Source organism: Thermostichus sp. MS-CIW-34, from assembly GCF_054060435.1.
This window is the reverse complement of sequence record NZ_JBSSDE010000015.1, coordinates 1-57671: the sequence shown is the minus strand read 5'-3', so window position 1 is coordinate 57671 and position 57671 is coordinate 1. Positions and strand designations below refer to the sequence as shown.

The 57671-nt window shown below is 59.7% G+C and carries 43 protein-coding genes and 3 pseudogenes; 24 read left to right on the top strand and 22 right to left on the bottom strand.

Annotated features, from left to right (window positions below):
- Nucleotides 1-14 precede the first annotated feature (14 nt).
- The 4 genes from ACVWYY_RS07180 to carA all read left to right on the top strand — a co-directional run bounded on the left by ACVWYY_RS07180 (nt 15) and on the right by carA (nt 3860).
- Nucleotides 15-767 carry a prepilin-type N-terminal cleavage/methylation domain-containing protein gene (locus ACVWYY_RS07180; protein WP_457440043.1) on the top strand — a complete coding sequence of 251 codons (753 nt, stop codon included), beginning with the start codon at nt 15-17 and terminating at the stop codon, nt 765-767.
- A gap of 50 nt (nt 768-817) precedes the next feature.
- A complete protein-coding gene (locus tag ACVWYY_RS07175) occupies nt 818-1930 on the top strand; it encodes a prepilin-type N-terminal cleavage/methylation domain-containing protein (protein ID WP_457440041.1) in 1113 nt (370 codons plus the stop codon).
- A gap of 40 nt (nt 1931-1970) precedes the next feature.
- The gene (locus ACVWYY_RS07170; RefSeq protein ID WP_457440039.1) at nt 1971-2585 is read left to right on the top strand and encodes a pilus assembly FimT family protein; all 615 of its coding nucleotides are present in this window, start codon (nt 1971-1973) and stop codon (nt 2583-2585) included.
- A 96-nt stretch (nt 2586-2681) separates the two neighbouring features.
- Nucleotides 2682-3860, top strand: a complete 1179-nt coding sequence (gene carA / locus ACVWYY_RS07165; RefSeq protein ID WP_457440037.1) for a glutamine-hydrolyzing carbamoyl-phosphate synthase small subunit — start codon at nt 2682-2684, stop codon at nt 3858-3860.
- 2 nt (nt 3861-3862) lie between these two features.
- Here the strand turns inward: carA and ACVWYY_RS07160 are convergent, their stop codons facing one another.
- From ACVWYY_RS07160 to ACVWYY_RS07145, 4 genes are all read right to left on the bottom strand, one after another.
- The gene (locus ACVWYY_RS07160; RefSeq protein ID WP_457440035.1) at nt 3863-5395 is read right to left on the bottom strand and encodes a UDP-N-acetylmuramoyl-L-alanyl-D-glutamate--2,6-diaminopimelate ligase; all 1533 of its coding nucleotides are present in this window, start codon (nt 5393-5395) and stop codon (nt 3863-3865) included.
- A 60-nt stretch (nt 5396-5455) separates the two neighbouring features.
- Entirely contained in the window at nt 5456-7219 is a 1764-nt protein-coding gene (locus ACVWYY_RS07155; RefSeq protein ID WP_457440033.1) for an ABC transporter ATP-binding protein, read from the bottom strand.
- Between the two features lie 59 nt (nt 7220-7278).
- Nucleotides 7279-8457 carry a 1-deoxy-D-xylulose-5-phosphate reductoisomerase gene (locus ACVWYY_RS07150; protein WP_414350389.1) on the bottom strand — a complete coding sequence of 393 codons (1179 nt, stop codon included), beginning with the start codon at nt 8455-8457 and terminating at the stop codon, nt 7279-7281.
- A 503-nt stretch (nt 8458-8960) separates the two neighbouring features.
- Nucleotides 8961-9260, bottom strand: a complete 300-nt coding sequence (locus ACVWYY_RS07145) for a nucleotide-binding protein (RefSeq protein ID WP_414417191.1) — start codon at nt 9258-9260, stop codon at nt 8961-8963.
- 194 nt (nt 9261-9454) lie between these two features.
- Here ACVWYY_RS07145 and ACVWYY_RS07140 point away from each other — a divergent pair, with 194 nt between their 5' ends.
- Entirely contained in the window at nt 9455-10741 is a 1287-nt protein-coding gene (locus ACVWYY_RS07140) for a trypsin-like serine protease (protein ID WP_457440030.1), read from the top strand.
- 378 nt (nt 10742-11119) lie between these two features.
- Nucleotides 11120-11305 (top strand): 30S ribosomal protein S21, encoded by a 186-nt coding sequence (gene rpsU / locus ACVWYY_RS07135; protein WP_011432857.1) that lies wholly within the window; start codon nt 11120-11122, stop codon nt 11303-11305.
- A 69-nt stretch (nt 11306-11374) separates the two neighbouring features.
- On the opposite strand, the gene ACVWYY_RS07130 is transcribed toward rpsU, so the two are convergent.
- Nucleotides 11375-12757: a TonB family protein gene (locus ACVWYY_RS07130; RefSeq protein WP_457440028.1), complete on the bottom strand. Its 1383-nt coding sequence runs from the start codon at nt 12755-12757 to the stop codon at nt 11375-11377.
- A 264-nt stretch (nt 12758-13021) separates the two neighbouring features.
- Here ACVWYY_RS07130 and ACVWYY_RS07125 point away from each other — a divergent pair, with 264 nt between their 5' ends.
- Complete coding sequence (locus tag ACVWYY_RS07125; protein ID WP_457440026.1) at nt 13022-13867, top strand: Rieske 2Fe-2S domain-containing protein; 846 nt, start codon at nt 13022-13024, stop codon at nt 13865-13867.
- Here the strand turns inward: ACVWYY_RS07125 and ACVWYY_RS07120 are convergent.
- Nucleotides 13847-15058, bottom strand: a complete 1212-nt coding sequence (locus tag ACVWYY_RS07120; RefSeq protein ID WP_457440024.1) for an RNA-guided endonuclease InsQ/TnpB family protein — start codon at nt 15056-15058, stop codon at nt 13847-13849. The genes ACVWYY_RS07125 and ACVWYY_RS07120 overlap by 21 nt on opposite strands.
- 270 nt (nt 15059-15328) lie before the next feature.
- The gene (locus ACVWYY_RS07115) at nt 15329-15814 is read right to left on the bottom strand and encodes a hypothetical protein (RefSeq protein ID WP_457440022.1); all 486 of its coding nucleotides are present in this window, start codon (nt 15812-15814) and stop codon (nt 15329-15331) included.
- A 178-nt stretch (nt 15815-15992) separates the two neighbouring features.
- On the opposite strand from ACVWYY_RS07115, the gene ACVWYY_RS07110 reads away from it, so the two are divergent.
- Nucleotides 15993-16127: a hypothetical protein gene (locus tag ACVWYY_RS07110; protein ID WP_414351941.1), complete on the top strand. Its 135-nt coding sequence runs from the start codon at nt 15993-15995 to the stop codon at nt 16125-16127.
- A 407-nt stretch (nt 16128-16534) separates the two neighbouring features.
- On the opposite strand, the gene tkt is transcribed toward ACVWYY_RS07110, so the two are convergent.
- Nucleotides 16535-18535: a transketolase gene (tkt, locus tag ACVWYY_RS07105; protein ID WP_457440020.1), complete on the bottom strand. Its 2001-nt coding sequence runs from the start codon at nt 18533-18535 to the stop codon at nt 16535-16537.
- A gap of 175 nt (nt 18536-18710) precedes the next feature.
- Between tkt and lipA the strand changes: the two genes are divergently transcribed.
- A complete protein-coding gene (gene lipA, locus ACVWYY_RS07100; RefSeq protein ID WP_457440018.1) occupies nt 18711-19604 on the top strand; it encodes a lipoyl synthase in 894 nt (297 codons plus the stop codon).
- A gap of 91 nt (nt 19605-19695) precedes the next feature.
- Here lipA and ACVWYY_RS07095 read toward each other — a convergent pair whose 3' ends face one another.
- A complete protein-coding gene (locus ACVWYY_RS07095; protein WP_457440015.1) occupies nt 19696-20970 on the bottom strand; it encodes a dihydrolipoamide acetyltransferase family protein in 1275 nt (424 codons plus the stop codon).
- A gap of 81 nt (nt 20971-21051) precedes the next feature.
- A complete protein-coding gene (gene ppsA, locus ACVWYY_RS07090) occupies nt 21052-23517 on the bottom strand; it encodes a phosphoenolpyruvate synthase (protein ID WP_457403413.1) in 2466 nt (821 codons plus the stop codon).
- Between the two features lie 337 nt (nt 23518-23854).
- Here ppsA and ACVWYY_RS07085 point away from each other — a divergent pair, with 337 nt between their 5' ends.
- The 6 genes and pseudogenes from ACVWYY_RS07085 (at nt 23855) to ACVWYY_RS07060 (ending at nt 29209) form a co-directional block, all read left to right on the top strand.
- A complete protein-coding gene (locus tag ACVWYY_RS07085; protein WP_414331111.1) occupies nt 23855-24808 on the top strand; it encodes an RluA family pseudouridine synthase in 954 nt (317 codons plus the stop codon).
- A 574-nt stretch (nt 24809-25382) separates the two neighbouring features.
- Nucleotides 25383-26561, top strand: a complete 1179-nt coding sequence (locus ACVWYY_RS07080; protein WP_011432742.1) for a transaldolase — start codon at nt 25383-25385, stop codon at nt 26559-26561.
- A gap of 47 nt (nt 26562-26608) precedes the next feature.
- Nucleotides 26609-28093 (top strand): annotated as a pseudogene (locus ACVWYY_RS07075) (cobaltochelatase subunit CobN); the annotation flags it as partial.
- 50 nt (nt 28094-28143) lie between these two features.
- Nucleotides 28144-28455, top strand: a complete 312-nt coding sequence (locus tag ACVWYY_RS07070) for a DUF2605 domain-containing protein (protein ID WP_457440013.1) — start codon at nt 28144-28146, stop codon at nt 28453-28455.
- On the top strand, nt 28455-28718 hold the full coding sequence (locus tag ACVWYY_RS07065) for a DUF2973 domain-containing protein (RefSeq protein ID WP_414344596.1): 264 nt from the start codon (nt 28455-28457) through the stop codon (nt 28716-28718). Before ACVWYY_RS07070 ends, ACVWYY_RS07065 begins: the two co-directional genes overlap by 1 nt.
- 65 nt (nt 28719-28783) lie before the next feature.
- Complete coding sequence (locus tag ACVWYY_RS07060; protein ID WP_457440011.1) at nt 28784-29209, top strand: GerW family sporulation protein; 426 nt, start codon at nt 28784-28786, stop codon at nt 29207-29209.
- 5 nt (nt 29210-29214) lie between these two features.
- Here ACVWYY_RS07060 and ACVWYY_RS07055 read toward each other — a convergent pair whose 3' ends face one another.
- The 3 genes from ACVWYY_RS07055 to ACVWYY_RS07045 form a co-directional block, all read right to left on the bottom strand.
- On the bottom strand, nt 29215-32646 hold the full coding sequence (locus ACVWYY_RS07055) for an AAA family ATPase (protein WP_457440009.1): 3432 nt from the start codon (nt 32644-32646) through the stop codon (nt 29215-29217).
- 270 nt (nt 32647-32916) lie between these two features.
- Nucleotides 32917-35181: a single-stranded-DNA-specific exonuclease RecJ gene (gene recJ, locus ACVWYY_RS07050; RefSeq protein ID WP_457403665.1), complete on the bottom strand. Its 2265-nt coding sequence runs from the start codon at nt 35179-35181 to the stop codon at nt 32917-32919.
- Nucleotides 35182-35276: 95 nt separating this feature from the next.
- Nucleotides 35277-35444, bottom strand: a complete 168-nt coding sequence (locus ACVWYY_RS07045; RefSeq protein ID WP_083757636.1) for a hypothetical protein — start codon at nt 35442-35444, stop codon at nt 35277-35279.
- A gap of 178 nt (nt 35445-35622) precedes the next feature.
- On the opposite strand from ACVWYY_RS07045, the pseudogene ACVWYY_RS07040 reads away from it, so the two are divergent.
- From ACVWYY_RS07040 to ACVWYY_RS07025, 4 genes and pseudogenes are all read left to right on the top strand, one after another.
- A pseudogene (locus ACVWYY_RS07040) lies at nt 35623-36545 on the top strand (IS630 family transposase).
- A gap of 320 nt (nt 36546-36865) precedes the next feature.
- Nucleotides 36866-39118: a hypothetical protein gene (locus ACVWYY_RS07035; RefSeq protein WP_457403664.1), complete on the top strand. Its 2253-nt coding sequence runs from the start codon at nt 36866-36868 to the stop codon at nt 39116-39118.
- 252 nt (nt 39119-39370) lie between these two features.
- Entirely contained in the window at nt 39371-39550 is a 180-nt protein-coding gene (locus ACVWYY_RS07030; RefSeq protein WP_011432732.1) for a hypothetical protein, read from the top strand.
- Between the two features lie 3 nt (nt 39551-39553).
- The gene (locus tag ACVWYY_RS07025) at nt 39554-40633 is read left to right on the top strand and encodes a DNA polymerase III subunit delta' (protein WP_457403663.1); all 1080 of its coding nucleotides are present in this window, start codon (nt 39554-39556) and stop codon (nt 40631-40633) included.
- On the opposite strand, the gene ACVWYY_RS07020 is transcribed toward ACVWYY_RS07025, so the two are convergent.
- Together ACVWYY_RS07020 and ACVWYY_RS07015 are read right to left on the bottom strand one after the other, a co-directional pair.
- Complete coding sequence (locus tag ACVWYY_RS07020; RefSeq protein ID WP_414344827.1) at nt 40617-41933, bottom strand: ATP phosphoribosyltransferase regulatory subunit; 1317 nt, start codon at nt 41931-41933, stop codon at nt 40617-40619. The two genes, ACVWYY_RS07025 and ACVWYY_RS07020, sit on opposite strands and share 17 nt — an antisense overlap.
- Nucleotides 41934-41982: 49 nt before the next feature.
- A complete protein-coding gene (locus ACVWYY_RS07015; RefSeq protein WP_457403662.1) occupies nt 41983-43053 on the bottom strand; it encodes an isochorismatase in 1071 nt (356 codons plus the stop codon).
- Nucleotides 43054-43368: 315 nt separating this feature from the next.
- Between ACVWYY_RS07015 and ACVWYY_RS07010 the strand changes: the two genes are divergently transcribed.
- The 5 genes and pseudogenes from ACVWYY_RS07010 to ACVWYY_RS06990 all read left to right on the top strand — a co-directional run bounded on the left by ACVWYY_RS07010 (nt 43369) and on the right by ACVWYY_RS06990 (nt 48193).
- Nucleotides 43369-44751: a nicotinate phosphoribosyltransferase gene (locus tag ACVWYY_RS07010; protein WP_457440006.1), complete on the top strand. Its 1383-nt coding sequence runs from the start codon at nt 43369-43371 to the stop codon at nt 44749-44751.
- Nucleotides 44752-44883: 132 nt separating this feature from the next.
- Nucleotides 44884-46020, top strand: a complete 1137-nt coding sequence (gene gmd, locus ACVWYY_RS07005) for a GDP-mannose 4,6-dehydratase (protein ID WP_011432725.1) — start codon at nt 44884-44886, stop codon at nt 46018-46020.
- Nucleotides 46021-46196: 176 nt separating this feature from the next.
- Nucleotides 46197-46808, top strand: a complete 612-nt coding sequence (gene rpsD / locus ACVWYY_RS07000) for a 30S ribosomal protein S4 (protein ID WP_011432724.1) — start codon at nt 46197-46199, stop codon at nt 46806-46808.
- Nucleotides 46809-47151: 343 nt separating this feature from the next.
- A pseudogene (locus ACVWYY_RS06995) lies at nt 47152-47628 on the top strand (RNA-guided endonuclease InsQ/TnpB family protein); the annotation flags it as partial.
- A gap of 58 nt (nt 47629-47686) precedes the next feature.
- The gene (locus ACVWYY_RS06990) at nt 47687-48193 is read left to right on the top strand and encodes a heavy metal-responsive transcriptional regulator (protein ID WP_457440004.1); all 507 of its coding nucleotides are present in this window, start codon (nt 47687-47689) and stop codon (nt 48191-48193) included.
- Here the strand turns inward: ACVWYY_RS06990 and glmS are convergent.
- From glmS to dnaB, 7 genes are all read right to left on the bottom strand, one after another.
- Nucleotides 48154-50001 carry a glutamine--fructose-6-phosphate transaminase (isomerizing) gene (gene glmS / locus ACVWYY_RS06985; protein WP_457440002.1) on the bottom strand — a complete coding sequence of 616 codons (1848 nt, stop codon included), beginning with the start codon at nt 49999-50001 and terminating at the stop codon, nt 48154-48156. The genes ACVWYY_RS06990 and glmS overlap by 40 nt on opposite strands.
- A 176-nt stretch (nt 50002-50177) precedes the next feature.
- Nucleotides 50178-51398, bottom strand: a complete 1221-nt coding sequence (locus ACVWYY_RS06980) for an MlaD family protein (RefSeq protein ID WP_457440000.1) — start codon at nt 51396-51398, stop codon at nt 50178-50180.
- Nucleotides 51398-52204, bottom strand: coding sequence for an ABC transporter ATP-binding protein (locus ACVWYY_RS06975; protein WP_457439998.1), 807 nt, complete (start codon nt 52202-52204; stop codon nt 51398-51400). The genes ACVWYY_RS06980 and ACVWYY_RS06975 overlap by 1 nt, the downstream gene beginning before the upstream one ends.
- A gap of 487 nt (nt 52205-52691) precedes the next feature.
- Nucleotides 52692-53588 (bottom strand): TerC family protein, encoded by an 897-nt coding sequence (locus ACVWYY_RS06970; RefSeq protein WP_457439996.1) that lies wholly within the window; start codon nt 53586-53588, stop codon nt 52692-52694.
- Nucleotides 53589-53848: 260 nt separating this feature from the next.
- Nucleotides 53849-54682: a nickel pincer cofactor biosynthesis protein LarB gene (gene larB / locus ACVWYY_RS06965; protein ID WP_457439994.1), complete on the bottom strand. Its 834-nt coding sequence runs from the start codon at nt 54680-54682 to the stop codon at nt 53849-53851.
- Nucleotides 54683-54729: 47 nt separating this feature from the next.
- Nucleotides 54730-55626, bottom strand: a complete 897-nt coding sequence (locus ACVWYY_RS06960) for a universal stress protein (protein ID WP_414374007.1) — start codon at nt 55624-55626, stop codon at nt 54730-54732.
- A gap of 131 nt (nt 55627-55757) precedes the next feature.
- Complete coding sequence (gene dnaB / locus ACVWYY_RS06955) at nt 55758-57587, bottom strand: replicative DNA helicase (RefSeq protein WP_457439992.1); 1830 nt, start codon at nt 57585-57587, stop codon at nt 55758-55760.
- Nucleotides 57588-57671: the final 84 nt, after the last annotated feature.

The window sequence follows — 57671 nt, the reverse complement described above, 5'->3', positions numbered from 1 at the left end:
TAAGGGAGGGATCCATGAACAAGTGGCGGCTTTGGCGGCAACAAGAAACAGGGGGCTTTACCCTCATTGAGGTCTTGGCGTCGGTGGTCATTGTGGCTTTGGCTATGGCCGCTCTTGCTCCTGCTCTCACCCTGATCGCCTATCGACGGGCCATGACGGAGCGGATAGAAGTGGCCAATCAACTGGCCCGGGCTGAAGTGGATCGCATCCGCACCCTGGTTGACCTGGAGCTGGCCGCTAACCGAAGCGCCTTCCAGGACCCAGCTCAGTTGGCTCGTCTGCCCAGGATTGGAGCAAGCCCCTTGCGCAATACACCGCCCCCTGCCGATATGGACAACCCCGGCCCCAACTACTCCATTCGCCTGGCCGAAGTGCGGTTGCCGGGGCGAAACCCCGAGGTCTATGTCATCCAAACCTTTCGGGATAGGGGCGGGGAATGCATTGACCGACGCAACAACACCGTCATCTCAGGGGTTCCCTGCTCCTTCTTTTTGGGGGTGAGGGTGTACCACCGCTTTTCCTTCAACCCAACCACTCGACAGGCTCTTCCTGGGCTGCGCACTGAGACGGTCTCCGCCAATCAGAACTTGGCCAATGCCGATGTGTGGCTATTTCCCATGGCCAGCTCGATTGTAGAAGTCAACCTGGCCGCCAATTTGGGGGATGTTTGCCGGGCCATTTTGGCCGATGTTCAAGCTAGGGGTGGGATCCCGACCAACAACTGCAATGCCTTCCCGCTGCCCAGCCCAAGCCCTACCTCGCTTTGAAGCGACGGGTAAGCTCCTCCTGCAGGCTCACAAAAAGGTGGTGTTTTCCTATGTTCAAGGTTTTTCGCCACAGGGTTTACCAGAGTGCGGGGTTTACCCTCACCGAGCTTTTGGTGTCGCTGGTGGTAGCCTCGATCTTTCTGCTGGCCACCGGCATGATCGTCATTGAAACCATGCGGGTGGATCGGGAAGAGACAGGGCGCACTCAGGTGCAGGCAGAGCTGACCCAGGCCATGCAGTATATCCAGCAGGATCTGGCGGAGGCGCTTTACATCTACAACGATGCGGAACAGCCCAACGGAGACGGAACGCCAGATCTCATCCAAAGGCTTTACACCCCCGGCTGGATTCGCCGCCCCGATGGAGCCATTCCAGTGGTCGCCTTTTGGAAGCTGAATCCGATCCCACGCGATTGCTATCAAGGCCCTCCGACCTTGCAACAAATTCGAGAAGGCCGAGTAACTTTGAAGGAGAGACCTACGGGTATTTCCGAAGCTGACTGGGACAACATCCGCAACCGCCGCAACATCTATAGCTTGGTTGTGTACTACTTGCAACGTAACTACAACAACGCCGGTAACCCAGACGGCAACACCCCTTGGGAGGGCAACGCGCGCATTGCTAGGTTTGAGTTGCAACCTTTTAATGATACATGCATTGAGCGCAGCCCATTCTTCAGGGTTGATCCCGATCCATATCGGCAAGGCTTCCTTGACTGGCCCGCTGAGAAGGATCTTCAAGATCTCGAGCGGAGGGGGACACCCCAGGAACCCATTGCCGCGGCAGGCAATCGAGGCCCTCGTCTTGTAACTCTGGTCTCCAACATCTTCAGCAGCCGACAGGGAAGTCCGCAGGTTGCGCCGAATTGCCCACAGGGCTATGCCTTTGGAGGGGGTAGGCCCAATGGAGTCACTTTCTCAGGCCTAGAGGTCAATCAAAACGACGTGGGCTTCCATGTTTGCGTCCGGCGCAGCGCCGCCGCCAGCCTTCCCCAAGATGTGATTGTTACCATCACGGCAACTGCCATGGAGCGATCCAATCCCGGCCTGTTCCGGCGCTACATCCAAGATGCCACCAGCGTTGATGCGGAGCAGGTGTCGCGGTATCTGACGACAATGCAAACTCAGGTGTTGGCCCGTGGTGTGTTTAATCGTCAAGCCTAGTCAAGCCTATGTGACTTGCCCCGAGGGAGGATTCCTACCTATGTTGGCCTCGATGAGCAGATTCAGACGGACTGCACCTGCCCAGACGAAGGGCTTTACCCTAGTAGAAGTCTTGGCAGTCATCGTCATCATCGGCATCATGGCTGTGCTGGCGGTTCCTTCTGGGATCAACATCTGGGCGCGGATCCAGCTAGACGATGCGCAAAACAAGGTGGAGCGGGCCTTACGCACTGCTCGCACCAATGCCAGGGCTTCTCTCTTGGGCCGAGCTTGGGTGGTTGGGGTGGACAATTCGGAGCCGAATGTACCGACTCTGGTTATTCAAGATGAGCAGGGCCTTTGCGATGAACCCACCCCCTGTCAGCGGGTGCGCCTGAATAATTTTGTAACCGTCAACAGTATCTTCCCTGATGAAGTGACATCCACTTTAATTGCCATACCAGAGCGGTCAGTGGAGGTTATAGAGAACGCCCCCACCTTCGCCAACGGAAGGGCGGTTTTTGAATCCGATGGCCGAGCCCGTCAACTGGGTCGCTTTGTAGTCAGCAGCACCTACTCTCAGGGAGAAAACCGCTGCGTGGTGGTAAGCACCTTAATCGGTACCATTCGCAAGGACAACAACCCTGAGTGTGGCAGCGTGGTAGAGGGAGAATAGTTGGGGTAGGATGGTCGGACTGCCGCCCTCACCCCCGGCCCCTCTCCCAAAGGGAGAGGAGGGTTTGGGGGGCTGGTAATGCTGTAGGTTCCTTCTATGCTCACGGCTTCCCCACCGCTTGTTTTTCCCTGGCAAACTCGTCAGCCGGCTCTCTTGGTGCTGGCGGATGGCACTGCTTTCTCCGGCTGGTCTTTTGGGGCGCCGGGCACGGCGGTGGGCGAGGTGGTGTTCAACACAGGCATGACCGGCTACCAGGAGGTGATCACCGACCCTAGCTACCGGGGGCAGATCATTACTTTCACCTGCCCTGAGCTGGGAAATACCGGAGTGAATGAGCTGGACGAAGAATCGGCTCGGCCCCAAGTCGCGGGGGTGATTGCCCGCAATGTATCTCGCCTGGCCAGCTCCTGGCGGGCTACATCCACCCTCCCCGAATACCTGCAACGATATGGGATCCCGGCCATTGCTGGGGTAGATACGCGGGCTTTGGCACGGCGGCTGCGCTCTCAGGGGGTGATGAACGGGGCCCTTTCCACGGAGACTTTGGATCCCCAGGTTTTGTTGGAGCGGGTGCGCCAGGCTCCTTCCATGCAGGGGTTGAGCTTGGTGGCGGAAGTTACTACTCCCCAACCCTACGAGTGGCTGGAGCCTACGCCTGCCGATTGGGACTATGGCCGCAGCCAAGGGATCCCGATCCCGGAGCCGCCCCTGCGGGTGGTGGCCCTGGATTTTGGCATCAAACGCAACATCTTGCGCCGCCTTACCCGCTACGGCTGTCGCGTCATGGTGTTGCCGGCCAATGCCAGCCCGGAGCAGATTTTGAGTTACAACCCCGATGGGATCTTCCTCTCCAATGGGCCAGGGGATCCCGCCGCTGAGACGACTGCCATCCGCACCACGCAAGCGCTGCTGCAAACTGGGAAGCCCCTATTTGGGATCTGCCTGGGCCATCAGATTCTCAGTTTGGCCCTAGGGGGATCCACCTACAAGCTCAAGTTTGGCCACCGCGGCCTCAACCACCCTTGCGGGTTGGAGAAGCAAGTGGAGATCACCAGCCAGAACCACGGATTTGCGGTGGATGCCGCTTCGATCCCTGCCGATGAGGTCACGATCAGCTACCTCAACTTGAATGACCACACCGTAGCCGGGATCCGCCACCGTCACCTGCCCCTGTTTTCTGTGCAGTATCACCCGGAGGCCAGCCCCGGCCCCCACGACGCCGATCACCTCTTCCGCGAGTTCGTGGAGCTGATGCTGCAGCACCGCTCCCGTTAGCCTCACCCCCGGCTTTTTTCCCTCAGGGCCAGGGCGGCGCGGGCTTCTTCTCGGTCGTCGAAGTGAATCTTCTCGGTGCCCAGGATCTGGTAGTCCTCATGGCCTTTGCCGGCAATGACCACCGTATCCCCTGGCTGGGCTGCGAGGATGGCCAGGCGAATGGCCTGCCGCCGATCCACCTCCACCGCCCTGGGGGATCCAGGGATCCCGGCCAAAATATCCCGTAGGATCTGCTGGGGATCTTCGGTGCGGGGGTTGTCGGAGGTAACGATCACCTGATCGGCCCAGGTGGCGGCAATGCGGCCCATCTGCGGTCGTTTGCCCCGATCCCGATCCCCGCCACAGCCAAAGACGCAGATAAGTTGCCCTTGCACCTGGGATCGCAGGGCCTTGAGCAGGTTTTCCAGGCCGTCGGGGGTGTGGGCGTAGTCCACAACTACCGCGATATCCTGCCCCGGCAGGGTCACCCGCTCCATCCGCCCCGGTACGCCCGGAAAGTGGGGCAGGGCCGACTGGATGATCTCGACAGGGATCCCCAAGTGCAGGGCTACCCCCACCGCCGCCAGCAGGTTGGCCAGGTTGAAGGATCCCACCAGGGGGGCCTCCACGGCAAACGTGCCCGCAGGGGTGTGCAGGGTCGCGCTCAGGCCGGTGGGGCGCAGTTGAACTTGGCCGGGCCAGAGGCCGGGGATCCCCTGCAGGGGCTGCAGAGAATAGGCCCAGGGATCCAAAGAGGGTTGGATGGCCTGCAAAAGCCGCCGTCCCCCGGCATCGTCGGCGTTGATCACCGCCCGCCCTTGGAGATATTCCTGTCGGAAGAGGGTGGCTTTGGCCTGCCAGTAGTTCTCCATGCTGCCGTGGAAATCCAGGTGATCCTGGGTAAGGTTGGTCCAGACGGCAGCGGCAAAGGAACATCCCCACACCCGATCTTGAGCCAATGCGTGAGAGCTCACTTCCATCACGGCCACCTCTGCCCCGACTTGGTGGGCCTGCCGCAGGCTGCGCTGCAGTTCAGGCGGAAAAAGGGTGGTGTGGGGAGCAACTTCGCTGTGGCCCGGCCAGCGGTTGTACAGAGTGCCCAGCAAAGCGGTGGAGCGACCGGCAGCCTGCACCAAATGTTCAATGAGATGGGTGGTGGTGGTTTTGCCATTGGTGCCCGTCACCCCCACCAAGGTCAGTTGGCGGGCGGGAAACCCATAGAAAGCTGCCGCCACCTGGGCCACGGCCCTGTTCAGGCTGGCGCGAGGCAAAACCAGGACGGGCTGACTTCCCCATCCAGCCTCTCCGCTGACGCTCTCCCACGCCTCTTGGGAAATGAGGGCCGCCACTGCCCCTGCCGCCAGGGCTTGGGCCACGAAGCTACCTCCATCCACGCGGGATCCCGGCATCCCCAAGAAGAGATCCCCCGGCTGTACCTGGCGAGAGTCGGCACAGAGGCCCCAGACCTGCACCCCCTCCAGGGATCCCTGGGCCAATTGAGGCTGGATCCCGGCTTGGCTGAGCAATTTGGACAAAGTGATCCCAGCAGTTTCCATCGTTGCCACTCCCCACAGCTTTGCCGGTTAGGGTAGCGGCCAGGGATTGCCGCCGTCAAATTAGGCCAGGGCTTCCTCCAGCTTTTGCTTGGCCCACAGAGAAGCGTAGAGGCCCTTCTCGTCCGCCAGCAATTCGGCATGGGATCCCTTCTGCACAAGGCGGCCCTGGTCCATCACCCAAATCTGATCGGCTTCCACCGCAGCCGTAAGGCGATGGGTGATGAGAATCACCGTTTTCTGGGCCGTGACCCGACGCAGATGGCGAAGAATGGCCTGAGCCGTCTGATTGTCCACGCTGGAGAGAGAGTCATCCAGGATCAAGATGGGAGCATCCACCAGTAAAGCCCGAGCCAAGGCCACCCGCTGTCGCTGGCCACCGGAGAGGGTGATGCCCCGCTCTCCCACCAGAGTGTCGTAGCCGTTGGGGAAGTTGAGGATCTCGGCGTGGATGTGGGCGGCTTTGGCAGCCCATTCCACCTCCCAATCTTCGGCATCTGGCTTGCCGTAGCGAATGTTATCCCGAACCGTGGCGCTGAACAGGAAGCTCTCCTGGGGCACATAGGCAATGGCCCGCCGCAGGGATCCCAGTTGAATCTGGGTGATATCCTGCCCATCCAAAAACAGTTGCCCCGGCTGGATCTCCAGCAGCCGAGGCAAGGCATTGGCCAGGGTGGACTTGCCCGCCCCAATCGGCCCCACCACCGCCACCATCTGGCCCGGTTCTATGCAAAAGTGCAAATCCTCTAGAGCCGGAGCTGCCGCAGGGCCGGCGAAGGCAAACGCGAGACCTCTGGCCTCGAGGCGACCCTGCACCCTCTCCAGAGGCAACGGCAAAGCGCCTGGGGCGTCTCGGATGGTGGGTTCTACCCCCAACAGAGCATCGATCCGCTCCAAGCTGACCTGCCCCCGCTGGTAGGCCGTGATGGTGAAGCCCAGCAGGGCGGTGGGAAATACCAACCGTTCCACATAGAGGGTGAGGGCCGAAAAATCCCCGATGGTCAGCGTCCCGGCTGCAATTTGCGGCCCCCCCACCGCCAGCAGCAGCAACAAGCTTAGGCTGACCAGCGCCACCAAAGAAGGGAAAAGCAAGTTGCGGGTGAGGGCCAAGCGCAAATTGGCCTGCAGCAGCCGCTGGTTCTGGCGGCGAAACTCCCGCTGCTCGTGCTGTTCCTGTCTGTACACCTTGATCAGGGCAATGCCGTTCAGGTCCTCTTGAATGAGATCGCTCAGATCCGCCAACTCCTGCTGCACCTGGAGCTGCTCCTGCTGCAGGCGGTTGCTGCTCAACTTCACCAGCACCAACATCACCGGAAACACCGACAGCGCCAAGGTGCTCAGACGGGGCTCGATGCCAAACATGGCGGGCAAGGTGGTGGCATAGGCAAAGATCGTGTTGGCCAAATTGAGTAGGGCAAAGCCCAACAGGCGGCGGATGTTTTCCACATCGCTGGTGATGCGGGTGAGAATGTCCCCAATGGTCTGCTGGGCAAAGTAGGAAGGCTGCAGGGTGAGCAAATGCTCGAAGATGGCTTGCTTGAGGTGAAACTCCACCTGCCGTCCCACCCCAAACATCCACACCCGCGAGGCAATGCGAATGCCCATCATCAGGCTGGAGACGACCAGCACCGTCAAGGCGTAAAGGGCAATGCGCCGGGCCGACAAAGTGGCCAGGTTCTGGCTGAGGTCATCGATGACCAGCTTGACGTACCAGGGCAGGAACACCCCCAGGCCATTGACCAGGAGCAGGGATCCAATGCCCAACCCCACCTGTCGTCGATAGGGGCGCAGATAATGGGCCAATTGTCGGAGATGGGATCCGGTCACTCACTTGCTCCCTGCATCCTCTTCCACTCTAGCGTTCAGCCGGATCCCCCCGGTAGGGATCAGGCCAGAACCTGAGCCGGGGCTTGCTGGGCCAGTTGCGCCGTTTCCCGCCGTGCCCAGGCATCTGCCTGCAAAATGTCCTCCAGGCTGGGATCGGCAATGACTTGATGCCGCTCACAAACCCGCTCCAAGAGACGGGGAATATCCAAAAAACGGATGCGCTCCTGCAAGAACAGGGCCACCGCCGCTTCGTTGGCCGCATTCAACACTGCCGGCAGCGTTCCCCCCCTCCGCCCGGCGGCATAGGCCAACTCCATGCAGGGGTACTTGCGGTGATCCGGAGCCTTAAAGGTGAGGGATCCCAGCTTGACCAAATCGAGGGGATCCCAGGGGGTGGCCAGGCGTTCCGGCCAACTGAGGCCGTAGAGGATGGGCAGGTGCATGTCCGGCCAGCCCAACTGGGCCAGAACCGAGGTATCGGCCAGCTCGATCAGGGAGTGGACAATGCTCTGCGGGTGGATGAGGATGTCGATGTGGTCGTAGTCCAGGCCGAAGAGCCAGTGGGCCTCGATCACCTCCAGGCCCTTGTTCATCAGGGTGGCCGAGTCGATGGTGATTTTGCGCCCCATCACCCAATTGGGATGCTTGAGGGCATCGGCCAGGGTGACCTGATCCAATTTTTCGGCAGGCCAATCCCGAAAGGCGCCACCCGAGGCAGTCAACAGGATTCTTCGCAGGGATCCCGCCGGCACCCCCTGTAAACATTGGAAAATGGCCGAATGCTCAGAGTCGACGGGGATCAGGTTCACCCCGTACTGCCGCACCAAGGGCAGCACCACCGGCCCCCCTGCCACCAGGGTTTCTTTGTTGGCCAGGGCAATGTCTTTGCCGGCACGGATGGCCGCCAGGGTTGGCAATAAACCGGCGCAGCCGACGATCCCCGTCACCACCCGCTGGGCCGCCGGGTGAGCCGCCACCTGACACAGCCCCTCCGTTCCGGCCACCAACTCCGGCAGCGGTCGGATCCCGGTCAGCAGCGACCGCAGCTCCGGCAGCAGTTCTTCCCGGCCAATGGCAACCATCTGGGGCCGAAACCGCCGCACCTGCTCGGCCAAGAGGGCGACGTTGCTGTAGCTGGTCAGGCCAACAACCTGAAAACGCTCTGGATACTGGGCCACCAAGTCCAGAGTTTGGGTGCCAATCGAGCCGGTGGAGCCGAGCAAGGTGATGGCTTGCATAAAGGATCCCTTTACCCCTGAAAGAGCGTGACATCCTCCCAACGCAGACTTCCCCTCGCGCAGCGTGCCCAAAGGCTCCGTCCCGCTATTGCGAACGGCCCCACCTCGCGTTCGGGGATCCCTGCCTCACGCCCCTTCATCTTATTCCTATCTGGCTCTCAACTGGAATCTGTGGGCTCCCTCCGATCCCCGACAGCGGGATCCTATGCGGCTGTGGGGTCCGCGATGCCCCCCTTCCCCAGATTTTGGTTTCAAACCTTTCCCGACTGAGAACGCAGCCACTGGCTGAGCAGCGCCTCGATCAGCTCCGAAAGATCTTGATCCGATTCCAACAGGATGCGCTTCACGGCTCGGTGAGTCTCTTTGGGGATTTGACATACTCCCCTGCCTAAAGACAGGGGATTCTGGTTCCTGGTTCTGCGACAGCACTTACCGTATTGGGTTGCCCCTCCACGACAGCGGTGCTCATCGCGGCAGCGGGCCGTAGGCCTTAGGGCGGGGCTTTAGACCCAGTTTTTTGGTAACTGTTCCGGGGTGGGACGGGCAGGGGTGTCGATCACCGTGTGCTGAAAGCCTGTGGGCGTGGGAGTGGTGGGATCCCCGGCCAATACCTTGATAGGAAAGGATGATCCCCGTTCTGCCCAGCGAGAGGCCGAGCGATTGGGATCGGCGTCGATCAACAGGGCCATCCCCGACCCACCCAAAGGGGCTGCCCCTTGTTTTTGCTGAAGGTAGAGGGCCAAATGCACCGCTGTAGTGGTTTTGCCCACGCCCCCTTTGAACCCCAAGACCGCGATATTCATCTGCCACACACCCTCCCACCCTGGTTTTACTGCCCAGGTGCACGGGCGGCAAGAGGCAAAAGTGGGCATTGGGGTCTTGGGGCAACTCGGGAGAGCCGGCCGCGGGGGGAAGCGTTCCCGGTTGCGCAATCCTTAGGCTTCGCCGGTAGGATATCCTTGGCTAGCACAACCGGCTGGCTTTGGAGAATCTGACCATGCCTCATCTCTCGCGATCCCATTCCCCCCTTGGCTTGGCTCGCTCTTGGTCTATTCCGCTGGGGTTGAGTCTGGCCTTGAGTGTGAGCGCCTGTGGCGGTGGCGGTTCCAGTCGCCTGCTTCCCCCAGTCTCGGCCCCTCCCACAGGACGAATTGAGGGATCCCATTTCGACGATCTCAACGGCGATGGGCTGCGGGATCCGGGGGAGCCGGGGCTGCCGGGCATCGCCACGTTTTTGGACTTAAACGGCAATGGCCGCCTCGACCCGGGGGAGCCCAGCACCGTCAGCGATGCCAGCGGTAACTTTCGCTTCTCCAACTTGCCCCCTGGCACCTACCGCGTCACTGCCCTTTTGCCCCCGGGGCGAGTGTTCACCACGCCGCGCTCAGGCTTGGGGCTGGAGCGGATTGTGGGCGGCAGTCCTGCTCCCGAAGGGGCCTTTCCCTGGATGGTGGCTTTGCTGAGGGCGGCTGAGCCGGATCCTTTTCAAGCGCAGTTTTGCGGCGGATCCCTGATCGCGCCGGAGTGGGTAGTTACCGCTGCCCATTGTTTTTTCGACGAACAAGGCAACCAGGTAGTGAGTGCCCAAAATCTGGATCTGCTGTTGGGTACCACCGTCTTGCAAATCGGTGCCGGCCAGCGAATTCAGGCTGCGCAAATTGTTATCCACCCCAACTACGACCCCCGACGAGGGACAGAGGGGGGGAATGACATTGCCCTGGTGCGCCTCTCTCGGCCAGTGGCCCTGCCTACCCTGCCGCTGGTGCAGCCCAACCAAACCAACCTGACAGCCCCTGGTACTCTCGCCACCATCCTCGGCTGGGGAGCCACCTTCCCCAGCGCCCTGGATCAAGAACCCAGCGGCTTTCCCAGGGCTCTACAGCAGGCCGAAGTTCCCCTCGTCAGCAACGAGGTGTGCAACGCGCCCCAATCCTACGATGGCACCATTTTAGATACCATGCTCTGCGCCGGCTTTCCTCAGGGGGGAGTCGATGCGTGTCAGGCCGATAGCGGCGGCCCTTTGCTGGTGCCCAGCGGCAGGGGTTTTGCCCTGGCCGGGATCACCAGTTTTGGCAGAGGCTGCGCCCAGCCCAATTTCTATGGGGTGTATACGCGGGTGTCTAGCTTCGCCGGTTTTGTGCAATCGGTAATCGGCAGTGCCCCCAGCCCAACTCCAGCACCACCCTCCCCTCCACCCCCCACCGGGACAACTGCTTCATTCGTTGTCGATTTGAGGGAAGGTGAGGTGGTTGCGGGGCTCAACTTTGGCAGCCGGGCGCAGTGAACACGAACTGTGGCAGCAAGCAGTGGTGTGGCGATCGTTTAGCTAGGCCGCCGTTCGCGCTAGCGGGACGGAGTCCTTGAAGCCCCGCCCTCTGTCCGTAGGACGAGGGTCGGAATGAAAGGCGGACATCCCCTGTTCTATAATCAACCTGGCTGTGCAAAACGGCATTGCCGGAATCTGGTACAGCTACGCGGTGGGGCATCCCGTGTCTGCTCGTGGAGGGTTCTTGCACTAGCTCCCCATTCGCGTCAGCGGTGCGTAGCACTTTGAAGCGAGAAGCCCGCTCCGTACCGCCAGCAGTCGGAGTCGGGAGTATGTCACGATAGGGATCCCTGTTGTAACCAAACCCATTTGATTGACGGAGGAGATGTCTTTCCTATGACCCAAGTGACGATTGGCGAAAACGAAGGGATCGAATCGGCGCTGCGCCGCTTCAAGCGCCAGGTTTCTAAGGCGGGCATTTTGCGGGATTTGCGCAACCATCGGCACTTTGAAACCAACCTAGAAAAGCGCAAGCGCAAAGCGGTGGCCGTCCGGCGCAACCGCCGCAAGTCCATGGCCTAGGCTACTGCCGACACTCGGAAATCTGAACCCCTCTGAACAGGGCTTGTGGCCTTGCCTGAGGTTCTGACGTTAGTTTCTCGGAATCTGGGTTGGGCCAGCCTGCAGGGATCCGCTCAACACGTTAATTTCCAGCATCAGTTCTTCGCCAACATAGCTCTCGGGCAAAGGAGCAAAGGGGGCTGAGCGCTGGATGGCACTGAGCACGGCTGCATCCAACAGGGGATCTTCTGAGGGGGTTTGCAGGCGCAGTTCCCGCAGGGATCCCTGTCGATCCAGACGCACCTGCACCACCGTTACGTAGGATCCGGATGCCCGCCGTACCATCCAGTGTTGGCGAACCCTTTCTTGAAATTGAGCCAAGTAGTCTCCCCAATCCGGATCGGCGGTGGCATTTAGGCTGGGTGGGCCTGCCTGAGAGGACTCGATCCCACTGGTGCGACCAAGGCTGGAGCTGTGGGATCCGGTCGGAAAAGTCGGGGGCAAGGTGGGAGAAGGCTCTTCCAACGGGGCTGCGATCGGCTCTGGAGAGGGCAAAGTTGGATGCGGATCCGCTGGAGCCGACAGGTAGGGTTGTGGCAAAACCTCAGGAGAACTTGCTGCTCTTTCGGGTTGAGGCTTGAGGGATTGAGCAGGAGAGATCTGAGCCGATTTGGTCTCCACTGCTGCTGCCGAGGAGGTAGCCAGTAGGCTTTGCAGATGCTGACGATAGTCCTGCAGTTGCTGGCGCTGTGGAGAGGACAGAGGCCACTGATCCAGCCATTCTTCCGTCAGATGTAGTGCCTCCGCCCAATTGTGATCGGCAACTGCCTGCTCCAGAGCTGCTAAACCCGCTGACAGATTTTCTAACCTGGCCTCTGGCTGCTGCTGAGGAGGGGCAGAGTTCCGAGCGGGCTGGGGCACCTCAAGCTCCCTTGTCGGCGGAGAAAGGATCTCAGGGACAGGACTCCCTGCGGCTGAGGCGAGCAGAGGCTGTGCCGTTGCAGAAGTGACCTCTACCCATTCACCTGGATTGGCCACTTGCGACTGCCGCACCGATACGTGATCCCGAGGTTCAGAGACACCGGACTCACGGGCGGAGACGGGCGCAATCCACTGCGGCTCCAGGGGCGGCTCATCCGCCATCTCCACCCACTGAAAGGAGATTATCTCCTCCTCCGGGATCCCAGGCCGCCAACCCACCCAGCTCATCGCCATGAAATGCAACGCGATGAAATGCAACCCTGCCGAGAGCACGTTGGCCAGCCCCAGGCGCCAAGGTAAGGAGCGGCGTTCCTGCTGTCGTTCTTGTTGAGAACGGCTGAGGCGGGGCTCTGGATCCACCTCTCCGTCTGTCAAGCAATTTGCCTGGCTCTCAGCAGCCGGTTCTGGTTTGGGGGAGGTGGACTCTGCAGTAGGTTGGGCCGGGATCCCTGTGTTACGGAGATCTCGGTTGGGGTTCAATTCGTTTTGCACCTTTCCACCTCTCCCCACAGCCACATGCCAACAGAAGCCCACTGACACTTCTCTACTTCCCTCAATCAATAGCCCATCTCTGGACAGAGGGGGAGTTGTCGATGTCCAAACGCGACCGCTGTGGCCAGGGCAAAGCTGTGTTGGCTTATACGGACTTCTGCCATTTCAACGCCTATCTTTTTCACGGGGGGCGGTGCTTTGAGCCACCTAGGCTCACGAAAAGCTGGCTCATGATCCTTCGAACAAGACTTGTGGAGCGGGTTTATGCTTGTTACTCAGCAACCTGTCCTGAGGCGGTTTTGGTACCCTGTGATCCCAGTATCAGCTCTGGAAGCCGGCCCACAAGCTTTCATGCTGCTGAAGACCCCTTTGGTGCTTTGGCTCAATGAGTTGGGGCAGCCCTGCGCCGTTTTGGATCGCTGTTGCCATCGCTCCGCTCAACTCTCCAAGGGGGTTGTTTGCAATGGCCACATCCGCTGTCCCTATCACGGCTGGGAGTTTGACGGCTCCGGCACCTGTGTGAAGGTGCCCCAACTTACAGACAACTTCATCCCCCCTACCTACAAGGTGGAGGGGTTTCGCTGCCAAGAGCGCTACGGCTATGTTTGGGTGGCATTGGCGGATCCCTTGACCGATATTCCCGAGATCTCAGAGGTGGCGGATCCCCGGTTTCGCCAAATTCATCAGTTCTATGAGGTCTGGAAATGCGCCGGCCTGCGCCTGATGGAAAACTCCTTTGACAATGCCCATCCCCACTTCGTCCATCAGCAGAGCTTTGGGGTGATCTCCGAGCCTGTACCCCCCGATCTGGACAGCCTTGAAGAGCTGGAGTACGGCCTTCGGGCCACCTCTGTTTTGCCGGTGTTCAACAGCGACCTGCAGAAGCAAAACTTGCGGATGTCAGAGGATCGCACAGTGCGTATCCTGGAGGGCACCTGGTTTATGCCTTTTGGTCGCAAGCTCAAAATCACCTACCCCAACGGCCTCATCCACATCATTTTCACAGCGGCTACCCCCATCGACGACCAAACCTCGCAGGTGGTGCAATTCTGTTTGCGCAACGATTCAGAAGCAGAGGTGAGTGGTAAACTACCCGACTCCGACCGCTAAAGCGGTACGGAGCGGGCTTTCAGTAGCCCTGAGCCTGCTCTGCTCTACCAGAGAACAAAACAGGCCCGAACCTCTAGGCTGGTTTACGACAGCCCCCAAAAGCGCAATCACATTCGCACCATTCAAATCCGCATCCCCTTCCCATCCACAGTGCTCACATTTGAACGACTTGCCACTGCGGTAGGACTGCGCAGGGTCGGGATGGATGTGCAAACACCGGTGGCAGGTCTGCGACGTGTAGGCAGGCGGCACAAGAACCAGAGGAACCCCCGCAATTCTCGCCTTGTATTCCAGAAATTGACGTAGTTGGTAGAACGCCCAACTGTTGGCCCTCCTACGCTCCGTTTTACCGCGTGGCTGTTGATTGACCCTTTCCCGGATCCCTGTCAGGTCTTCCAGAGCAAGAGCGCTGTTGGTAGCTTTTGCCCTAGAGACAATAGCTTTGGAGATGCGATGATTGACCCACGCCTGAAAGCGCCTCTCCTTGCCAGACAGCCGTTGCAGCAGTTGACGGCATCTGCGCCGCGAACTGCGGGTGCCCTTACTGGCTTTGCGTTGGAGTACCGCCCTCAGCTTGGAGTAGTGGTCTCGGATTCGGTTCAACTGCTGTCCATTCCAGTTGTCCCCCTCTGACGTATGAGCAATATCCGTCCTTCCCAAATCCACCCCGATCACCCTGTCGGTATCTTGTTGCTTGGGTGTTTTTTCCTCTACGCAAATCTGGATGTAGTAGGAGCCGTCTTTACGCTCGACTAGCGTGGCGGCTTTTGGGTTGGAGCCAGCCAGCATTCCCCTCTGGTAGTTACCAATGGCCAGTCCAAAGCGCTCTCGCCCTTCCACCGTGGTCAGCGACACCGTCCAGTCTCTCTCACGAAATGAGAAGATGCGTGCGTCGTAGGTAACGAACCTACGCTTGAACTCTTTAACCGGACGGTTGCGCTGTCTCGCCACTTTGCGGGCGCCTGCCACCCGCCTGCAGACCTGCTGGGCCAAGTTGCTAGACAAGCCGAATCGGGCGCGAATCTCGTAGTAGCAAAAGGATTGCAGTTTGACCGCATTGACGATCTTCTCCGGCGTGTTCTGGTTGACCCAGTTCAGTGCCTGCACAAAGGCATCCATCGTCGCGTCCAATTTAGCGGCTTGCGACTGGGACACCTTGAGCTTGCAGGAGATGGTCAGGATTTGGCTCATAAGTTCATTGTACTTCATCAAAGGGCATTCCTCCCGGCACTGACCCTACGGGTACAGTGCGGGGCTCCTGCGCTAGTAAGCTGATCGGCTCTCCAATAGACTCAATCCCAGCGTCAAAACCGGGCAAAGTCAACTGCCATCTACCGTGTGGGATCCCATGTCCATCCTGGCAAAATCCAGAAGATGACTGTAGGTGAGGATGTAAGGGATCCCTTTGAAGGATTTGACTTAACTTGTGTTCGATGGGTAATCGATGGGTATCAGCTCATCTCAATTCACAAAAATAGCCCCTGTCGCTTGCAGATCGAGGCAGTGGTCGCCGGAGACATCGTTGACCAGCCGCACCTCTACGGTGATCACGTTGAAAGAATCCACGCTCACCTGGTAGCCCACAGGAGCCAACATCGGCGTGTTGATGGCCATGCAATTGGGGATCAGCAGGTTGCTCAGGCGCAACGTTTCGCCGGCAGGCAGTTCCGAGACCTTCTGACGGGGATCGGTAAAGCCGTATTCCAAAGGCAGACCTGTGCGATTGCGGATCACCAGCTCGGCAGGTAGGTTGGGGTTAAAGCGGGCCACTGGGCGATCAAAAACCAATTGATCGACACCCACCGGTAAGCGCGGCAACGGCACTGTCTGAAAGGTAGGCTGAGCGGCAACCCAGAGGGATCCCTGCAACAACCCTCCGCCAACCCAGCCGCCCAGCAGAGTCGCCAACGTCAAAACCATTCTTTTGCTCCGTTCTGCATAGCTCATGGCTTTCGCCTCAGGATGTGCTTCCAGACTGGTGGGAGTTGGATCCCTTGCCTGCTTGTATTGTTCCCAAAAACGGCTGGCCGGGCCAGATGGCTGCTGTTTTTTCCAGGGTATGCCCCAACCAGCTAAGATCCCGTGGGGGGGAAGTTAAGTTAGAGTTGGCAATGCAAAGGGAGGCATGGCCATGCCAGCAGAACCGAAAAAGTCGGAGAAAAACTTCTCGTGGAAGGGCAGTGCCGACGCGGGCCGGGCGCTGACGATTTTGGCTGCCGTGGGAGCCGCGGTGATTTTACTGGCGGGGTTCCTACAGTAGGCAAACAGTAGGCAAAGCTGTTTGTGTCTGCAGCCGGCACAAGCACCTCAGCACGGCGGCGGAAGCCAAAGTTTCTTCTTCAAGGCGATTTCAAGGCGATGGTGGCAGCCTGCTCGACTTCCAACTTGCCTTCAAGGATCATCCCCGCCATGGTTGAAGATGTCCTCAAGGCAAAGGTGTTGTCTGCGGGGCAGGAAGCCGCCCTCGACTGCGTTCTCCGCCATGGCTGCCCTACAGAAAGAAGCAGATCCGGATGCTTTGGAAGTCCTGCTGATTGGTTGATGCGAGGTTCGCTACGCCTGTCCGGGTCACGCCGCTGGGCAGCAGGCTCAACAGGGAAAAAAGCCCAGCAGAGAAGGGATCCCTGCTGAGCCCCTTGAAAGCGCCGAGGAAGGGGTAAAGTGCCCTCAGCCCAGCAGCCGGCGGGCAGTGTTGACCACGTTTTCCACCGTGAAGCCGAACTTCTCCATGCACACCGGGCCGGGGGCAGAGGCGCCAAAGCGGTCGATGCCAATGGCCACCCCCTCAAACCCCAGGTACTTGTGCCAGCCGAAGGTGGAACCTGCCTCGACGGAGACGCGCTTGGTGACGTTGGGGGGCAGAACCGAGTCTCGGTAGCTCTGGGGCTGGGCCTCAAACAGCTCCATGCAGGGCATAGAGACCACCCGCACCGCCCGGCCTTCCTGCTTCAGTTGGGCGGCAGCTTTCACTGCCAGCTCCAGTTCAGAGCCGGTGGCGATCAAGATCAGCTCTGGGTTGGGGGCATCCACCACCACATAGGCCCCTTTGGCTACGCCTTCAATGGAGGTGCCTTCCACCGGGTTGACCGCCTGCCGGGTGAACACCAGCACAGAAGGGGTGGTCTTGGCTTCTAGGGCCACCTGGTAAGATCCCACCGTTTCGCGGGCATCCGCTGGGCGTAGCACATAGAGGTTGGGGATAGCCCGTAGGGAAGCCAGTGTCTCAATGGGCTGGTGGGTGGGGCCATCTTCTCCCAAGGCGACGGAGTCGTGGGTCATGACGTGCAGCACCCGCACTTGCGAGAGGGCCGATAGGCGGATGGCAGGCCGCATGTAGTCTGTGAAGATCAAAAAGGTGGCGTCGTAAGGGATGAGGCCTCCATGAAGCGCCATGCCGTTGGCGATGGCTCCCATGCCGTGTTCCCGCACCCCAAAGCGGAAGTTGCGCCCCTCGTAAGATCCAGCCTGAAACTCTGGGATCCCTTTTAAATAGGTCATGTTGGAGTGGGCGAGATCTGCGGATCCCCCCAGCAGTTCCGGCACGGCCTTGGCCAAGGCATTCAGACAAAACTTGGAGAGGTTACGGGTAGACTCTCTGCCGGTTTCGGCAATGGGGGCCAGCGCTTCTTTCCAGCCCACCGGCAGCTCCCCGGCCATGATGCGCTTGAACTCGGCGGCCTCTTCGGGGTAAGCCTTCTCGTAGGCGGCGAAGCGCTCGTTCCACTCGGCCTCGGCCTTGGCCCCTTTTTCGATGGCCTGGCGGAAGTGGGCCAGCACCTCGTCGGGAATGTAAAACTCCGGCTCCAGCGGCCAGCCCAGGTTTTGTTTGGTGAGCTTCACCTCTTCCGGCCCCAGGGGTGCCCCATGGACGCTCTCGCTGCCGGCCTTGTTGGGGGATCCGTAGCCGATGGTGGTCTCGACAATAATCAAGGACGGCTTGTTGGTGACTTCCTTGGCTCTCTGGATGGCCTCGGCGATCCCTTTCAAGTCGTGGTTGCCATCCTCTACTTTTTGCACATGCCAGCCGTAGGCTTCATAGCGTTTGCCCACATCTTCCGTAAAGGCGATTTCCGTTCTGCCGTCGATGGAGATGTGGTTGCTGTCGTAAAGCATGATCAGCTTGCCCAGTTGCAGGTGGCCGGCCAGAGAAGCTGCTTCAGAAGCCACCCCTTCCATGTTGCAGCCATCGCCCAAGATCACGTAAGTGTAGTGATCCACAATGGTGTAACCGGGCTTGTTGAAGCGGGCGGCCAGATGGGCCTCGGCAATCGCCAGCCCAACCGCGTTACCCACCCCTTGCCCCAGCGGGCCGGTGGTGACCTCTACCCCCGGAGTTTCAAAGTTTTCCGGGTGGCCGGGGGTTTTGGATCCCCACTGGCGAAACTGCTTAATGTCCTCCAGGCTTACATCGAAGCCGGTTAGGTGCAGCAGCGCGTACTGCAGCATGCAGCCATGCCCCGCCGAGAGCACAAAGCGATCCCGATCCACCCACTTGGGGTTGCGGGGGTTGAACTTCATGAACTGCTGCCACAACACATAGGCCATGGGTGCTGCTCCCATCGGCAGGCCAGGGTGGCCGGAGTTGGCCTTCTGAACAGCATCCACCGCCAAAAAGCGAATCGTGTTGATGGCAAGTTGTTCCAGAGAGGGAGGAGCAGCAACAACCATGTGGGATCCCTATCGCTCGACATTTGCTTTCCAGTATGCCGCGTTTTGGGTCGTGCTTCCGAGGCGGCAGGGATCAATTGGGCCGGGAAATTGGCTTTGTCCAAATTCCAACGGGGCCAAATGGCAGGCTAAGCTGAGTGATACCGTCGCTGCTGTTTTGTGCTGGAGCACTTCTTTGACCGTTGTTTCTTCTTCTCCTGGCGGCAAACCCTCCTGGCTGCGGGCCAAGGCCCCTCAACGGGTGGGATCCGTCAAACAACTGCTGCGGGACTTGGGCCTAAACACGGTTTGCGAAGAGGCTTCCTGTCCCAACCTGGGGGAGTGTTTTGCCAACGGCACCGCCACCTTTTTGATCATGGGCCCGGCCTGTACCCGCGCCTGCCCCTACTGCGATATCGACTTCACCAAACGCCCTCTGCCCCTGGATGCCACTGAACCCCGGCGGGTGGCGGAAGCAGTGGAACGCTTGGGATTGCGCCATGCGGTGATTACGTCGGTGAATCGGGACGACCTGCCCGATGGGGGAGCCGGCCAGTTTGTGGCCTGCATTGCGGAAATCCGCCGCCGCATGCCCCAGACCACCATCGAGGTCTTGATCCCAGACCTATGTGGTAACTGGCAGGCGCTGCAGCAGATCTTGGCCGCCCGACCGACGGTGCTCAACCACAATACCGAAACGGTGCCCCGCCTCTATCGCCGTGTACGCCCGCAAGGGAACTACGAGCGCTCCCTCAAACTGTTGGAGTTGGCACGGCAATGGGATCCCGGCCTGTACACCAAGTCAGGGGTGATGTTGGGCCTGGGAGAAACTGCCGAGGAGATCTTGCAGGTGATGCGGGATCTGCGCCGGGTGGGTTGTGACATCCTCACGCTCGGCCAATACCTGGCGCCTAGCCCCAAACACCTGCCGGTGGAGCGCTACGTTCCCCCCGAAGAGTTCGACCATTGGCGACGGGTGGGAGAGGAACTGGGCTTTTTGCAGGTGGTGTCCTCCCCTCTCACCCGCAGCTCTTACCATGCCGAGGCTGTGCAAGAGTTGATGCAGCGCTTTCCCAGGAGGAGCTCCTGAGCGCTGGGGCCTCGCCGGCTGCCCGACCTTCTGGGTTGCGCGAGAGAAGACCCCTACTCTGAGATTGGCTCAAGGCCGGGTTTCAGGGCGGCTACAACGTCAGGGATCCCACCTTGTGCTCTATGAGCTGCGCCAGATCCTGCAGGAAAGCCGCTGCATGGGCGCCGTAGATGACGCGGTGATCACAGGTGAGGTTCACCTGCATCTGGGAGCGGATGGCAATCGCTTTTTCCGGTGTCGCTACTACCGTGGGGCGAGAAGCGCCGATGGCCAAAATGGATCCCTGGTTGGGGGGCAAAATGGCATCGAAGCGATCCACCCCGAACATGCCCAGGTTGGAGAGGGTGAAGGTGCCGCTATTGTACTCTTCCGGCTGCAGTTGCTTGCGCCGCGCCCGCTCCACCAGATCCTTCCAACGGCGGGAGATCTCGTACAGATCGAGCCGGTTGGCCTGCTTCAAGACAGGAGTGATCAGCCCGCCATCCTCCATGGCCACCGCCACCGCGATGTTGATATCCGATTTGTAATGGATGCCGTTTTCTGTGTAGCTGGCATTCAAAAGGGGATGCTTCTCCAGGGTCATGGCCACGGCTTTGACCAAGAGGGCCGTCAGGGTGACTCCTTTGGGCTTCACCTGTTGGTAGAGGTGATCCAGGCTATCGGTGGTGATGGTGTAGCCCACGTGGAACACCGGCACGCCAAGGCTGGCGTTCATATTGCGCACCACCGCCGCTTGTAAAGTTCTGAGGGGAACCGTTTCTCCCAAGGGGACAGCCGCAGGAGTTGGGGACGTAGGGGCTGGGGCAGAGGGGGCAGCCACTGCAGGAGCGGAAAGGGCCGCTGCCCGCTCCACGTCTTCGGCTATGATGCGACCGTTGGGGCCAGAGCCGCGCACGGTGCGCAGATCGATCCCCAGGCTCTCCGCCAGTTTTTTCGCCCGTGGAGAAGCCACGATCCGCTGGGATCCGGCGCCATCCGATCCATTTGGCAGTGTAGAGGTGGGGGTTGCCGCAGGGGCAGGACTTGTCGGCTGAGCTGCAGAGGCGCGGTCTGCGCTAGGTGGAGCCGCAGGGGTAACGCCAGCAGCGAGGGCTTTGGCTTTTTCCTGAGCTTGGGCCACTTCCGCTTCGCTTTCGGCAATCAGGGCAATGGGGGCGCCCACCGGGGCTGATTCCCCTGCCGGCACCAGGATACTGGCCAGGATGCCGCTGTGGAAGGACTCCACGTCCATGTCCGCTTTGTCGGACTCCACCACCAGGATGTTTTCTCCTTTCTCCACGCGGTCGCCGGGGTTCTTAAGCCAGGTGACGATCTTGCCCGTTTCCATGGTGGAGCTGAGGGCCGGCATGGAGAGTTCGTGGATCATCGATGGGGATGGGAACACAGCAGAAGAGATTGTAACCCAGGAGACGGGATCCCTGCGCACGTCCCTGGGCCGGCTTTGGGCTCACCGGGCGCCAGCCGCTTCTGCTTCGGCCACCACCAGCAGGGTTTTCAGCAGGGAATCGGGGTTGAGGCTGATGGAATCGATCCCTGCTTGCACCAGGAAGCGGGCAAATTCAGGGTAGTCGCTGGGAGCCTGGCCACAGATGCCGATCTTGCGCCCGTGGCTTTTCACCGTCTGGATTACCTGGGCGATCATCCGCCTGACGGCCTCGTGGCGCTCGTCAAAAAGGTGGGCCACCAGGGCTGAGTCGCGGTCTAACCCCAGGGTGAGCTGGGTGAGGTCGTTGGAGCCGATGGAGAAGCCGTCGAAGATCTGGCAAAACGCGTCGGCCAGGATGACGTTGCTGGGCAATTCACACATCACGTACACCTGCAGGCCGTTTTCTCCCCGCACCAGGCCATGGCGGGCCATCTCTTCCAGCACCTTGTGCCCCTCTTCCGGCGTGCGGCAGAAGGGGATCATCAAGATGACGTTGGTCAGGCCCATCTCATCCCGCACCCGTTTCATGGCCCGACACTCCAAGGCAAAGCCCTCACGGTAGCGGGGATCCGTGTAGCGGGAGGCCCCCCGCCAGCCGATCATCGGGTTTTCCTCGTGGGGCTCGTAGCGGGATCCCCCCAACAGGTGGGCATACTCGTTGCTCTTGAAATCCGACAGCCGCACGATCACCGGCTTGGGATAGAAGGCGGCGGCGATGGTGCTCACCCCTTGGGCCAGCTTATCCACAAAGTATTCAGGCTTGTCGGCATACTGGGCGGTCAGCTCCGCCAGGCGCGGCTCCTCTTTCACCGCCTGCTCGTAGTTGAGCAAAGCCAGCGGGTGGACTTGAATGTGGTTGGCAATGATGAACTCCAGCCGCGCCAGCCCCACGCCATCGCAAGGGATCCCGCTGAGGCCGAAGGCTTTTTCTGGGTTGCCCACATTCATCATCAGTTGGGTGCGGGGACGGGGCAGCTCCTCCAGCGGGATCTCCGTCACCTCATAGGGCAACAGGCCCGGGTAGACCCGCCCTTCTTCCCCTTCAGCGCAGGAGACGGTGATGGGCTCCCCGGAACGGAGCACCTGCGTGGCGTTGCCGCAGCCAACAATGGCCGGGATCCCCAGCTCGCGGGCGATGATGGCCGCATGGCAAGTTCTGCCCCCCTGGTTGGTGACGATGGCGCTGGCCTTTTTCATGATTGGCTCCCAGTCGGGATCCGTTTTTTCGGTCACCAGCACCTCGCCGGCCTGAAACTGATCCGAGCGGCGCACATCCAAAATGACGCGGGCTGTGCCCTGGCCAATGGCCTCGCCCACCGCCCGCCCCCGCACCAGAGGCTCGGGCTGCGCCCCAGGCTGGGTGAAGCGATAGGTGGTCAGCTGGTTGGCCCCTTTTTGCGACTGCACCGTTTCGGGGCGGGCCTGGACGATAAACAGCTCGCCGGTGATCCCATCTTTGGCCCACTCGATGTCCATGGGGGTGAAGCGGCCCCGCAGCGCCGAGTAGTGCTCTTCGATCAGGCAGGCCCAGCGAGCCAGCTCCAGGACTTCCTCGTCCTTGAGGGCATATTGCTTGCGCAGGCTTTCGGGGACAGCCACGTTTTTGGTGGAACGGGATCCCCCCTCGTCGTAGACCAGCTTCAGGGCCTTGCTGCCCAGCTTGCGGGAGAGGATGGGGCGCAGTCCCTGCTTGAGGGTGGGTTTGAAGACCACGTACTCATCGGGGTTGACGATCCCTTGCACCACGTTTTCCCCCAGACCATAGGCGGCGGTGATCAGCACTGCGTCTTTGAAGCCGGTTTCCGGGTCGATGGAGAACATCACCCCCGAACAGGCCAGGTCGGAGCGCACCATCTTCTGCACCCCCACCGAAAGGGCCACTTGAAAGTGGTCAAAGCCCTTGATTTGGCGGTAGGAGATGGCCCGGTCGGTAAACAAGCTGGCAAAACAGTGGTGACAGGCATTGAGCACTGCCCGCACTCCACGCACGTTCAGGTAGGTCTCCTGCTGGCCGGCAAAGCTGGCATCCGGCAAGTCTTCTGCCGTGGCACTGGAGCGCACCGCCACATCGGTGTCGGGGCCGTAGCGCTCGCACAGCTTTTGGTAGGCTTCGGCGATGGCCTGCTCTAGCTGAGGGGGGAAGGGAGTTTGCAAGATCAAGGTGCGGGCAGCCTTGCCCCGCTCGCGCAAATTTTGGACATTCTCAATGTCTAAGTCTTTGAAAATCTCCTGCAACTTCTCCTCTAGGCCCGCAGAGGCGATGAACTGGCGATACGCATGGGCGGTGGTGGCAAATCCTGTCGGCACCTGGATCCCCTTTGAGGTGAGCTGCTGCAGCATTTCTCCCAAGGAGGCGTTTTTCCCGCCCACCTGGGCAACGTCCCGCAGCCCCACCTCCGTCAGGGGCAAGACCAAAGGCGGCTCTGAGCCAAGCTGGGGTTGAGAGGGTTGCTGAAGCTGGGATCCCCTGGTTGCTCCATCCGACATGCCTTACCTCCTTCTTAAATCCATTGAGCGATCCATTGAGCCAACGCCAATTGCTGGGGTGTGCTGTGTTGTCGGCTTGGGATCGCTCCCGACTCTCCTATGCCAACACTCGGCCCAACTCATTCTTGGTGGGCCATAACCTCACTCTAGTCAGGATTTTCTGCCCCTTAAAATTGCCCAGGGATCCCCCCAAGAAGGCTTAGAAGGCGATGAGACAAGGCAGATCCCCCCACCACCTGCCTGCGGAAGTTGCTGCAAATCTTCGACCTTTTTTACTCAGTGCAAAAGTAGCCGGGCTGCCACAATGGTCAAAGAAGGCAATTTGGGCAACAACGGCATGGAGGGCCACAAGGAGGCTGCAGCAGACATTCGCCAGATCAGGGTGACGGAAAAACAGCAGGGCTTGCGGCTGGATCGAGGATTGGCAGAGCAACTGCCGGAGCTGTCGCGGTCGCGTCTGCAGCAGCTTATCCGCCAGGGCCAGGTTTGGCTCAATGGGCAGCCCTGCCGGGATAAGGATCGCCCCCTGCAAGCTGGGGATGAAGTCGAGGTGCGGATCCCGCCAGCCACCCCGACTGCCCTGCAGCCGGAGCCGATCCCCTTGGACATTCTTTACGAAGATGACGATTTGCTTGTGATCAACAAGCCCCGCGGTTTGGTGGTGCACCCCGCCCCCGGCCACGCCAGTGGCACCCTGGTGCACGCCCTGCTGGCCCACTGCCCCCATCTTTCAGGCATCAACGGCGAGCTGCGTCCAGGTATTGTCCATCGCCTTGACAAAGACACCACTGGTGCCCTGGTGATTGCCAAACACGATCAGGCCCACCAGCACCTACAAGCCCAGATCCAGGCCAAAACCGCCCGGCGCATCTACTTGGGGGTGGTGTTTGGCCGGCCGGCCCAAAGCCAAGGCACCGTCTCTGCTCCCATTGGGAGGCACCCGGTGGATCGGCAGAAAATGGCCGTCCTGACCCCTGGCCAAGGGCGAGTGGCGGTAACCCACTGGCAAGTGTTGGAGCGGCTGGGCAACTACACCCTGATGCAGTTTGAGCTGGAGACCGGGCGCACCCATCAAATTCGGGTGCATGCTGCCCACATGCGCCTACCCATTGTCGGGGATCCCCTCTACACCCAGAGCAAAACCAGCCCTGTTAAGCTGGGCGGCCAAGCTCTCCATGCCTGGAAGCTCTCCTTTGTTCACCCGCGCACAGGCCAGCCGCTGCAGTTTACCGCTCCCCTGCCGGAGGAGTTTGAGCGGCTCTTGCGGCAGTTGCGCAGCCAGGCGGGCTAGGCAGCCTCTGGGGTTTCCCCCTTGCTTTGCCTGGTCATTGCAAACGGCTGTGGAACAGCTGGTTGGTTGATCCCCAGCTCCCCTCGCCCGCAAGGGGTGAGGGTCAGCGGCGAAGGGTCTTCATCTTGTTTGAAACGAGTATGCCCAGTTGTCCCCACACCCGTGGGGGTGAGCGGCAGAGCATGCCTCTAACCCCCAAAACCCTGAACTTTGCTGAATTTACTGAGCTTTAGGCGGTTTGGCAAAAGTCATTGAGAGGGATATAGTAGACCAAGTTTCCCCCTGATCCTTGAGTCCACCGCAACGGTTGCCGGGAAGTGAAGGGGGAAAGCGCTCGGGGGGTATTCCTCAGGGCTTTGCGGGATACCGCCTTCCTGCTTGGACTCCGTCCCGCTGACGCGAACAGAGATAGGCAGGATGCGATCGCTTCTTTCCTGAACCATGTTCAGGAGAGTTCAGCGTGAATGTATCAGAATTAAGACAATCTCATGTCTACCGGGATCCCTGAATGGGATGGGTAACACTGAAACTAGGTCGCAGAAGCGGCGCGTAGCGCAATCTCAAGGAGCCGAACATGAGCAAGAGCTTGCTGGAGCAATTGCGACAGATGACTGTCGTGGTCGCCGATACGGGTGATATCAACGCCATCGAGAGCTTTAAGCCGCAGGATGCCACCACCAATCCCTCTTTGATCACAGCGGCTGCCCAAATGCCCCAGTACCAAGGCATTGTCGATGAAACCTTGCTCAAGGCCCGCCAAGAACTGGGATCCAAAGCCGACATCAAAACCGTGGTGGCCCACGCCATCGATCAACTGGCCGTGGCCTTTGGCGTGCGCATTTTGTCCATCATTCCTGGCCGGGTCTCGACGGAGGTGGATGCCCGCCTCTCTTACGACACAGAAGCCACAGTTGCCAAAGCCCGCCATTTGATCGAGCTCTACAAGGCGGCAGGAGCGGATCCCAAGCGGGTGCTGATTAAAATTGCCTCGACTTGGGAAGGGATCCGAGCTGCCGAGATCCTGGAGAAAGAAGGGATCCACTGCAACCTTACCCTGTTGTTTGGCTTGCACCAAGCCATAGCCTGCGCCGAAGCGGGGGTGAAGCTGATCTCGCCCTTTGTAGGCCGCATCTTGGATTGGTATAAGAAACACACGGGCCGGGAGAGCTATCCCCCTGCCGAAGATCCGGGGGTGCAATCGGTAACCCAGATTTACAACTACTTCCGCAAATACGATTTTCCGACGGAAGTGATGGGGGCCAGCTTCCGCAACATCGGGGAGATCATCGAGTTGGCCGGCTGCGATCTTCTCACCATCTCACCGGCGCTGCTGGCGGAGCTGCAGAACACCGAGGGTTACCTGGAGCGCAAACTGGATCCGGAAAAAGCCAAGAAAATGGACATCCCGCGCCTGGTGATGGATCGAGCTACCTTCGACCAGATGCACCGGGAAAACCGCATGGCCTCAGAAAAGCTGGAAGAAGGGATCCAGGGCTTCTCCAAAGCGCTGGAGGTGCTGGAAAAACTGCTCACCGAGCGGCTGCAGAAGCTGGAGGGTGCCAAGGAAACCATTACCCACGCCGCCCAGGATGTCTTCCGCCTCTACGACCTGGATGGGGATGGCTTCATCACCCGCGAGGAGTGGATGGGGGCAGATCGCGTTTTCGATGCCCTGGATACCAACCAAGATGGCAAAATTACCCCTGAGGAAATGTTGGTCGGCCTAGGGGCAGCGGTCTATCTGAAGAATTAGCCGCTGGCAGCCGGCCTGGGAAAACCTCAAGGTCTATGGGCGAGAACTTTCGCCACATCGGAGATGGGGTTGCCGCCCTGGAGGCACAAGCCCGCCGCTGGATTGCCCAGCGGCTGCAAGGGATCCCTTACGATCCGCCGCCGGGGCCAGCAGCCAGGCAGGTGCTGCATTGGATCGAGACGGATCTGCTGCCGCGCCTGCAGCAAACCCCCCAGGAGCTGGAGAACCTGCTGCATGGGCTAGGGGGCGGCTATGTGCCCAGCGGCCCTTCCGGCGCCCCCACCCGAGGCCGAGTGGACGTGTTGCCCACGGGGCGCAACTTTTACTCGGTGGACATTCGTGCCATCCCCACCCCCACCGCCTGGCAGGTCGGCTCACTGGCCGCCGAGCGGCTGGTGGAGCGCTACGTGCAAGAGCAGGGGGAATATCCCCGTCGCCTGGGCCTATCCGTTTGGGGCACTTCAACTCTAAGAACTGGCGGCGACGATTGGGCCGAGGCCCTGGCGCTCTTGGGGGTCAAACCCCGCTGGGATGGAGGACGGGTGGTGGACATCGAGATCCTGCCTGTAGCGGTTTTGGGCCGCCCCCGTGTGGATGTAACCTTGCGCATTTCTGGCTTCTTTCGCGATGCCTTTCCCAATCTGATTGCCCTGTTTGACCGGGCCGTGCAGGCCGTGGCTGACCTGGAGGAGCCAGAAGCCGACAATCCCCTGCGGGCCCACGTGCTGGCCGATACCCAGTACTGGCAGGAGCAAGGGATCCCAACGCAAGCAGCAGCGGAGCGGGCGCGGCTGCGCATCTTCGGCTCCAAGCCGGGGGCCTACGGGGCCGGCCTACAGGGGCTGATCGAGGCGCAAAACTGGGAAACAGAAGCGGATCTGGCCCGCGCCTACCTCAATTGGAGCAGCTACGCCTACCGGGCCGATGGCGAGGGAGAGCCGGCCCCCGAAGCCCTGCGGCGGCAATTGGCCCACCTGCAAATTGTGCTCCACAACCAAGACAACCGCGAGCACGACCTGCTGGACTCCGATGACTACTACCAGTTTCAAGGGGGGATGGTGGCGGCAGTGCGAACGCTCCAGGGCCGCAACCCGCGGATTTACTTCGGGGATCACGCCCGTCCCCACAACCCTAAGATCCGCACCCTGGCCGAAGAAATTGACCGCGTCTATCGCGCCCGCGTGATCAACCCCAAGTGGATTGCCGGCGTGATGCGCCACGGCTACAAGGGCGCCTTCGAGATGGCTGCCACCCTGGACTACCTCTTTGCCTACGACGTCACCACCCATGCTGTGCCGGATTTCATGTACGCCGGCCTGGCCCGCGCCTACCTATTGGATCCCCAAGTCCAGCAGTTCCTGCGATCCCGCAACCCCTGGGCGCTGCGGGACATGAGCGAGCGGCTGCTGGAAGCCCACCAGCGGGGCTACTGGCAAGAGCAGGCCCTGGAATTGCTGCCTCAGATCGAAGCCCTGATGCTGGAGATGGAAGCCTACCTGGAATCCCGCTCTCCCGTGGCGAGAGAAGGTTAAGTTCTGCTAAGCTTTTCTCATCCAAACCAGTTGTGGAGGGATCCCAGGCCATGAGCAAATCTGAGCTGTTGCGGGAGATTCTGGGGCCACTGTTGGAGGACTACCGCTACTGGTTTGAGCGTTCTCGCCGCTTTTTGCAGGAAGAGACCCTGGAATTGATCAGCCCAGAAGAGCAGCAGTCCTTGCTGGAAGAGGTTTTGGCTGCCCAGGCGGAGCTACAGGTGGCCGAAGCGCTTTATCAGGCCTCTGATCAAGAGGTTGGCATCGACCCTGGGCTGATGGCAAAATGGCATCGCCTGCTTATGAAATGTGCCGAATTGGGCCGTCAATTTCGCCAGATTCACCCCTCCCCCGACCTGTAATGCTGCAGATTCTCTACCTCATCGCTTTTGTGGCCATTGCCTTTTTGGCCCTGCGCAACTTGGTTACCAATGTCATCACACTGGGCGTGGAAGAGCGCAAGGCCTCTCCTCGTCGTGCCCGCAAGCGGATCCCTCACCCAGAGCTGCTGGATGAAGATGGCAACCTCACCGAGGAGCCTCTACTGGTGATTCGCTCGGCCAGCTTGGAAGAAGCTCGCAGCCGTTTGGAAGATCTCTATTCCGGCTCGCCGGACGAAGATTAGGGGAGTTTCTTGGGCTTTCTCTCTTGGGCGTGGCTGCACTAGCCTGGGAAGGTACTGCGCGCCATTTGCCCGAGCGTCTGGTGGGCGAGTCAACGGAGATGGGATCCGACTTCAACGTGGAATCGGTGCTGGAGGCGGTGCTCGGCAAGCTGAAGGTTTTGGCGGAAACGGGACAAACCTTTGGTCAGCCGATCACTATTGGTGAGACGATTATTGTCCCTTACATGTCCTTGCATTTTGGCTTGGGTGGGGGAGGGGGTAACTTCGGCAAAACTGCTTCTGGCTGTCGCGGCAACGGCGGGGATCCGGCCAGTCTGTTCGGGGGAGCGGGGGGTGGGGTGCGCATCGAGCCAGTTGGCTTTCTGGTGATCCGAGGCGAGCGAGTGGAGCTGCTGACCACCGTCCAGAAGCCCGACCAGTGGAACCAACTCAGCGAGACTCTGGTGCCCCTGTTACAGCAGTGGCTGCAAAATCGTGCCGGCAACTCCTGAAGGGACTAGCCGCGAATGGAGAGGCGGGATCCCTGGGGAGAGGGTTGTACCTCAATGCGGCGGGGGAAAGCATCCTGCAGGCTGGGGATGTGGGTAATCACCAAGATGCAGGCAAAGTCCGGGGCGATGGCGTTGATGGCAGCCAGCAGTTGGGCGCGCCCGGTGGCATCCTGGGATCCAAACCCCTCGTCGATGATTAAGGTTTGCAGGTCGGATCCCGAGCGCTGGGTGAGCAGGCGGGACAAGGCCAGGCGAATGGCGAAGTTGATGCGGAAGGCTTCTCCACCGGAGTAAGTCTCGTAGGGGCGGGTGCCGTGGGGATCGGCAATGAGAATGTCGAGGGTGTCATAGGGACTCCGTCCCGCTACGGAGGACAGCTTGGCCGGTGAGCAATAGCGTCGCCCGGAGCGCTGGGTAACCAATTGCAGGTGCAGGCGGTGTTGGGTAAGGCGGGCCAGGATCTGGTTGGCCTGGGCTTCCAGCTCGGGCAGGACATTTTCGACGATCAGGGCGGGGATGCCGTTGCGGCCGTAGGCATTGGCCAGCTCTTGGTACACCTGCTGCTGGCGGCGGGCCTGTTGCAGTTGCTGTTCCAGCTCGGCCTGTTCCGCCTGCTGTTGAACCGCCTGTTGTAGCCGTTGTTGGGCGGCCCCTATCTGAGACAGCACCTCATCCAGCCGCCGGCGGTGCTCCCGCAGGGTTTGGCGGATCCCTTCCAGCTGAGCAGGCAAAACCTCGGGATGCTCCGCCAGTTGTTGCTGAAGCCGTTCCAGCTCTTGGGTGGCTTGGGCAAAGTGCTGGCGGCTTTCCTGCAGGCGTTGGGATAGGGCTTGGGTGCGGGCTGCCACCTCCGGCAGTTCCTGGCGGGCCACCTGTAGGGCTTGCAGGCGCACCGGCCAGAGTTGCGCTTGGGCCAGTTCGGCTTTCACCTGCTGGTGCAGGGATCCGTCGTAGCCCAGGTAGTTTAACGCCTGTTCCACCTGAGCCAACCGCTCCGCCAGGGGAGAATCCGATCCCACTGGCGGGCCGGAGTCCTTGGATACCGCCTGTTGCAGGGTTTCCAGTTGTGCCTGTAGGGAGGCGATTTGCTCCCATAGGTGAGAGCGGCGCTCTTGGGCCTTGCGGAGTTCTTGAGAGCGGCCCAGGGCCCAGCGCCAGCGCTCCAGTTCTCCCCGTTGTAGGGCGTGCTCGCGCTCGTCATAGCCCAGTTGGTGCAGGGCCTGCTGGATCTGCTGGAGCTGTTGCCGAGCTTCTTGAGCGTAAGCTTCCCGGTCGAGGATTTCCCTCAACTCTGCCGCCTCTGCTTGCCAGAGCTGGATTTGCCGACAGCGCTCCTGCTCGGCTTCCCACTGCTGTTGCAATCGCCCTTGCAGATGCAGGCGCTCATCCCAAGTGGCCAGTTCTTGGCTAAGACGGCGGTATTCTTCTTGCAAGAGTTCGATCTCCCGGTCGGCCACCGCCAGTTGTTCGCGGATAACAAACAGTTCGCCGGCAATTTCCTCTTGACGCTCGCGGTGTTTTTTCAGCACCACATCCCGCAGGCGCGGGCTGAGGGGACGGGCGCAGAGGGGGCAAGTCCAGTGGCGACGGCGCTGCGGAGCCATAAGGCTGGATCCCTGCGGCTCTGCTGTCGGCGTTGCAGGGGATGGCTCTGCAGGCTGGCCGACAGAAGATAGGGCCGGGGATCCCTTCTCTTGTTCTGCTGCCTCCTCGACAAGGGCCGTCACCCTCGCCAAAGTGGGGGTGACCTGATCTCGTTCGCTGCGCGGAGCACTTTGAGCGGAAAACACCTCTTGACCTTCCTCCCAGGTGGTCACCAACAGGCGGCAGCGTTCTTCTTCCTGTTGCCACTGTTGCTGGAGAACCCGCTGGCGTTCCTGGAGCTTTTGCACGAACAGCCGTCGTTCTTGGACTTTTTCCAACACCTGCTGCTGGTAGAGACGCCGTCGCTCCAGCTCTGCCAAGGCGGCCTCTCCTTCGGCAATTTTCTGCTCCAGGTGCTGCTGCTGCTGGGCTAGAGTTTCCTGGCTTTGCAGTTGCTGGCTGAGAAGCTGGAGGCGGGCTTGCAGACGTTCCCGCTCGCGGCGGATTTGCTCTTGCCAATGCTGTTGCTGCTGGAGAAGGATGGCGGCTTGCGCTTGGGCTTGGTTCAAGGCCTGGAGACGCTCTTGAGCTTGCTGGTAGTGGCGCAGGCCGATTTCGATGCGCTCCTGTTCTGCCAGCAATTGGGCATCGGCTTGGGCCTGAGCTTGGCAGGTGGCCAACTCCTGTTGCAGCCGTTGCATCTTGCGCAGTTGCTGCTGTTGCTGCTCTGCTTGCCGGGCTTGCAGCTTTTGGCGTTCTTGGAGCAGATGCTGCTGTTGCTCGAAGAGGTGGTGGAGATGGCGATCTTGGGCCATCAGGGCTTGGTAGCGTTCGTAGCCCGCCAGGATGTCTTCACTCTGGGCGATCAGCTCTTCCAACTGGAGCAGGTGCTGTCGCTGGGCACGCCACTGTTGCTCGGTGTGCTGCAGGTTGGCGCCGAGCTTTTGCAAGTGTTGGGTAAGGTGTTGGTGGCGCTCCTGCAGGATGCAGCGATGTTCGTAGAGGCGCTCTAGGGCTTGCAATTCCTGCTGTTGCTGGGCTAGGAGCTGCTGCAGATGAGTTTGCTGTTGTTGGAGTTGCTCCAGTTCGGCTTGGATTTGGCCAAGGTGGGCCTGTTGTTGGTCGAGCTGCTGCAGGCGCTCTTGGAGCAGATCCGCTTTGAGCTTGGCGCTGCGTGCCCGTTCCCGGCAGCGGTCGGCCAGCAGATCGTACTGCCCCAGCTTGAGCATGTCGGCCAAAATTTGCTTGCGCTCGCTGGGACGCTTCAGGGTGAAGGCATCCGCTTGTCCTTGTCGCAGATAGGCGGAGTGAATAAAGGTCTCGTAGTCGAGGCTGAGCTGACTTTGAATGGCCTGTTGGGTGGCGCGCATGCCGCGGCGGGTCAAGCTACGCCAGCGAGGTTGGCCGTCGGTTTCTCCGGTTTGAATTTGCCACTCCAGGGATCCCTCGCCCGATAGATGACGGCTGCGCAGGATGCGGTAGGTTTGTCCTCGGGAGCGGTAGATCACCTCTACCCAGGCTTCGCTGGCCCCCTTGCGGATGAGATCGCTGTCATTGCTAGCCCGGCTTTGCCCCCAAAGGCCCCAGGTGAGGGCATCGAGCAGGGCAGACTTGCCTGCCCCATTGGGGCCACAGATACAGGCGGTGTGGATCCCGCGCAGATCCAAAACGGCGTGAGCGTAACAGAGAAAATTGTGCAAGGTTAGGCGAACCGGGATCACAGAAAACTCTGAGGGGCTCTGGTTGCTGGAAAAAATGAGGTTGAGCCATTTGATCCAGAGTATCGCGTCAGCGGTGGGGAGCAACAATGAGGAGTGAGAAGTGAGGAGAGAGGAGTGAGGATACCGATACATTCACGCTGAACTCTCCTGAACATGGTTCAGGAAAGAAGCGATCGCATCCTGCCTATCTCTGAGCAGGAAGGCGGTATCCCGCAAAGCCCTGAGGAATACCCCTCGAGCGCTTTCCCCCTTCACTTCCCGGCAACCGTTGCGGTGGACTCAAGGATCAGGGGGAAACTTGGTCTACTATATCCCTCTCAATGACTTTTGCCAAACCGCCTAAAGCTCAGTAAATTCAGCAAAGTTCAGGGTTTTGGGGGTTAGAGGCATGCTCCCTTCTCACTACTCTCCGTTCTTTTCTCTTTTCTCTCTTGTCTCTCTTGAGAGGGGATCCGGTCGCAGCAGCCGCTGACACAGTTGGGCAATCTGGGTGGGGCTAGCCTCATCCAGCCAGCGGTGAAAGGCTTGGGATTCCTGAAGGCGGCCCATCAGCAGCGTGGGGATCTGCTCCGGGCCGTCCAGTTCCGCCAGCCATTGCCGGGGAAAGCCAGTTACTGCAGCCAGATCCTCGGGATCCCGTTGGCCTGCCTGCCACTGTTGCATCAGCCAGTTGACTCGGGCGGGGATCTGCTCCCAGGGGGAGGCAGAAGCGGCCAGGATCAGGGTTCGGGGCTGTACCTGTTGCAGCAGTTGTGCCAAGTCCGCCGGTAGCCAGGGCCAGCGGGCCAGCACCAGCTTTGCCCCTTTTGGTGGTGGAACAAGGTTCTCGGCCTCCTGCCCGTCGTAACAGATGGCCCCTTTCAGCGAATCCGGCAGGGGTTTCTGCCGAAAATCTTGGATCTGTAGGCGAGGGGCGGAAATGGTGGGTGCCTGCCACTCTCCCGCAGGGCGCACCGCCAGCACTTTGCCCTGCCAAGGCTGTCTGCCCCGGTCATCCGCTTCCAACTGGAGGGCGATGTCCAAAGCCTGGCATTTTTGCCAGCGCTCCAGCTCTTCTCCGGCTTGCCAAAACCACAGGGTACGGGATCCCAGCGAGCCTTGGAGTTCAAACTTGAGGTGGCGGCCATTGCGGGAGACTCCCAGGTTGGAGCTATTGGGACGGAAGTTCATCAAGGCAACGACGGGGTTGGGGTTGCCGTGCCCAAAGGGCTGCAGAAGCTGCAATTGCCGATACACCTCATCCAGCTCTGCCACCCCATCCCGATCCTGAGAGACCAGTAGCTCCCAGTCGAGGATAATCTCCACCGCCAAGGCGCGAGCCCGCTGATCCGGGCTAACCCGCGCGGCCAGCTCCCGCTGCAACGCCAGTTGCACAGCGGCCAGGCAAGCCAGATCCACTTGGATCCTGGCGGCCATGGGGTGTCCGCCTCCCCGCCGCAAGAGGGGGCGCACAGCCTCGATGGCCTCCACCAGGTTCACCCCTGGCAGGGAACGACCCGACCCATGGCCCAGCCCTGTGGCTTCGTCTTTGGCAATCAACACCGTCGGGCAGCGGTACTGCTCCACCAAGCGCGCCGCCGCGATCTCCAGAACCCCTGGGTTCCAGCCGGCTTCCGCCAGAACAATGGCTCCTTCCCGGGTCAGATCCAAGCTCTCTACCTGTTGGCTGGCCTCTTGGATCACTTGCTGGGTGAGCTGCCGGCGCTCTTCGTCAAGGGCAACAAACCGTTGCACCAGCGCCTGGGCCCGCTCTGGATCGGAGGTGGTCAGCAGCTCCACTGCTAAGCTGGCGTCTTCCAAGCGGCCAATGACGTTCAACTTGGGGGCGATGCGAAAAGCAATATCCTGGGCTGTCGGCGACCTCTGGAGCTGGCCGTTGCTAACCTGGGCCAGCAGAGCTCGCAACCCCGGGCGCTGCGTACTGGCCAGCACCGGCAGGCCCCGCTGCACCAAGTAGCGGCACTCCCGCTGCAACACCGCCACATCGGCCACAATTCCCACCGCCACCAGATCCAGGTGCTGCTCGACACCAGGGATCCCTAGGGCTTGGTAGAGCGCCTCCGCCAACTCGTAGACCACTCCCACCCCCGGCAAGAAGCGCAGCGGATGTTCAGCCGGCAATCGCAAGGGGTTGACCACCGCATAGGCAGCGGGCAAGGGATCCGGCAGCATGTGGTGATCCGTCACGATCACGTCCACCCCCTGGACTTGGGCCATGGCAATTTCGGCAGCATTGCCCACCCCGCAATCCACCGTCAGGATCACTTGGCAGCCCTGGGCCAGCACCTGCTGTAGCCGTTGAGGATTGAGCCCGTGCCCCTCGGTGCTGCGCAGCGGTATGGAGAACTGGACTCGGAAGCCCAAGGGTTGTAACGCCGAGAGCAGGAGACTGGTACTGGTGACACCATCGCAGTCAAAGTCCCCCCAAATGCACAGGGTCTCTTCCCTTTCCCGTGCCTGCAGCAGCCGCGCCACCGCCCGCTCCAGATCCGGCAGGGATGCTGGTGGTGTGGGGGAATAGTGTTCGGGATCCACGAAGGCCTGCGCCTGCTCCCAGGTGTGCAGACCCCGCAGAGCCATCACCTTGGCCGCATACTTGCCATATTCCCGGCTCAGTTGCGGATTGAACTGGGGGGGAGTGGGCAGCAGCTCCCAGCGGTATTCCATGCAAGCTCGACAGGGATAAAGGTTCCTAGGAGCCTATCAAAAACTGCCTGGGGAGAAAAGCAGCTTGGGATCCCCAAGAAGGCCTGGTGACCTGCTTATTGACAGCAGTGGGAAGCCACACAGCAGGCGGAAGGGTGCTCGTGATTGTGGGTGGCACAGGCTTCGCTGCAGTAGAGTTGACCTTCGTAGCGATAGCCTTGGCTGCTCTCGAAGCTGCAGTTGCAGTGTTCACAGGCGCAACGGACAAGGGTGCTGGCAGACATGATTTTCTCTCCTTCTTTCTCGTTTTTTCCTAGGGATCCTCTTGTCGAAGATCCGCGTCTCTACACCCTAGCGGTTGCTCAGCAACGATGCTGAAACAAGAATCAGAATCATTTTTGGCACTTCACCGATTACAGCCTATGAATTAGGATACAAGTATCCAAGAGAAAAGAGAGATATATACCAACCTATTTGTTAGATTTATCCCAAAGAGTTGTGGCAGCTTATCAGGCAGGCAAGACCTCCACTCGCCAGGTAGCGGAACAGTTCATGGTAACCCAAAGAACACTGCACCACTGGGTGCATCAGTATCAACAAACTCAGGATTTATCCCCCAAGAAAGTCGGCACAAAGCGAGTAGGTATTCTGGAACAACACCGGCAAGAAGTTATGACGGTCATTGAAAGGCGCCTGAACTATTATCCGTGGTAGTATCAAGAACTGCTACGAGAGCAACTGGATACTGATGTGAGTGCTGTTACGATAGACAACTTTTTAAAAAAGCGAGGAATGACGCTAAAAAGAATTACCGCAGTGTAAAAATCAGAGAAGAGGAGGTGCAAAGGCAACAATTAGCCTATAGTTAAGAAGTCAAGAATATACCAGTGGAAGATATAGCTATTCTAGACCAGACAAGGGTGTGAGAGGCAATGGAACGGAGGGGTATCTCGGAGTTTACGCAGTCAAAGAGCTTACAGTTACCGTCAGAGATGCAAAGGGAAAAAACATAAGATTATTGAAGCTATTTCCTGGAGAGAGGCAGTAGGCTGTTGTGTTATCAAGGGTGGAATGCGGAAGAGCAATTTTCTGGAGTTTTTGCAAAGTGACTCATGTCCGGAACTGGATGCGCGGAAGGTGGTGATTAGAGTTCGGAAGTGGAGGGTTTGATTCAAGGAACAGGTGCGCGGATCATAGACCTGCCTGTGTATGCACCAGAGTTGAATCCGATTGAGAGGATGTGGTCGGTATTGAAGCCTTTTATCCGGCAGTTTTCCAGAGCCGGGAAGTATGGGATGGAGCAGATAGCAGAGACCTCTTGACTACTCATCAATCCATTCTGCTTCCGAAGTTGGTTTGCTAGGTGTTGCTACTGTGCCCCTTGATTCCTTAACAGGCTGTACTGCTCCATCCCTATGCACGAAGAGGGATGCCGCCGCCCTAATTACTGGGAAGAGACTCCCAGATACTTTGTCCCTCTAATGTCCCTCTAGTAAGAGGTACTGCACCACGAAGCACTCAGTGCCGCCGCAGGCGAACAAGCTGGCGGAGTTCGCAGTTACTGTATCAAGAAGCCGTCATAAAGGGCGGGGCTTGTAACCCAGTTTTCTGGTCAATGTGGCGTTGGCATCTCTTTGTGCTTTATCCTGAGGGGCGATAAGCTAAAGTACAGCAACAACACAGTCCTAAACTGGGAACTTTATTGATGCCTCCGCGCTCCTCTTCCTCCCAGAGTGGCTCTACCCCATTCCCCTTTCTGGAGGGGCGGGGTGCTGCTGCCGACGGGGCTGAGTCGAGCTTACCGCTGGGACAGCGTTTGCTGCGGGCGGGTCTGATCTCCCAATCCCAGTTGGCTCAGGCTCTGCGAGAGCAACAGCAAAACCACCTCAAGTTGGGAGAAGTGTGTCTCGAGCACGGCTGGCTCACCCCAGCCGCTCTCTACCGCTTCCTGCCCAGCCAGTCCCTTTCTCTGGGAGAGATTTTGGTGGCACTGGGCCACTTGGATTTTGAGCAGTTGCGGGTTGCTCTGGCCCAACAGCGTCGCTACGGGCGGAAATTGGGGGAGATTCTCACCTGGAAAGGCTGGGTACAGCCCGCCATTTTGGATCGCGCCTTGGATGTTCAGGTGCAACTGCAACGGATGGCTTCCCCCAATGCGTGGGAAGCACTGCAGCCTTTTTTGGCTAAGGATCCCGTACCCGAGGTTCAGCCTATCCCCCGAAGATCGACAATTCCTGGCCGAGAAGACCCAGCTCAGGATTGGCCTGCACCCGAAGAGGCCAGGAGAGAGAGTACGGTTCAGCCGCCGAGTCTTGAATCTGCGGCTGGGGGAGATTCCATCCCTGGAACATTAGCCGCGGCAGCCTCGGATCCCTTTGCCGATGAGCCTCAACCGGCCACCTTGGCTGACTACCGCAAGCAAGTGGAAGCCTTGCGGCTACAAATCGAGCTCCAGGAACAGGAATGGGATCGGATCCTGGCCAGCATGAACCAGCAGATTGCCGATTTTCAAAACCAGTATCAGCAGCGCATTCAAAAACTGGAAGCCACCATCCGTCTCCAACAAGCAGAGCTCCAGCACCAGGCAACGTTGCAGCAGGATTTGCGGGTTTGGCGGGAACAACTGCAAAGGCTGGAAACGGAGCTGGCTCTTGCCCGCGCTGCTGAGCAAAGGGCGCAGCGGCAGTTGCAAACCCAGCAAGATTGCTATCAGTCGGAATTGGAGCAGTTGCAAGAGCAAATCCAGATTCTGCAGAAACGCCAGTTGGACTCGGTGCCCAGCAGCGTTGTGGCTGACCTACGCGCTCAATTGGAAGCGGCGCTCCAGCAGCTCCAGCAGCTCCGGTCGGGGCGGGATCAGCTGCAGGCCCAACTTGCCCAGCAAGCTGCAGAGCCAGAAGCTGCCCCATCCCGGCATCTGGACTCCTTCTGGCCAGAGCAGGTTGCCGCTTTAGAGCAACAGATTGCGGAGCTGAGGGCCGCTTTGCAGATGTGGCAAGAGCGCTACGCCCAGCTACAGCAAGAGCACGAGGCCCAAATGGCGCGGCTTTCCGGCTATGTTCCCCCAGAGCAGGTGGAAAGCTTACAGGCGCAGCTACAACAACTGCAAGCGGAAATGGCGCGGCTGATGGCAGCCAACCGTGACTACGAAGCGCACCTTGCTCAACTGGAGGAGCAACTGCAGCAGAGCCAAGCCCTGATCCACCAGCTCAGGGCAGAACGGGCCGAGGCCGACCAGCGCATTGTCCAACTGGAGGGATCCCTGCAAGCCCGCCAAGAAGCCTTGGAGCAAGCTCAACAACAACTGAAAACCACGGGATCCCGCCTCAGCGCCCTTCAACAGCAGCAGGCCAACTTGACGGTGGAACTGCGAGATGCGCGAGAGCTGCTAGCGGCCTACCGACAGAGCTTGGAGACTTTACAGGAGAACCTCAAGATTGAGCAGAATCGCAACCGTCTGCTGCAGGTGAGTTACGAACAGCAAAAGCTGATCGCCGAGGCAGCGCAGGCTCAGTTGAGAGCAGCCAACTTCTCTGGCTCAACCGCCAAAGATGAGCCAGCACGTTCGCGTGAGCGAAACACAGTCCTTACGAGGAGACTGGAGGAACCTGCGACCGATGCCGGGGAGCTTCCCGCCAATCCTGAGGACACGCCGACGGATCCTTTGCTGGCGGAACTCACCCCCTGGGCCAGGCATCTGTTCCAAAACTTGCAGGCAGCGGGCTTGCTGGATCGGCCCCAGATCCAAGACATCCTCAGCCGCTGGCAACAGTCGGGGGGCAAGCTGACCGCGGTCATTGGCGAGTGTACCGGCCTGAAGGCAACCACGGTCGCGGTAGCGGTGCGGTTCCCGGTAGGGTGCCGGAGGCATAGCACTTTCAAGTTCTTTGCGGATGGGGGGTATTCTGCCCGTTTGTCGGGGTGCCGCACGGTGGGAGAGCATGACTCTAGTCAATAATAAGCTCAACTATACTGAAAATAATGTATAATATGTTCAGTACGGATTACTACCAGTTGATCTTTCTGTTTACTTTCGAGTCTGCCAACATGGTAGCCAAAGCAAAGCAGAAAATTGGTAGTAAGACGACACGGAAACTGCGCTTTGGGTATTCTACTCAAAGCTTTGCGGGATACCGCCATTCTGTTTGGAAACAAACAGAATGCTATCGCTGCATAGTTGAACAGTGATGTTCAGCAGTGTTCAGCGTAAATGTATCAGTTCCTCAAGGCTGCCGACTTGTTGGCTGCTGAAGTGCTGGAGTCCTTGCCGCCGATGGATGAATCTTCGCCCCACTGGGGGGATCCCTTGGTGGAGCGGGGGTTATTGCGACCGGAGACGCTGCAGTATTTTCGCAAACATTTCCTGCCAGCTTCTGCCAGCGGATGCTGAGATATGCCAGAACTCCGTCCGAGCGCCGAGACCGTCAAGCGGATGAAGGTCTTGCCTCCACAGCACATTGTCGGGCAGGAGATGGCGGCACGACTGCTTGTGGCGGCCCTGGAGAAGGGGCGGGTGACTTCCAGCTACTGCTTCTTGGGCCCCCAAGGGGTGGGGCGGAAGCTGATGGCCCGTTGGTTTGCCCAGGCCCTCTTGTGCGAATCCAGCTCCGGGATCCCTTGCGGCAAGTGCTCCCACTGCCGTTGGCTGCTGGCGGGCAACCATCCCAATCTCCACTGGGTCAGCCCCACCTACCTGCACCAAGGCCGCCTAATTGCGGCAGACTCCCCGGAGGCGCAAACCTTGCAACGGCGCTCGCCGCCCCAAATTCGCCTGGAGCAGGTGCAGGGGGTATCCCGCTTCTGTGCCCGCAAGCCGATTCGAGCCCAGCGAAAGGGCTCCGCCCCGCTAAAGGACTCCGTCCCGCTTACGCGAACGGGAGCGGTGGTGGTGCTGGAGGGAGCCGAAACCTTGGCGGAAAGCGCTGCCAATGCTTTGTTGAAAACCCTGGAGGAGCCAGGCCCAGCCCATATTATACTCATCGCCCCCCAGGCGGCCTCGCTGTTGCCGACGCTGTTGTCCCGCTGCCAGATGGTGCCTTTTCGCCGCCTCAGCCCAGAAGAGGTCGACCGGGTGCTGAGTGGGTTGGGTTGCCCAGATCTGGCAGGGATCTCTCGATCCGAGCTGATTGCCTTGGCCCAGGGCAGCCCCGGCTTGGCCTTGCTGGCCCACCAGCACCTGCAGCAGATCCCGCCGTCGCTCCTTGAGGAACTCAAACGTTGGCCCTGGCACTCTTCTCTCCAGCAGGCATTGGAATTGGGCAGAGCGGTGGCCAGTTTGGAGCTGCCGGCACAACTGTGGCTGATCGATTATTTGCAGCAGCATTTTTGGGCGCAGGGATCCCGTCAGCCGTTTGCGCCAGGGGTGCAGAGCGCCATCCGGCAGTTGGAACGCATTCGCCAACACCTGTTGCAACTGGTGCAGCCCCGTCTCTGTTGGGAGGTCAACCTTGCCAGCATTAGCCCGGGTGGGTGATGTGGTAGCTGCCGTCGGCTTGTACCCAGGCGATCTCCGGGATCCGACATTGGCGGGCATAGGCTTCGATCTCTTCAGGGGCCCGATCCAGCAATTCCAGCTCCACCGCCTCCGTTCGCGTCAGCGGTGCGGTGCACTCTTCTCGCCAGCGGGCGGCCAAGGCCAGCGCCGCCGGGATCCCTGCCGGCACCAGGGGCACCACCAACCGTTTGCAGCCCATCTCCTCGGTTTGGGGATCGGGGGGCAAGAGCCGCAGCAGCGTATCCGGCAGAAGGGTAAAGCCGATCCCCGGCTGTTCGACCTGCTGAGGGCTGTAGAGAGCATGCAGCCGGTCGTAGCGCCCCCCCAGAGCAATGACCTCCCCGCTCGCCACCGCCTGAAAAACGATACCGGTGTAGTAGGCCAGGGTTTGCAACAAGCTCAGATCCAGCACCACCCGCACCCCATGTTCCTCCAGCACCTGGCAGAGCTGCCGCAGATCCCGCAGCCGCTCAGGCGGCACAGGCAACTGAGCCAGGTCAGAAAGAACTGAGCCGGGCTGGCCCCGCAGCCCCAGAATCTGCAAGCCAATCTGGCGGGCGGCTTCCGGCAGAGGGGCCGATTCCAGGTAAACGTAGTCGAGCTGGGCAATGGCACGGCGCACTGCCGCTTGAGCCGTGGGGGCAACGGCGCTGAGCAAACTCTCGGTGAGGCTGACATCTCCCAGCAGCAGCGTCCAGGCGGCCTCCGTCCCGTTTACACAAGAAGAGATGCCGATCGAGCGAATGCAATCGGCCAGCAGCAGCAGAATCTCGGCATCTGCCAGCCATCCCCCTGCCCCGATCAGCTCCACTCCGGACTGAAAAAACTCCTGGCTACTGTAGGATCCCTCCTCCCGCCGGCTGTTGCGAAAAACGCTGCCGTGGTAGTAGAGCCGCAACGGCAAAGGCCCACCGGCTAGACGGGTGGCTGCCGCCCGCACAATGGAAGCAGTGAACTCGGGGCGCAGCCCCAGCATCGTCCCTTCGCCATCCCGCAGTTGCAGCACCGACTCAGCGCGGATGGATCCCCCCGCCAGCAGCGTTTCCAGCCGCTCTAGGGTGGGAGTGATGATGCGCTGGTAGCCATGGCGCCGGAAAACCCGGGTCAGCTGAGCCTCCAGCTTCTCCCGCCGTTGTACTTCCCGCGGCAGGAGATCCCGGGCACCGCTGGGGGGGCGCAGACTGCTGGAGACGGTGGAACTGGCCTCAGGGCGGGGATCCCAAAAGTGCTCCGCACCGCTACCGCGAGAGTGCTCCGCACCGCTACCGCGACCGTACACAGGGCTGCTCCAGCAGAGGATCCTGCTGCATCATACCGGATGTTGGAGGTCAGCTGGGATCCCGGGGAAACTCAGGCCACTCCCAGATGGGATCCGTGGAGCGCACTCGGTGCATTCCTGCTTCCGCAAAGCGGGCGAAAGCGGCCTCCGCCTGTTCGCTGAAATCCACAACGCCGGGGATCACCACCGCCGAGGTGCAGTCCTCCAGAAGATAAACTTTCTTGGCCAAGCTGGGATCCGTGGCTTGGATTTCCTGCAGCAGGTCACTCACCGTCCAGGCCACGCAATGGCTTTTGGCTTGGCCAGCCACGATCAGCGCATCAAACTGCAGCAGGTGGCGGATAAGAGGCTCATTTTTCTCGTCGATGGGATCCCCTTCCGGCCCGGTCAAAACCTCCGGGCTAAGCACGGAATAATTTTCCGTCAAGGGATTGGCTCCCTTGAGCTGCAGGCTGGGCTGGCTGCAGCGGGCCATGCCGTGAAAGAAAATCGCCTCCTCCACCGCTGGCACCAGGGCATGGCCAATCCCCCCCAGCATGGAGTGGTAGGGCCAGACGATGAGGGGATATTTTCCCCCCTGCTCCAACTGCTCGGCGTAGTGCAGAGCGTAGACCTGCAACCGCGTCAGATCCCCCTGGGTGAGGTTGGCAGCCATGGCGGGGTTAACCCGCCAGCGTCCGCAGCGGATATCGGCTGCCGAAATGGCCGTGGCCGGCTCAGGATGGGCTCCCTGCGCGTCCACCCAAAAGACGGGGTGGAAGATCTGCATGGCCGTGTGGGTGTCGAGAGTGGCAACAATCTGGGTGATGCAGGCCAAATTGCGGTAGATGAACTGACAAAGCCGTCGATTGTCTTCCACCGCTCCCAATCCGCCGGAACCGGCCACAAACAACTCAAAGCCGGGAATGCAAAAGGTGTTCTGCACATCAATGAGCAGCAAGCCCACCCGCACCCGATCCGCCTCTGCCGGCGGGATCCCTTGCTCCTTGGCCCAGAGCTCGGCTTCTGCTGCCCGCTGTTGGTAGGGCACGCGCCAAATCTCTCCCACCCGCTCCGGATCAAAGTGGGGGGGAAGGCCCGCTGGAGCCGCAACCGTTAGCTCCTGTGGAGTGGCATTCATGGCGTTCTCCCGGTGGGGGCTGGATTGACCAGGCTTGCACAAGCTTGATCTAAGGTTAAAGGAAGTCGGGCTGGTACTTATGGTTGGTTTCACTATAAGTTGGGGAAGAGGTTTTGTCCAGATGGCCGCCTGTATTTCTGGCTGAGTTTGGGTTTGGTGTCTTGTCGAGGCCGATTTTTAGGGTTTTTTGGGGTTGTGATGCTTCTGGTGGATCCCTACAAGCAGCCTTACTTATGGTAAGTTTCACTATAACCTTCGCAACAGCCCTCTGCTCGATCCCGCCGTTCCCCACTGGCTTCTGCCCCGAGGTTTTTCATGTTGAGCCCTGATTTCTCGTCGTTGCGGCCCCAAGACTATGGCCTGCTAACCGACCTGTACCAGTTCACCATGGCCGCCTGCTACGTGGGGGAAGGGCTAGAGGCTCAGCCCGCTGCCTTTGAGCTGTTTGTGCGGCGGCTGCCCACCGACTATGGCTACCTAATCGCCATGGGGCTCACCCAGGCAGTGGACTATCTGCAGCAACTGAGCTTCGCCCCCGAGGCTTTGCGAGCACTGCGGGAAACGGGCATTTTCGCCGATGCGCCGGAGCGCTTTTGGGAGCTGCTGGCCCGCTGCCGGTTTGAGGGGGATGTGTGGGCGGTGCCGGAAGGAACCGCCATTTTCGCCAACCAGCCCCTGTTGCGGGTGGAAGCCCCCCTCTGGCAAGCCCAACTGGTGGAAACTTACTTGCTGTCCACCTTTAACTACCAGACCCTGATCGCCACCAAGGCGGCCCGTATGCGAGATGCAGCAGGGGATGAGGCCATTTTGTTGGAGTTCGGCACCCGGCGAGCTTTTGGTCCCCAGGCGGGGCTGTGGGCAGCCCGGGCGGCTCTGGCGGCAGGGTTCAATGCCACCTCCAACGTCTTGGCAGCCCTGAAATTGGGGCGCAAGCCGGCAGGAACCATGGCCCATTCCCTAGTGATGGCCATTGCTGCTCTCTCGGGAGACGAAACCCGCGCCTTTCAATCCTTTCGGCGCTACTTTCCCCAAGCTGCGCTTCTAATCGATACCTACGATCCCATCCAAGGGGCGCGCACGGCAGCCCAGCTTTTTGCAGCCGGAAGCCCGGATCAACTGGGATCCCAGGGGGAAATCGGCGGGGTGCGCATCGACTCAGGAGATTTGGAAGATCTCTCTCGCCGGGTGAAACAGATTTTGCCTCAAGGCGCCCCGGTGTTCGTCAGTGGGGATTTGGACGAATACGAGATCGAGCGCCTGCATCGCTCCCAAGCCCCCATCAGCGGTTATGGGGTGGGCACCCGCCTGGTAACTGGAGAAGGCGTAAACGGGGTGTACAAATTGGTGGAAATCAATGGGATCCCAGTGGCCAAAGCTTCCTTTGCCAAAGCCACCCTTCCCGGTCGCAAGCAGATCTTTCGCGGCCCTGAAGGAGACTTGTTGGGCCATGCTGACGAGCCCCCGCCTCCTGGCTACGAACCGCTCTTGCGCAAAGTTATGGAAAAAGGGCTGCTGCTGGATCCCTTGCCGGATCTGGAAGCCATTGCCCGCACCAGCCGCGCCTCTGTGCTGTGCCTGCCCCAGGGAGTGCGACAACTGCGCCAGCCGGATCCCTGGCCCACAGCCCTGACTGCCGCTTTGCAACGGTTGAAAGACCACACCCTTGGCCAGGAATGTGCCTCGGCGGGCCCTGCCTGAGGAGAAGGAGTCCCGCTGCACTATAATGTTCTAGCTTCAAGGTCTCCGCTTTGAGGTTTGAGTTTTGCCATTGGACTTGAGCCTCAGGCCATTTTGATTTTTGGTGTTTTCCTAGTCTTTGCCCCCAGCTCTATGACCCAACGTGCCCTAATTACCGGCATCACCGGACAGGATGGCTCCTATCTGGCCGAGCTGTTGTTGAAGAAAAACTACGAAGTTCACGGCATCATCCGCCGCGCCAGCACCTTCAACACCGACCGCATCGACCACATCTACGTGGATGCCCATGACCCCCAGGCTAGGCTATTCCTTCACTACGGGGATCTCACGGATGGCACCACCCTGCGCAGGATCCTGGAACAGGTGCAGCCGACGGAAGTGTACAACCTGGGGGCCCAATCCCACGTGCGGGTGAGCTTTGATGCGCCGGAATACACTGTTGATGCAGTGGCCATGGGCACGCTGCGTCTCCTAGAGGCCATCCGCGACTATCAGCAGCGCACCGGGATCCGGGTGAAGTTTTACCAGGCAGGCTCCTCGGAGATGTTCGGCCTGGTGCAGGAGATCCCGCAAAAGGAAACCACCCCCTTCTACCCGCGCAGCCCCTATGCCTGTGCCAAGGTGTACGGCTACTGGCAGACGGTCAACTACCGCGAAGCCTACAACCTCTTCGCCTGCAACGGTATCTTGTTCAACCACGAAAGCCCACGGCGAGGGGAAACCTTTGTAACCCGCAAGATCACCCGCGCCGTCAGCCGCATTGTGGCCGGCAAACAGGACAAGCTCTACCTGGGCAACCTGGATGCCAAGCGGGACTGGGGCTACGCCAAAGACTACGTCGAGGGGATGTGGATGATGCTCCAACAACCCCAGCCGGATGACTATGTGCTGGCTACCGGGGAAACCCACACTGTGCGCGAGTTTGTGGAACGGGCCTTCGCGCTGGTGGGCCTGCCGATTACCTGGAAAGGCTCCGGCCAAGCCGAACAGGGGTTGTACAAAGACCAAGTGTTGATCGAGATCGATCCCCGCTACTACCGCCCAACCGAGGTGGATCTGCTGTTGGGGGATGCTTCAAAAGCCAAGCGAGTCCTAGGATGGGAGCCCAAGGTGAGCTTCCCGCAGTTGGTGGAGCTGATGGTTCTGGCCGACTTGGAAGCCATCGGCCTGGATCCGGATCCCATCTTGGGGGAACGGCGCACCCTCAACGGCTTGCTTAGCGAAGATCGCGCTTTCATCCGCACCCAGCTGGGGGTTCACTACGACTGACAGGGTGAATACAACGGTGGAGACGGGATCCCAAAAGACAGCCCTGACCCCTTGTCCAAAGCAGGAACTAAACGCTTAATATAGTAGATCGCCGATTCTTTTGGTGCCTCGTCCTCTTGCTCCCCAGCTGACCATCTCTTGCTGACTTTGTTTGCTGATTTCGGAGAAATGCCCGCATGTCCCGCTACACAGGCCCCCGCCTAAAAATTATTCGTCGCTTCGGGGGACTTGATCTGCCCGGCTTGACGCGCAAGCGCCCCAAAAATACCAACCCGCCCGGTATGCATGGCGCCGAGCGCAAGAAAAAATCCGAATATGCCATTCGCTTAGAAGAAAAGCAGAAGGTGCGCTTCAACTACGGGCTGAGCGAGCGGCAGATGATCCGCTACATGCGCAAGGCACGGCGCTCCAAGGGATCCACCGGTTTGGCCTTGCTGCAAATGCTGGAAATGCGGTTGGATTGCATCGTGTTTCGTCTGGGCATGGCTCCAACCATTCCGGCAGCTCGGCAGCTCGTGAGCCACGGCCACATAGAGGTTAACGGCCAAAAGGTAACCATTCCCAGCTATGGCTGCAAAGTGGGGGATGTGATTACAGTAAAAAACAAGGAATCTTCCCGCAAGCTGGTGGCCGCCTACGCGGAGTATCCGGGGTTGTTTTTGCCGGACTACCTGGAGTTTGACAAAGAAAAGCTGCGCGGACGCATCAAGGAATTGCCCCCCCGCGAGCAAATTTGCGCCCCGGTCAACGAGCTTTTGGTGGTTGAGTTCTATTCCCGCAAGCTCTAGGGATCCCCTTTTGTGGCCATTGCAAATTGCAGGGGAATTTTGGGCAGTTTGACGTTCTCCTCACCCTTGAGGCCGGGGGATTTTTCACGGTTTGTTTTTTGTAGCGTTTCCCCTGCTCATCGCTCCTGTTGGCGATGCGTAGCGTTAGCTAGACCGCCGGGAAGCCCTGCCCTCTGTTAGTGACTAGTGGCTAGTCACTATCCACTCACCACTTCCAGGGTGAAGGTCGGGATGAGAGGCGGGGACACTTTGGTTTTCAATGGACTGGCCTAAAACCGAGACGGTAACCCCACCGCATGAAGCAATAAGGTAGGATTCATTCCAGTAGATTACCCTTGCCTCAATGAGAACTGCTTACCAGTACCGTTTGCGACCTACGCCCAGCCAGATTGCTTTGATGAGCGAGTGGCTAGACTTGTTACGGAAGCAGTACAACTACCGCTTGGCAGAGCGCTTTGCGTGGTGGGAACACAATCGCTGTGACATCAATGCTTGTCCCTTAATCTGTCACTTGCCTGAGTTAAAAGACAATCCCGATTTCTACTCCCAGAAACGGGATTTGGTGAAGATGAAAGCCCTGTTTCCGCAGTACAGAGCAGTCCATTCGCAAGTCCTGCAAAACTGCATAGAGCGAGTGCACAAAGCATTCGACCGGTGGCTGAAGGGGGACGGTAACGGCAAGCGGGCAGGGAAACCCAGATTCAAGGGAGTTGGGCGGTATCGCTCCTTCACTTTCCCCCGGATGAAACAAGACTGCATTTGCGGGCAGTTTATCCATCTGCCCAAAATCGGTGCTGTTCGCATAATTCAGCACCGTCCTTAGCATGAGTGTGGGAGTATGTCACGCTGAAGAAATCTACAGGGATCCAGTTGGGGACATGTCGAATCCTGCTGCTGTCCAGGACTTGTCTGCCAGCCTGAAGATCGGCCAGGTGGCTCTAGCAGCCGGCTTGCCTGTACGCACGGTGCGCTACTACGAATCGATAGGCCTGCTGAAGCCAACGGTGGAACGGGCGGAGTCCAGCTATCGGCTGTTCGACCCTTCGGTTTTGGTTCGTCTGGCCTTTATCCGCCGCTGCCAGAGCCTGGGCCTGAGCTTAGAAGAAATCCGCCAAATCCTGGATGTCCACGACCGAGGGGAGCAGCCTTGTCCAGAAATTCGCCAGCATCTGCAAGGCAAGCTGCAGGAGATCGAACGGCGAATTGCCGATCTGCAAGCGCTGAAAAGCCAAATTCAAGGTCTCCTCTCCAATTGGCAGATCCCCCCTGCGGCTGCTGATGAAAAAGAGGTGATCTGCCCGATTTTGCAAAAACCAGGGGCCGGCGGTGGCAAGAGCGACAGCCGTTACTCCACTGTTACCGACTTAGCCAAGTTGCGCGGCTGATCCACATCGGCTCCGCGGCGCAAAGCCATGGCGTAGGCGAACAACTGCAGGGGGATCACGTTCAGAACCGCCGACAACAGGGGTGTCGTGCTGGGCACCTCGATGATGTGGTCGGCTTTCTCCCGCACCTGGGTGTCTTCGGGGTTGATGAGGGCGATCACCCGTCCCCCCCGCGCCCGCACCTGTTCGATGTTGGAGAGCATTTTTTCGTAGACGGGATCCCGGGTGGCAATGCACACCACCGGCACCCGCTCGTCGATGAGGGCAATAGGGCCATGCTTCATCTCCCCTGCCGGGTAGCCTTCGGCGTGGATATAGCTCACCTCTTTCATCTTCAAGGCTCCTTCCAAGGCAATCGGGGCGTTAACCCAGCGGCCCAGGTAGAGCATGTTGGCAACATGATGGTACTGCTCCGCCAGTTGGTCGTAGAGGGCGGCGTCCTTCAGCATCAGGCTGATCTTGCCCGGCAGCTCAATCAAGGCTTGCAGGTGGGCTTGGATCTGGGCCGGGCTGAGGATCCCTTTGGCTTGGGCCAGTTGCAGGGCCAGCAAATACCCCGCCACCAACATGCCGGTAAACACTTTGGTGGAAGCCACGGCAATCTCCGGACCGGCATGGATGTAGAGAACCCCGGCATCCGCCAGACGGCTGGCCTGGGATCCGATGGCGTTGACAATCGCCAGAGTCGGGATCCCTTGGGTGCGGGCCTCGCTCATGGCTGCCAGCGTATCGACGGTTTCTCCCGACTGGGTTAGAGCCAGCAACAGGTGGTTGGGGCGCAACACCGGCTGGCGGTAGCGAAACTCAGAGGCGTAATCCACCTCCACGGGGGTACGGGCCAAGCTCTCGATGAAGTACTTGAGCACCCAGCAGGCGTGCCAGGCAGTACCACAGGCTACGGCGTGGATGTGCTCAATGTGGGCCAGTTGTGCTTCAGAAAGCGTTAGCCCCTCCAGCGTCACCCGGCCCTGTTCCAGATCCACCCGCCCCCGTAGCGTATCGGTGGTGGTGCGGGGCTGCTCAAAGATCTCCTTTTGCATGAAGTGCTTGTAGCCTCCCTTGGCGGCTGAGATGGGATCCCAGGCCACGGTGATGCTGGATTTGCGCAGCTCCTCGCCGGTAATGCGCAAGTAGCGCACTTGAGACTCCGTGAGAACCGCCATTTCCCCATCTTCTAAGAACACCACCTTGCGGGTATGGCGGACAATGGCAGGCAGATCGGAGGCGACGAAGTTTTCTCCTTCTCCCTCTCCCACCACCACGGCTCCGGCATTGCCCAAACGGGCTGCGATCAGCCGATCCGGCGCCTCCCGATCCAGAGCCACTACGGCGTTTCCTCCCCGCAGTTGCCCCATGACCTGGCCAAAGGCCGCCTCAAAGGAGCCCAGCTCTTCTGTATAGAGACCCAGCAGTTGGGCGATCACTTCCGTATCGGTTTGGGAGCGGAATGGGATCCCCCGCTCCAGGAGACGCTCCTTTAGCTCCAGGTAGTTTTCCACAATGCCGTTTTGGATCACCACAATGCGCCCGCGCTCGTCGCACTGGGGGTGGGCATTTTCTTCGGTCACGCCGCCGTGGGTGGCCCAGCGGGTATGTCCGATCCCTACCTTGGCGGTGGGCATGTTGGCGGTGAGCTTCACCAGCAGGTTGTGCAGCTTGCCGGTAGCGCGGACAACTCTCAATCCTTCTTCGGGATCCACTGTGGCAATGCCGGCAGAATCATAGCCCCGATACTCCAAGGTGCGCAGGCCCTCCAACAGGATGGGGGCAGCCCACTGAAAACCCACGTAGCCGACAATGCCACACATTCCTCACACCTCAACCTCAGTCGCATCAGCGTTGCGTAGCAATACAGGCAACACCTTATCCGCAAAGCCTACCCCAGGTTGGGGATCCCTTCAACGGCTTTGGCCGCCGTTGTTACCTCAGCGGGTCATCTCAGGGATCCCAGACTCCCGCTAGAGAGAGGGGAAAGGCAGCCAACTTATGGGGAAGTCTGCGGCTGCCATCCTTGGGATCCAGGGGCAACTCCCTGGGCAAAAGAGACGGGCGCAAAATGGAACTGATAACCTTCGGCCACTGCGGGCTGGATCCCATCTTCCCCAGGGACGCTGGAGACCAAGTTGCTCAGCCCCAATACCAACTCTCGAATGCCGCGGCGAAACTGGGGATCCCCGGTCAGCTCGTCGATGTCGGCGGTGATCTTTTGCATGTTTTGAAAGGTGATGCGCGCCGAATCGAGGGTTTGGCGCAGAGTAGCTAAAGTGCCCGGATCGTTGAGGCTGGCGGCAATCTGCTGCAGATCTTCGGTAGCTTGGGCCACGTTCTCCGCAGCCGCTCGCACCTCGGCCAGGATCTGGCGCACATCGGCCTGGAGTTGTGGATCGGTAACCAGCGGGCGCACCGCGCTCGACATGGCCTGTAGATCGGCGCTCACCTGCTGAATGTTCTCCAGGGTGGCGTTAAGGGAAGTGCGGTTTTGATCCACCAGGGCGGTGAATTGATCGGCAGCCGCTTGCAAACTGCGGGCAGTTCCCCCCACAGCTCCAGCCGCGTCTTGGATGGCCGTGGCAGCGGTCGTGAATTGCAACAAGTCCAGATCTTCGGTGCGCAGGGCAGCTACTCGCTCTTCCACGGTTTCTGAGAGATCGGCCACGCTATTGGCAACGCGGGTGAGCCCTTCTAGGGTGGCGTTAAGGGTGTCGAAGAGCTCATCGTCGTTGACCCGTGTGAGCAATCGATCCAGCCTAATCAATAGCTGGCCAAAATCCACTCCAGGGGTTCCCTCCACCACATCTCCATTGCAAACCATTTGGCTGCTGTCGCAGTCTGGCGCCAGGGGGGATCCTGTCAACTGGACGTTCAGTCGGGGCAGGATATCCATCACCGTTTCCCCCACCAACCCCGTCTGTTTGGTTACAAACAGGGCGTTGCGGGGAATAGCTAAAGGCTGGTCAATGGCCACCTGCACCTCCACTTGATTGGGTTGAGGCGTGATACGCTCCACCCGACCTACGGTTACCCCCCGCAGCCGCACACTGGATCCCTCGGCCAGCCCGGCCACGTTGGTATAGGTGACGGTAAATTGAAAGCCGCGACTGCCAAAGCGCAGGTTGTAGATCCACAAAAACAGGCCGGCAAAGCCCAGCGCCCCCGCCAGGATCAACAGGCCCACTGCTCCTTCTCGCACTGCTCGCGAACGCATCACACCTGCCCCGCCACTTGAATCGGCCCTTCTACGCTACCGCTGAAAAACTGCCGCACAAAGGGGTTATCGCACGTTTCAATCTGCTGCACGGATCCCTCCCACTGCACCCGCCCCTGAGCCAACAGGACAATGCGGTCGGTGGCGCGGTAAATGGTGCTGTGCTGGTGGGTCACCACAATGTAGCTCTCACAGGCTTTTTTCACCTGCTGCAGCTCCCGGATGAGATCTTCAATTACCGTGGAGGCAATGGGATCCAAGCCCGCTGTGGGCTCGTCGTACAGCAGCAATTGGGGCTCATCCTGGGGCAGTGAGGGATCCTCCATAATGGCGCGGGCGAAGCTGGCCCGTTTGCGCATCCCCCCTGAGAGTTCTTCTGGCAGGTTGTGCTCTTTGCCCGCCAGTCCCACCGCCTCCAGCTTGGCGGCCACCAATTCCTGAATACGGGAGCGGGGCAACTGCGAGTGCTCGTAGAGCAAAAACCCCACGTTTTCTTCCACCGTCAGGGAGTCGAAGAGGGCGGCCTGCTGAAACACCATCCCTACCCGCAAAGGGGGAGTTGCGTGTTGGGCTTGGATCTCCGGGAGTGGGATCCCGCACCAGAGCACTTCTCCGGCGTCTGGCTCCGTTAGGCCGGCGATGATGCGCAGCAGCGTCGATTTCCCGGTGCCCGAAGGCCCCACCAGGCCCAGGGCCTCACCCCGGTACACCTTCAGATCCACGTGGTCAAGCACCACCGTCGAGCCGAAGCGCTTGGAAACTTGGCGCAGCTCCACCAAGGGGGCAGTGCTCTGCACTGCTGGCATGCTCAGAACCTCCGCCCTCGCCAAAGGCTGGAGCCTATTTTCGGACACCTGCTGCTCCTTTGGGCTGTCTATGCTGCTTCTGAAGCACTTGACCAATGATTTCAAGCAAAACTGGGGGCTCAGGATGCTTCCCTCCTTGAGTCGGCTTCACTGCTAGTTTAGGAGTCGGCAGGGGCCAAGGCAATGAAGCAGCCCACAGCCCTATCAAGGCAGATCAGGGATCCCTGGCGATAGGCCCAAGCCGTACCTGATACATTCACGCTGAACTCTCCTGAACATGGTTCAGGAAAGAAGCGATCGCATCCTGCCTATCTCTGTTCGCGTCAGCGGGACGGAGTCCAAACAGGAAGGCGGTATCCCGCAAAGCCCTGAGGAATACCCCCCGAGCGCTTTCCCCCTTCACTTCCCGGCAACCGTTGCGGTGGACTCAAGGATCAGGGGGAAACTTGGTCTACTATATCCCTCTCAATGACTTTTGCCAAACCGCCTAAAGCTCAGTAAATTCAGCAAAGTTCAAGGTTTTGGGGGTTAGAGGCATGCTCTCCTCTCCATTCTCTCTGCTCTGGGGCTCAGGGGCGAGGTCTTCCTCAAGGGCAGTCACCCAACCGGAGGGGACGATTTCCATCTCGTCTGTAACCCCTGCTCTTTTCTCTTCCCTCTTCTCTCCGTCAGCCAGCTCCGGCTGTTCATCCTGCTCCGAATTGAGTTTCACGCGCTGCGAGAAACCCCAGACAAATAGGGGGATCACAGCCACCACCATCCCCCACTCTGGGATCTCGATTTGGGGGAAAAACACCTCCAACAACATGGTGCTCCCCACCAAGGCGATGATGGCAAAAGCGGCGTCTTCCAGGTGAGAGAACTCGTCCAACCAACGCAAAAACAGAGAAGCCATGTAGCGCATCAGGGTAATGCCGAGAATGCCGCCGAGGATGATTACCCAAGCCTTGCGGGAGACGCCCACCGAAGCGGCGATGCTGTCGAAAGAAAAAACCAGATCCGTCAGTTCCACCATCACCAGGGTCTGCCAAAAATTGGCGTGGCGGGTGATGTCCTGTTCTGGGCCTTCTTCCTCGCCCCGAAAGTGCTGCCAGGCCAGCCAGAGCAGATAACAGGCCCCCAAGAATTGGGCGGGCGGATACTCCACCAACCAAACCGCTGCAAAGACAATGGCAATGCGAAAGCCGTAAGCGCCGATGATGCCCCAGCGCAAGGCCCGATTTTGTTGCTGGGGGGTGGGCAGATGCTTCACCAGAGCTGCTAGGGCAACGGCGTTGTCCGCAGAGAGGGCGGCCTCCAAAAACACCAAAGCCACTACCAAGAAAATATCTGTCCAGGTGAAGGACTGAGTCATCCCTTGCGCCAGGATCAAGGTTGCCCCCATCGCATCTGTTGCATTTTTGACAAGTGTTGCATCAATTAGCATATTCGCGCGTTTTGTCCGCCCCAGTCAGTCCAACACAGCAGTTAACCAGCGTAGGAACCCTCCCCATCTTCGGATAAAGGTACCCCAGAAAAAGGCATGAACCCAGTTAGGTGACCAGAGGCAACACCCTCAAACTCCCGAAGGATGGGAAAGAGAAAGCCCAAGCCTAAACTATGGCCTGAGTATAGCCTGTTTGGCTCAGGATCCATTTACAGTTCTTAACCTTCTGAAATCTGGCCATCCTCTGTTGGATCTCCAGTGGGGCCGGATGAGCTCAGTCGAGCCGCCAGCCGTTGTCCACAGCGCAGGATCTGGCCTGCCAGAATCGCCGCCCCGAAACCGTTATCGATGTTCAGCACTCCCACCCCCGCCGCGCAAGAGTTGAGCATGGTGAGCAGGGCAGCCAAGCCCTGGAAGCTGGCCCCGTAGCCAATGCTGGTGGGCACAGCGATCACCGGACAATCCGCCAGACCCGCCACCACACTGGCCAGGGCCCCCTCCATGCCCGCCACCACGATCAGCACGTCCGCTTGCAGGGCCGCCCAGTTGTGCAGCAGCCGATGGATCCCGGCCACCCCCACATCCCAGAGGCGCTTCACCTGAAACCCAGAAAGCTCGAGCGTGAGGGCGGCTTCTTCTGCCACCGGTAAGTCGGCAGTGCCGGCGGAGATCACGCTGACCTGTCCAGGATGGCTGACCACCTGCTGGGACGGGATCCAACACAAGCGGGCCAACTCGGAATACTGGGCCTGGGGCAAGCGGCTGCGGATCTCGGCATACACCTGGGCTTCGATGCGGGTGGCCAAGGCCAGGGATCCCCGCTGGTGGAGTTGCTCCAGGATCTGGGCAATCTGATCTGGGGTCTTGCCCGGCCCCCACACGGCTTCGGGAAAGCCCGTGCGCAAGGGACGGTGGTGATCCACATGGGCGAAATCTCCCACCGGCTCAAAGGGCAGAAAGCGATAGGCTTGCAGGGCTTGCTCTGGGGTGAGCTCCCCTTGGGCCACCGCCCGAAACAGATCCTGCAGCGCTGTCGTGGAAGGGGGGTTCATGGAAGGTGAGTTCAATCTGCAACACTCGGCTTGGATCTTGCCTGGATCTACTGGGCCAAAGACCCGCGCGGGAAAAACAACACCGGATGCCAACTTTGCCGCAAAATCTCGCCGGTGAGGCTGCGAACCGACCACTCCCAGAAGCTGCCCACGTGGGGGGAGGCAGTGGCGATGGCCGTCATGTCTTCATCGGCAGCAGTAGCTAGGATCTCTTTGAGAGGGGATCCCACCCGCACCAGGGTGCGCAGCTGTACGGGCTTCACCTGCTCGCTCAGGGGTTCAAGCACCTGGGCCAGGTCAGCCTCGGCTTTGCGTTGGAGCACCTCCACCGGAGTTCCTTGGTTGCGGCGGGCGCTGGGATCCACCACGTAGAGCAGGGTAAGCGTCTGGCACTGGGAAGTACCGGGCAGCAGGTGGCCGAGATGGTTCAGCAACTGCTGACGCGGCTGCTCAAAGTCAAAGGGCACCAAGAGGCAGCGAAACAGGTGGCGGCTGCGCAAGCGCAATTCTTCCAGGGTAAAGGTAGCCAGCAGCTGGGGGCGCATCACCAGTAGGGGGATTTTCAGCTTCGGCAACAGCGCCATGGTGGTGCTGCCGAACAATTTTTCGGCGAGCAGATTGTGGGTGCCCATGCCTGTGATTAACAGATCGCAGCCGTAGGCTTGGATCCCTTTTAAGATCGCCTCTGCCGGCTTGCCCACCTGCACCAGAGCCTTGACTTCCAACCCTGCTGGGATCGGGTTCAGCAGCTTCTGCAACTGGGCCTGCTCCGCCTGGATTTCGGGGGTAATGTCGTCGGGAATGCCGATGTCGTCCTCTTGCCAATCTACGCTGCGGACGAAGGTGACGCGCTCGATGCCATTGCTGTGCAGATCTTCTAGACACTTGCCAAAACGCTGCAGGCCATCTCGGCGGTCGGTGGCAATTAACACGTTTTTAAACATATCGTTTTGAGCATTAGGAGAGAGGGTAGCCGGCTCAAGAGCAACGCTTTGGCCCGCAGCGATCCTAAGCTAACACCTTGCGGGGTTGTTCCCAAGGCAGCAGCTCCGGATCCCTCTTCGGCATCGGTTGCTCAGCGGTTGGGATCCGCCAGGTTGCGAAACTGGGTGTACTGGCTTTCGAACAGCAGGCGCACGGTACCGGTGGGGCCGTTGCGATGTTTGGCAATGATGACCTCGGCAATGCCGCGATCGCTGGTGTTGGGATCGTAGTATTCCGGGCGATAGATCATCATCACCAGATCGGCATCCTGCTCGATGCTGTTGTGAACTAGCAGACCGTTGGCCACGAAGTTGTGGTGGCGGGGCATTTCGACGTCGTAAACCGGCTGAGGCTCCCCCGGCTCGCTGATGAACACCACCGGATCCCAGATCAGCCCCTCCTGCACCACCACCGCCACCTCTTCCTCCAATTGCAGCTCGTCGAGGGTTTTCCAGCCGTCTGGGGTCAAGAAGGGGTGGTTGCCGGTGGCGCGAATGGAAAAGTTGAGGCGGGTCTTCAGAACACAGGTAGGCTGCCGACCACTGCAAAACACCTTCACAGGCTGTTGGGGCACCAAGCGCCCGCGCCCGTTCAAGCTGAGCAGGCGGGGCAGTTCCGCCGCAGCCGGCAGGGCCGCCAGTTGATCCAGCCGCCAGATCTTGCCGCGATCCGCATCCATCACCTGCGTATCCCCGGCCAGACAGCCCGATTCCCGCAGATCCGCCAGCTGTGGACGTTTGTCGGAGCGAGACTCAACAGCTCGACTGAGCTGAGAAAGCACCAGCACCGGCACCATCAGCTCTTTGGCCATGGCCTTGAGGCCACGGGTAATGCGCGACAGCTCCTGCACCCGGTTGTCGGCGGCGGATCCCTGCATCAGTTGTAGGTAGTCGATCAACACCATCCCCAACGTTCCCCCCTGTTCCGCCTGCAAACGCCGCGCTTTGGAGCGAATTTCTGTAACAGTACAGTCAGGGGTATCGTCGATGAACAGGGGCAATTGCGACAAAAAACCAATGGCTTGGCCCAGGCGCTGCCACTCGTGTTCGCTAATGCGCCCAGAACGCAGGCGGCTGCTGTCGATGCGGGCTTCGCTGGCCAAAAGCCGCTGCACCAGTTGCTCCCGAGACATTTCCAGGCTAAAGATAGCGACCGGCTGCTTGGTGTAGGCAGCCACATTTTGGGCAATGTTGAGGGCCAGGCTGGTTTTCCCCATCGAAGGCCGACCGGCCAGGATCAACAAGTCGGATCGCTGCAAGCCCTGGGTCAGGTTATCCAGGTCGATGAATTTGGTCGGGATCCCCGGAAGCTGTGCCCCGCTTTGGAACTTCTCTTCCAAGTCCGAGAAGATATTGACCAAAACCTCAGAAGCCGGGATGAGGCTACGCTGCACCCGCTCTTGGGTGAGGCCAAACACTTGCTGCTCGGCTTGATCCATTACCTGAGATAGGGGCTGACTGGTATCGTAGGCCAAACGAGCCAAGGTATTGCTCACCTGGATCAACTGGCGGCGCATGTATTTATCCATCACCAGGCGGGCATACTGGTCGATGTTGACGCTGCTGACGGTTTGCTCCAGCAGACGACGGATCGCCCCTGTTCCTCCCACCCGCTCCAGAAGGTGATGATCTGCCAACCAGGCAGACACAGTCATCAAGTCGGTGGGTTGGCCTTGGCTGTGCAGTTGGAGGGCAGCCCGGTAAATCTCTTGGTGGGCAGAGATGTAGAACATCTCTGGTCGCAGAAACTCCGCGACCCGCACCAACGCATCCGGATCGAGGAGAATGCCCCCCAGGATTTCCTCCTCGGCTTCAATGTTTTGAGGAGGAAGCCGATCCCCACCCGTTAAGTCGTAATCGCTGATCACCACAAGCCAGGATAGGAAAATCAACCCAGCCCTAGGGCAACCGACCTGATACATTCACGCTGAACTCTCCTGAACATGGTTCAGGAAAGAAGCGATCGCATCCTGCCTATCTCTGAGCAGGAAGGCGGTATCCCGCAA

What these genes read in the sequence shown, in the direction of transcription:
- ACVWYY_RS07180 (WP_457440043.1), top strand. Translation starts at nt 15, where the DNA reads ATGAACAAGTGGCGGCTTTGGCGGCAACAAGAAACAGGGGGCTTTACC.
- ACVWYY_RS07175 (WP_457440041.1), top strand. Translation starts at nt 818, where the DNA reads ATGTTCAAGGTTTTTCGCCACAGGGTTTACCAGAGTGCGGGGTTTACC.
- ACVWYY_RS07170 (WP_457440039.1), top strand. Translation starts at nt 1,971, where the DNA reads ATGTTGGCCTCGATGAGCAGATTCAGACGGACTGCACCTGCCCAGACG.
- carA (WP_457440037.1), top strand. Translation starts at nt 2,682, where the DNA reads ATGCTCACGGCTTCCCCACCGCTTGTTTTTCCCTGGCAAACTCGTCAG.
- ACVWYY_RS07160 (WP_457440035.1), bottom strand. Translation starts at nt 5,395, where the DNA reads ATGGAAACTGCTGGGATCACTTTGTCCAAATTGCTCAGCCAAGCCGGG.
- ACVWYY_RS07150 (WP_414350389.1), bottom strand. Translation starts at nt 8,457, where the DNA reads ATGCAAGCCATCACCTTGCTCGGCTCCACCGGCTCGATTGGCACCCAA.
- ACVWYY_RS07145 (WP_414417191.1), bottom strand. Translation starts at nt 9,260, where the DNA reads ATGAATATCGCGGTCTTGGGGTTCAAAGGGGGCGTGGGCAAAACCACT.
- ACVWYY_RS07140 (WP_457440030.1), top strand. Translation starts at nt 9,455, where the DNA reads ATGCCTCATCTCTCGCGATCCCATTCCCCCCTTGGCTTGGCTCGCTCT.
- rpsU (WP_011432857.1), top strand. Translation starts at nt 11,120, where the DNA reads ATGACCCAAGTGACGATTGGCGAAAACGAAGGGATCGAATCGGCGCTG.
- ACVWYY_RS07125 (WP_457440026.1), top strand. Translation starts at nt 13,022, where the DNA reads ATGCTTGTTACTCAGCAACCTGTCCTGAGGCGGTTTTGGTACCCTGTG.
- ACVWYY_RS07120 (WP_457440024.1), bottom strand. Translation starts at nt 15,058, where the DNA reads ATGAGCCAAATCCTGACCATCTCCTGCAAGCTCAAGGTGTCCCAGTCG.
- ACVWYY_RS07115 (WP_457440022.1), bottom strand. Translation starts at nt 15,814, where the DNA reads ATGAGCTATGCAGAACGGAGCAAAAGAATGGTTTTGACGTTGGCGACT.
- ACVWYY_RS07110 (WP_414351941.1), top strand. Translation starts at nt 15,993, where the DNA reads ATGGCCATGCCAGCAGAACCGAAAAAGTCGGAGAAAAACTTCTCGTGG.
- tkt (WP_457440020.1), bottom strand. Translation starts at nt 18,535, where the DNA reads ATGGTTGTTGCTGCTCCTCCCTCTCTGGAACAACTTGCCATCAACACG.
- ACVWYY_RS07095 (WP_457440015.1), bottom strand. Translation starts at nt 20,970, where the DNA reads ATGATCCACGAACTCTCCATGCCGGCCCTCAGCTCCACCATGGAAACG.
- ppsA (WP_457403413.1), bottom strand. Translation starts at nt 23,517, where the DNA reads ATGTCGGATGGAGCAACCAGGGGATCCCAGCTTCAGCAACCCTCTCAA.
- ACVWYY_RS07085 (WP_414331111.1), top strand. Translation starts at nt 23,855, where the DNA reads ATGGAGGGCCACAAGGAGGCTGCAGCAGACATTCGCCAGATCAGGGTG.
- ACVWYY_RS07080 (WP_011432742.1), top strand. Translation starts at nt 25,383, where the DNA reads ATGAGCAAGAGCTTGCTGGAGCAATTGCGACAGATGACTGTCGTGGTC.
- ACVWYY_RS07070 (WP_457440013.1), top strand. Translation starts at nt 28,144, where the DNA reads ATGAGCAAATCTGAGCTGTTGCGGGAGATTCTGGGGCCACTGTTGGAG.
- ACVWYY_RS07065 (WP_414344596.1), top strand. Translation starts at nt 28,455, where the DNA reads ATGCTGCAGATTCTCTACCTCATCGCTTTTGTGGCCATTGCCTTTTTG.
- ACVWYY_RS07055 (WP_457440009.1), bottom strand. Translation starts at nt 32,646, where the DNA reads ATGTATCGGTATCCTCACTCCTCTCTCCTCACTTCTCACTCCTCATTG.
- recJ (WP_457403665.1), bottom strand. Translation starts at nt 35,181, where the DNA reads ATGGAATACCGCTGGGAGCTGCTGCCCACTCCCCCCCAGTTCAATCCG.
- ACVWYY_RS07045 (WP_083757636.1), bottom strand. Translation starts at nt 35,444, where the DNA reads ATGTCTGCCAGCACCCTTGTCCGTTGCGCCTGTGAACACTGCAACTGC.
- ACVWYY_RS07035 (WP_457403664.1), top strand. Translation starts at nt 36,866, where the DNA reads ATGCCTCCGCGCTCCTCTTCCTCCCAGAGTGGCTCTACCCCATTCCCC.
- ACVWYY_RS07030 (WP_011432732.1), top strand. Translation starts at nt 39,371, where the DNA reads ATGTATCAGTTCCTCAAGGCTGCCGACTTGTTGGCTGCTGAAGTGCTG.
- ACVWYY_RS07025 (WP_457403663.1), top strand. Translation starts at nt 39,554, where the DNA reads ATGCCAGAACTCCGTCCGAGCGCCGAGACCGTCAAGCGGATGAAGGTC.
- ACVWYY_RS07015 (WP_457403662.1), bottom strand. Translation starts at nt 43,053, where the DNA reads ATGAATGCCACTCCACAGGAGCTAACGGTTGCGGCTCCAGCGGGCCTT.
- ACVWYY_RS07010 (WP_457440006.1), top strand. Translation starts at nt 43,369, where the DNA reads ATGTTGAGCCCTGATTTCTCGTCGTTGCGGCCCCAAGACTATGGCCTG.
- gmd (WP_011432725.1), top strand. Translation starts at nt 44,884, where the DNA reads ATGACCCAACGTGCCCTAATTACCGGCATCACCGGACAGGATGGCTCC.
- rpsD (WP_011432724.1), top strand. Translation starts at nt 46,197, where the DNA reads ATGTCCCGCTACACAGGCCCCCGCCTAAAAATTATTCGTCGCTTCGGG.
- ACVWYY_RS06990 (WP_457440004.1), top strand. Translation starts at nt 47,687, where the DNA reads ATGTCGAATCCTGCTGCTGTCCAGGACTTGTCTGCCAGCCTGAAGATC.
- glmS (WP_457440002.1), bottom strand. Translation starts at nt 50,001, where the DNA reads ATGTGTGGCATTGTCGGCTACGTGGGTTTTCAGTGGGCTGCCCCCATC.
- ACVWYY_RS06980 (WP_457440000.1), bottom strand. Translation starts at nt 51,398, where the DNA reads ATGCGTTCGCGAGCAGTGCGAGAAGGAGCAGTGGGCCTGTTGATCCTG.
- ACVWYY_RS06975 (WP_457439998.1), bottom strand. Translation starts at nt 52,204, where the DNA reads ATGCCAGCAGTGCAGAGCACTGCCCCCTTGGTGGAGCTGCGCCAAGTT.
- ACVWYY_RS06970 (WP_457439996.1), bottom strand. Translation starts at nt 53,588, where the DNA reads ATGGGGGCAACCTTGATCCTGGCGCAAGGGATGACTCAGTCCTTCACC.
- larB (WP_457439994.1), bottom strand. Translation starts at nt 54,682, where the DNA reads ATGAACCCCCCTTCCACGACAGCGCTGCAGGATCTGTTTCGGGCGGTG.
- ACVWYY_RS06960 (WP_414374007.1), bottom strand. Translation starts at nt 55,626, where the DNA reads ATGTTTAAAAACGTGTTAATTGCCACCGACCGCCGAGATGGCCTGCAG.
- dnaB (WP_457439992.1), bottom strand. Translation starts at nt 57,587, where the DNA reads ATGTATCAGGTCGGTTGCCCTAGGGCTGGGTTGATTTTCCTATCCTGG.